We start from the raw sequence: 57,671 nt of genomic DNA on the forward strand, positions 1-57,671 counted from the left end.
AACGGGCCGATCAACGGCCCGTTAAATAGCTGCTTACTCAACTGCTTGGCTTAGGCTAATTGGACAGGAATCGCATTACTGGTGTGGCTAACGTGATTGCCTTCTTGCAGGTAGACCAGCGCAGGTTGGTGGTTTTCAAGCTCTGCTTCTGAGTAGTGGGCGTAGCTACAAATAATAATGCGATGACCTGGTGAGGCTAAATGAGCAGCTGCGCCATTGATAGAAATTAGCCGAGAGCCTTCTTCTCCACGAATCGCGTAGGTGGTAAAACGCTCGCCGTTTTCTACGTTATAGATTTGGATCTGCTCGTTTTCGCGAATACCGGCCATATCTAGCAGTTCGCCATCAATGGCACAGGAACCTTCGTAGTTGAGTACCGCGTGGGTAACGGGAGCCATATGCAGCTTGGCTTTAAGCATAATCGTGTGCATAGAAACTCCTAAATAACGAAACTAGCTACGGGCTAGCGTCAGTGGCAGCGTCTGGGAGCTGCACGCTGAGATTGTCAATAAGTCGAGCAGGGCCTAGCTTAGCCGCTGCTAACAGCACCGCACTGCGTGTCGAGCTGCTCACAGCGGCAAGCGTTGTGTCACGCAGCTCAAGGTAATCTGGCGTAAAGCCAGCATCATACAGTGCTGTTTTACCCTGTTGTAGTACCTGTTCGGAGGGAGTGCCGCGCTCTAACGCATCGCGTAACTCGCATAAGGTGCGATATAGCATGGGGGCTTTGGCGCGCTCCAGCTCGCTTAAATAACCATTACGAGAGGAGAGCGCTAGACCGTCATCAGCGCGAACAATCGGTACGCCGATGATCTCGATAGGCATGTGCAGATCGCTCACCAGCTTACGAATGACCGCTAGCTGCTGGTAATCCTTTTCGCCGAAGCAGGCCACATCCGGCTGCACCAGGTTAAACAGCATGCTGACCACGGTAGAAACACCATCAAAGTGTCCAGGACGCGAGCCTCCGCATAACCCTTCACCTACCTCGGGAACATGCACGCGGGTCTGGGAAGTCAAACCATTAGGGTAAAGCGCGCTGACGGTAGGGGCGAAGAGAATATCGCAGCCTGCATCTGTCAACTGCGCCTGATCCGCCTCAAACGTGCGCGGGTAGGCGTCCAAGTCTTCGCCTGGGCCAAACTGCATCGGGTTCACGAACAGGCTTGAAACGACGACGTCCGCGTGTTGGCGGGCATTGGCCACAAGCGCCAAATGGCCTTGATGGAGATTGCCCATTGTGGGTACTAAGGCAATGCGTTGGCCACGCTGACGGTATTCGCTAAGCGTGCTGCGTAATTCGTTGATATCTCGTAAAGTGCGCATAAGAGGGTCGCTGTCGTTCCAGGTGGCGCTTAAAAACAATGTTCAGCGGCTGGGGAAGTGCGGGTTTTAACCGCTTCATGGTAGTGTTCAAACGCGCTTTGAATGCTATCAGCGTCGGCCATGAAATTTTTGACGAAGCGCGGTGTACGGCCATGAGTGACGCCGAGTACGTCGTGCATCACTAGAATTTGACCATCGGTGTCGGGGCCAGCGCCGATGCCAATCACCGGTACGTCCAGAGCATCAGTTACCGCTTTGCCAAGGCTTGCTGGCACACATTCCAGCAGAATTACGGAAGCACCTGCCTCAACGAGCACTTTGGCATCATTGATAATTTGTTCGGCCTGGGCAGCTTCGCGGCCCTGTACTTTATAACCACCTAACTGGTAGACAGTTTGCGGGGTTAGCCCCAGGTGGGCGCATACCGGAACACCACGGCGGGTCATCTCACGGATACCGTCGGCCATCCATGCTTCGCCTTCGACTTTTACCAGTTCAGCGCCAGCACGCATTAATGCGGCAGAATCTTCTAGCAGGCGTTCCGTAGTGGCGTTGCTCATAAACGGCAAGTCCACCATTAGCAGGCTATGGCCTTTACCACGCGCAGCGCAGCGAGTGTGGTAGCAAATATCCTCAATGGTCACAGGAAGCGTACTACTGTGCCCTTGTAAGACCATGCCTAGAGAATCGCCGACTAACAGAACATCGATTCCTGCGGCGCTGGCGGCATGGGCAAAAGAGGCATCGTAAGCGGTCAGGCAGCTGAACGTTTCGCCGGCGCGCTTATACGCCTGCAGAGTGCTCAGGGTGACGGTTTTCATGGCGTGCTCTCGTAGTTTCTAAGTGGGCCGATGCGACGTGGGCAGCCGACCATTATTAACGTTGCATCCTTGCAAGCGTGAAGTGGCGTAACTGGCAATTGTTACCTGAATGGGGGCTTGGTGTCGAGATTTGTGTCAGACGGTAGCAGTCGTGGTGACACCTGGATCGCTCAGCCGTTGTATACCGTTTTGCTCAAGGTGCTTCAGCCACTCAGCAAGCGACTGTTGGTAAAGCACTATTGGCTCAAGTTGAGCAGCCGACACCAGTTCTTCAAGAGGCGCTAGTACAAAGGCGCGTTCATGCATATGGGGATGAGGAACCCGAAGCCTAGGGCGCATGATCGTGTCTTGATTGTACAGCAGTAGATCTAAATCCAGCGTGCGCGGCCCCCAGTGACGTAATCGCTGGCGACGGTGGCGTTGTTCTAGCCCTTGAAGCTGGTCCAGTAGTGCAAGCGGTGAAAGCTTGGTTTCGAGGGCTGCCACGGCATTAATAAAATCGGGCTGATCTTGAGGCCCTATTGGACGTGTTGCGTATAGAGACGAGTGAGCCACAAGCTGACAAAGAGGCAGTCCGTCAAGCTCTCGTAAGGCTTGACGAACGTGACCTTCCGGATCATCTAGATTACTACCTAGGCCAATGTAAGCAAGTGACATTGCATTCTCACTGCTCTGTTTTACGCGGTTTGCGGCGTTTTTTACGGCGACGATCACCCTGACTTGCAGGATCACTTCCCACTTTTTGTAGGAGCCGAAGTTGTTCGTGCTCATCACCTTGCTGAAAGGCATTCCACCAATCGCCTAAGCCGCGTGGAATTTCACCTGCTTGTTCACGTAACAGCAGCAAATCGTAGGCGGCTCGGAAACGTGGATGCTCGCGGGTTTGAAATGCCCGTTTGCCACGGCGTAGAGGAAGGCGAGCCTGTAGCTCCCAAATATCGCGCATTGGCATGCCAAAGCGCTTGGGAATCGAAATATGCTGTAACTGACGTGTGACTACCTGTTGTGCGGCAGTTTGTAGCGCCGGAATTGCGGGCATGCCTTCTCGCTCAAGCTCTGCTTGACGGTGCGCCACTGGTGCCCACAAAAAGGCGGCTAGCAGGAAGGCTGGCGTCACTGGCCGACCTTCCGCAATGCGCTTGTCGGTATTAGTGAGCGCTTGTTCGATCAGGTCTTCGGCCCAAGCGGCATCCGCCATGGCTTCTTCCGCTTCGGGGAACAGCATGCCAAACAAGTTGTAATGACTCAGCAAGCGGAAAGTAATTAAGCCGTGCCCCGACATGAATAGCTTGAGCACTTCATCAAACAAACGGGCGGGAGGGATTTGCAGTAACAGCGGCGCTAGATCGTACATCGGCTCTTCGGTGGCTGGCTCGATGGTAAAGTCAAGCTTGGCCGCAAAGCGCACTGCACGCAGCATGCGCACCGGGTCTTCCCGATAGCGGGTAACCGGGTCGCCAATTAGCCGCAGCGTACGCGATTCAATATCACGCGCGCCATTAGCGAAGTCATGAATCGTGAAGTCAGCGATATTGTAGTAAAGCGCATTCACGGTGAAGTCGCGGCGTAGGGCGTCTTCTTCGATATTGCCCCACACATTGTCTCGCAATAGCAGACCATCGTCAGATTGCTGGGCGATATGATCGCCGTGCTCGTCCTGAGGCTTGCCCCGGAAAGTGGTGACTTCAATGACTTCGCGGCCAAAGCGCACATGCACGATGCGAAAGCGCCGACCAATCAGCCGCGAATTACGAAACAGATCCCGCACCTGTTCCGGCGTTGCATTTGTGGCAACGTCGAAATCTTTCGGCATTTTGCCCAGCAGTGCATCACGAATGCAGCCGCCGACTAGATAGGCATCAAATCCAGCGCCATTGAGGCGATAGAGCACCTTTAACGCGGCCTCGCTGATTTGCTGACGAGAAACAGGGTGCTCGGAGCGCGGAATAATACGGGGACTGAGCGCATCAGCGGCGCTCTCTGGGGAATCGAGCAGGGATTTCAAGTGCTCTCCCGGGCTATGTAATAAACGGGTAAATCCTTTAAACATGCGGCGATATCGACTCGCAGGGTATCGAAAACGGTATCGATAAACGGTATCGAGAAACGTAGCGAAAAAATGACCGCATGGTTAGCGGTAAGTTGCTGAGTGTAGCCGACCCCTTGAGGCTTGCAAAGCACTCGAGCAGGGTTTGTAAAAGACGACTGCTTCAAACGCGGAAAGGGGAGGCTACAAGAGCCTCCCCTATAAAGCAGACAATCAGCGTCCATGCTGCTGTTTTTCTTCATGATGGCACATCGCCCTGAATACGCACCGCAGTCGGTAGGCGTAAGAACCAGTCTGATTCCGACCGCCTCGTATTCAAAACAATAATCCAACCGCGAACTTTTTCTCCCGGCGAGTTGTTGTTGGATCCGGGGTGTACACACATGCTGCTATTATTTTTATTTGGAAGCAGATTCTTTGTGTACGTCGCGTCCTTTTTTGGGCACTTGCTGGCTGTTGTTATTGTTCGCTGCGCCTATTCTGCTTAGCGCTAGCAAGTAGTGAGACTCAAGCCTGTTGTTCTTGTTAGTACTATGATCTCTGCCTGGCCCTGTTGTTTTTGTTGTGGCTCAGGTTGGGGCGGTGTCATTTTGTTTTTGTTAGCGACGTCCGCGCTGCCCATTTTGTTCTTCTTGCCCAGTAATACTGCACTTGCTGTGCCATCCTTTTTTTATTCTTTTATTTTCATGGGCTTGGAATTTATTGGCTATGCCAGGGAACTAATCTCATCGAATAGTGTTACCCATTTTTAACGGATTTTGTGTGTGTGTTGTGTGGGAAGGTAACAGTGTCTGGCGATAGGATTTAGAATATTTCTTATGCAAATCAATCTATTGGACGTTAGTCGTAGGGGCGGGGGGACGAGTGGCTTATTTAAGTCGTGCCACCGCCTAATTGGGGCGACGCGCGGTTTTTTTACGTGGAATTCCCAGACGCTGGCGTCGCTCCCATAAATTTTTACGGCTGATCCCCAGTTTTTGGGCTAACTCGGTTTCACTCATTTGATCCTGATGTTCCAGCACAAAATGCTGAAAATAGTCCTCAAGGGAAAGGTCGTCGTCGTCACCGCTTGGCGCTGACGATTCATTTGCTAATGCGGAGCCGTTACCTGCAGAAGAGTGAGGTCGGTTGGTAACAGGCCCAAGGCCTAGGTCATCTGGGTGAATCAAATGCCCTTCAGCGAGAATCACGCCTCTTTCCAGCGCATTCTCAAGCTCTCGTACGTTACCTGGCCAGGGATAGTCGCGCAGGTCCTGGCGGGAGGCTCGTGACAAACGAAGCCCTTGTCGGTCATGGCGCTTGCAGGCTTTATCTAACAGGATATCGGCTATCTTCAGTACGTCTTCTTCACGGTCGCGCAGCGGTGGCAGCTCCATCTGCATAACGTTGAGGCGATAGTAGAGATCTAGTCTAAACTCACCGCTTTTTGACAGTGCGCGTAAGTCTCTATGGGTGGCGGCGATCAGGCGCACGTCCACATGACGTGTTTCGACGGAACCAATTTTGCGGATTTCCCCTTCCTGCAGCACACGTAACAGCCGTGCCTGGGCATCCAGTGGTAATTCACCAATTTCATCTAGAAACAGGGTGCCACCGTCGGCGGCTTCGACTAACCCCGTTCGGGCAGCGCTAGCGCCGGTAAATGCGCCTTTTTCATGGCCGAAAAGCTCTGACTCAATCAGCGTTTCCGGTATCGCCGCGCAGTTCACGCAAATCAATGATGCTTTTGCGCGCTTGCTTTGCTGATGAATGGCACGGGCGACGAGCTCTTTACCTGTGCCGGATTCTCCTTGAATCAGCACGGTAACGTCTGCCGGAGCTGTCTTGCGAATGCGCGTGTAAACCTGCTGCATAGCCGTACAATCGCCGATCATGGTTTGGCGGCCACCTCCTTCATCGGTGATATCTGGTGGTGTGCCTTGCTGCATCGACTGTTTGTGTAGGATGCGTTCGACGGTTTCTAAAAGCTCGGTATGATCAAATGGCTTAGCAACATAGTCCACTGCTCCTTGCTTAAGCGCGTCGACGGCTGAGCGCATGCTGGCATAGCTGGTCATGATCAGCACTGGCGCGGGTGCTGCGGCCTCAATTAGGGCGGTGCCAGGATCACCAGGGAGTCGCAGATCGCTAATCACTAGATCAAATTCGCTAGGGGTCAGCTCACGTGCTTCTTCTGCGCTGCCAGCTTCGCTGACGGTATAGCTGTGACGTTCGAGTAAACGTTTTAAAGCGCTGCGAATAATCGCTTCATCTTCAACAATCAGTATCCTGGGCATGAGGTAGGTGATCATCCTGTTGGTAAAGCGGTAGCCAAAGCGTAATGGCAGTGCCGCGAGGCTTTCCTGGAGGCGGTGACGCAACCTCTATTTTGCCTTGGTGCTCATTGATAATTTGGTAGGCCAGCGAGAGCCCAAGCCCGGTTCCCTGGCCCGCAGGCTTGGTCGTGGTGAATGGCTCAAAAAGGCGATGCTTCACGCTTGAATCAATGCCATGGCCATCATCGGTAACCCGCCACCAAGCATGGCTTGCCTGTTTGCCTGCTTCGATATGCACCGTGCCCTGAGCGTCGCAGGCATCTTTGGCATTGCTCAGTAAGTTGACCATGACCTGGGTTAATCGCTGAGCGTCGCCACGCACCACGATGTCATCTGGACACTCATTGGTAAAGCTTACATCCTCCCCCGAGCGAGCTAAATGGATCAAGTGCAGCGCGTCTTCGCTAATGGTGGAAAGCGAAGCGGGGGACGCTGGTAATGGCAGAGTCTGTCGGCCGCCGTGGGCAAACCCGACCAGCGAGTTAACAATCTTGGTGACTCGTTGGGTTAACTGTTGAATTTGGTCAGCCGTTTCCAGTAACGCTGGGTCATCGGTATCGTAGCGCAAGTTTTGTGCTAGTGACGAAATGCCTGTGATGGGGTTGCCGATTTCATGCGCCACGCCCGCCGCAAGCTGCCCAATGGATGCCAAACGAGCTGCGTGTACAAGCTCCTCTTTTAGCCACTTCATTTCAGTATGGTCTTCTACCAGGATTACGCTGCCGCCACGGCTGTCGTGCCCGCTCAACACTGCTTTATGAAGGGTGAGGAAGTAATCCTTACCATGTAGCGATACTGCTTGTTTATACAGCGGTGTTTGATTGGCATTGAGTACGCTACCCAGCAGATTGGGCCAGGGTGGGGGCAGGCTATCTCGGCGTGAGCCAATCACGCTATCGCCGCTAATCCCGGAGAGCACTGAAAGCGCCTGATTCCACATTAACAGCTCATCATCGTCGCCCAGCACGCACAAGCCGACGGGCAAGTAGGCCAGCGTTTGCCGGTGATGACGGCGCAAGCCATCCAGCTCCCGAGCCAGTCCAGTGAGCCGCGAACGATAGGCTTCAAGACGACTTTCGACAAAATGAATATCGTCAGTGACCGGCGCATCGTCGTGGCGATAAGGTAAGTAGCGATCAACAATATCTCGTGCGACGGAAGGCCCCATTAAACCAGATAAATTAGCCTGGATTCGGTCGCGCAGGCGGCGCAGTGCATAGGGGCGGCGCTCCTGGGGTGTTAGGTTTAGCGCCGTCAGTGCGCGGTCAACTTCACGGCTGGCAGCCTCATCACCCAACGCTTGGGCAAGGGAAGTAGAAAAGTCCCCAGCCGTGGCTGCTTCCAGTGGTAAGCGTTTTGAGCGAATGACTGCGTCTACAGAGCACGCTTCGGCCGCAGAGCGTTCACCTTCTGAGATGCGGGTAAATAACGACACAATGATCAGCAGTAAAATATTAACCGCTAAAGAAACAAGCGTAACGTTATACCAGATGGGCGCATCCGCAGACATCAGAGGGGTGAGGGGCAGCGAGAGCATGGGTAGCTCGAACAAAAGTGGCAACCATAAACCCCACAGCCAAATGATGATGCCGCCCATTAGCCCGGCGATCATGCCCTTGCGGTTCGCGCCAGGCCAGTACAACAACGCCAGCATGCCCGGCAGGCACTGCGCCATGCCTACAAATGCAGCTAGCCCCAGGTTTGTCAGCGAGTGGTAACGGCCAACGCTTTCAGCAAATAGCCATCCGCCCGCAATCACAGCGACGACTAAGCCGCGACGTAGCCATAGTAGCCAGCCGTATAAATCGCTACGCGCCTCCGGGGGGCGAGCCACTAGCACCACGTGGTTTAGCACCATGCCCGAAAGAGCTAGCGCAATCATCATCATAGTGCCGCTGGCGGCGGCAAGGCCGCCAATGAAGGCTAACGCGCCTACCCACCAATGTTCTGACATCAAGAAGGCGGCGTAGGCTGCAACCGGAACCGTCTCGTTTACTGATTGTGCAGCCCACCAGATCAAAGGCACTGGAAGCGCCATCAGCAGCAGAAACAGCGGTAATGTCCAACTGGCTTGAAGCAGGGTGTGGCGAGAAAGGCTTTCTGCAAACGTAATCTGAAATAGATGCGGCATCATGAAAGCGGCCGCAAAGAACAGCAGTAGTAGCGTGCGCCATTGGGGCGCTTCAAGTTGTGGCGTTGCGGCTTGAGCTGCGGCTCCTGGTCCTTCTAGCCACTGTTGTAATCCGTGAAGCCCATCAAACACCCACCACAGTGCAATAGCACCCAGCCCCAGCATCGCCAGCAGTTTGATGATCGATTCAAAAGCAATCACGCTAAGTAGTGTGTCGTGACGATGTCGGTGGCTGTGGCGCGCGCCAAACAACACCGCACAGCCTGCGATTACACCGCAGAACAGCAGGGTAGCCGCTGCGCTGTAGCGGCTGCCGGTGAGCAGGTATACCGCATCGCTTAAGGTTTGTACTTGGATACCCAGCAGTGGCATCACAGCTAATAGGCTGATCAATGTTACCAGGGTACCTGCCCATCGAGATCGATAGCGAAACGCAAATAGATCCGCGAGTGAAGATAGTTGATAAGTTCGGGTAATGCGTTGTATAGGCACGAGCAAAACGGGCGCCAACAGAAATGCCCCGGCTGCACCCAGGTAATACGCTAGGTAGCCAAAGCCTGCTTTCGCCGCAAGTTCAACACTGCCATAGATTGCCCACGCGCTGGCGTATACGCCCAGTGCCAGGGTGTACACGATAGGATGGCGCGTTATGCGCACGGGCACCCAGCCACGCTCAACGGCCATGCCGCAGGCAAACAGCAGGGCCAGATACCCTAAGCCCAGCAGCACTACCCCCAACAGCTCAACGCTCATCTAACTTCCTTTTTTGCTAAAGCCATAGCGTTAGCGCGATCAGGCCGCCCCAAATAGCAAATGGGCGATACCAGGCAACGCTTGGATCTCCCCAGCCGTCCATCAGTAACGGCGAAAGCAAATATCCGCCAAAGACCAAGAACAGCAGTATGCGATAAACGTACATATTAAGACTCTGGTTGATAGCGGCGGTGGGCGGTGGCGACAAGCTTTTCAACAGACCAATGTGCCATTGCCCAGTGTAGCTGCGTTTCTGGCGGCTCTTGAGCCAGTGTGTCAGGGGGCGCTTGATCGAGTAATTGCAGTGCTTGAAACAGCTGTTGGCGAATGTCGCCGGCATCTTTGGCTAATGCAGGGGCCAGGTTTTGCTTAGAAAGCTTTTGACCATCTTGAGTAACCACGAGTGGTAAATGCAGGTAACTGGGGATTGATAAGCCAAGCGCTTCCTGTAGCTGGCCTTGCCAAGGCGTGTTATCCAGCAGGTCATAACCGCGCACAATATCGGTAATGCCTTGGTCAGCATCATCCACTACGACGGCGAGCTGGTAGGCCCAAAGCTGATCTTTTCGTTTAAGCACAACATCACCCAAAACGTCAGGGTCGAACTGTTGGAAACCAAAAAGCCGATCTTGCCAAGTAATTGGGCGCTTTGCCAGGTCGCTGCGCAGCCGCCAGGCAACTGGCTTTGTGGCATCACGAACGCTGTCGCGGCACCAGCCAGGGTAGGTTGAGAACGCTTGCCACTGCTTTCTCGAACAGCTACATGGGTAAGCCAAGCCTTGGGCAGCCAGTTGATCAAGCGCCTGCTGATAAGCCTCATTACGGTGACGCTGCCAGCGGATTTCTTTATCCCAATGAAGCCCAAAGGCGTCAAGCTGACGCAGAATTGTATCAGCAGCGCCTTCAGGGCAGCGGGGTGGGTCGATATCTTCAATGCGCACCAGCCACTGCCCGCCAACAGCGCGGGCGTCTAAATAGCTGCCTAGGGCGGCCACTAGCGAGCCAAGATGAAGTGGCCCTGACGGTGTGGGAGCGAAACGTCCCCGGTAGTGCGTGGTATGGGTCATGACAGCCTGAATCGGTTGTTCAAATAGCGCCAGCGATTAACTACGATGATAAGTACAGCGATAAATACAAGATGACAAACAAAAACGGGCACCTCAAGGGTGCCCGTTGGACGCTTTAGCTTGTAACAAACTAGCAGCTTGTAGCGTATTAGCGCCGATGGTTAGCCACCGAGCTGTTTCTCTTTTAGCTCTGCCAGCGTTTTACAGTCAACGCACAGCGTCGCTGTGGGGCGGGCTTCAAGACGACGAATGCCGATTTCAACGCCACAGGCTTCACAAAAGCCGTAGTCGTCTTCATCGATTTTTTCGATGGTTTCGTTGATCTTTTTCAGCAACTTGCGCTCGCGGTCCCGAGTGCGCAGCTCCAGGCTGAAGCCCTCTTCTTGAGTAGCGCGGTCAGCGGGGTCGGCGTAGTTATTAGCGTCTTCCTGCAGGTGGCGTACGGTACGATCCACCTCTTCCATGAGATCTTGTTTCCAGTCTAGAAGGAGCTGGCGGAAGTGCGCGAGCTGCTTCTCGTTCATATACTCTTCGCCCGGTGCTGGCTCATACGGGGTGAAGGACTTGGACGCTTCCGGTTTCTTTTCCGCTACTGGCATGGGAGTGCCCCTTACGTATGTGACTGCTGATCGACCATGAGCGTGTGTCACGATCTCACGCCAAAGGGATGCTTGTTTAGCTGAAAATTGCGCGCGATGCAAGCATAATAGTGCATTTTCGACCATGGTCTTGCCCCTTCAACGACCTGTGTCATGATTTTTCTACCATTTAGTGAAGGTACCGTTATGGGCTGGAATTCACGTGTTAATCACGTTGCGCCTTTTCGCGTGATGCATTTATTGGAAATGGCCCAGGCTCGAGAGGCCGAAGGCCACGATGTAATTCATCTGGAGGTTGGCGAGCCTGATTTTGCGACGCCGGCACCGATTGTTGCGGCAGGCCAGCAAGCGTTAGCGACAGGAAAAACGCGCTATACACCCGCGGCAGGCCTAGCGTCGCTGCGGGAAGCAATTTCAGGACATTACGCCGAGCATTTTAATGCCACGGTGGACCCCGCGCGTATTCTGGTAACCCCTGGGGCCTCTGGGGCGCTGCTGCTGGCTAGCCAATTACTGGTCGAAACAGGCGACCGCGTTTTGATGGCCGATCCCAACTATCCGTGCAATCGTCACTTTATGGCCTTAGCTGGCGCAGATATTGATACCATTCCCGTGGGTCGCCAAAGCGGATGGCAGTTAACCGCGTCGTTGATTGAGCAGCACTGGAAGGCCAATACATGCTTAGCCATGCTGGCTTCCCCGTCTAATCCTACGGGGCATACGTTGAGCGCTGAGGCCCTAGCCGCGGTATTCAATACCGTATCTGCGAAAGGCGGCGAGGTGATTGTTGATGAGATTTACCAAGGCCTAAATTATGACGATGCGCCGCTATCGGCGACATCGCTTTCCGACCAAGCCTTTGTGGTTAACAGCTTCTCTAAATATTTCGGTATGACGGGTTGGCGCCTGGGCTGGTTGGTCGCACCTGAGCATGCTGTCGAGCCGCTTACCAGACTGGCACAAAACGTCTTTCTTGCTGCTCCGACGCCTTCCCAACACGCGGCGCTGGCCGCCTTCACTCCAGAGTGTCGAGACATTCTGGAAGCGCGCAGAGCAACGCTCAAGCAGCGACGTCAAGTGTTGTTGGATGGGTTAGCGCAGTTGGGACTTGCCCCGGATCTGCCACCCCAAGGGGCTTTTTATCTGTGGTTGGATATTTCCCATTACAGCCGAGATAGCCAGGCATTCTGTGAGCGGTTGCTGGTTGAGGAGAACGTGGCAATCACTCCGGGCATTGATTTTGCGGTGGAGGGAGGTGAGCACCATGTGCGTATCGCCTTTACTAACAGCGTTGAACGGTTACAAGAGGCCGTGGAGCGCATCGGTCGTTTCGTGAGCCGACTATGACGACCTATCCTGAGTTGGTGTCTGGAGTGCTGCTGCGTCGCTATAAACGCTTTTTGGCTGATGTGCGATTGGAAAGTGGTGAGGAAGTTGTTGCCCACTGTCCCAACACCGGTTCGATGAAAGCGGTGAATGTGCCCGGTTGCCGAGTGTGGCTGTCGCGGAGTGATAATCCCAAGCGCAAGCTGTCTTGGACCTGGGAGTGGATTGAGTTGCCGCAGCCAGATGGTTCCCAGGCATTGGCTTCTGTCCACACTGGCCGAGCCAACCGTATCGTGGAAGAGGCTATTTTGGCTGGTGATATCGCGCCATTGGCAGGCTATCAAACGCTCAAACGGGAAGTGAAAATCAGTGATGCAAGGCTCGATTTTTGGCTGAGTGATCCTGATAAGGGCGGAGTCTATGTTGAAGTTAAGCAGGTCACCCTTAAAGAAGCTGATGGTCATGGTTATTTTCCTGACTCAGTCAGCGTGAGGGGGACCAAGCATTTGCATGCATTAACCGCGCTTGTCGAGCAGGGTGAAAGGGCCGTTCTGCTATTTTGTGTGGCCCATGAAGGCATTCACGATGTAGCCCCAGCGGCTCATATCGACACGGCCTACGCCGCCGCATTAGTGAATGCGGTTAACGCAGGCGTTGAGGTACTGGCCTATGGTATTACGCTGGATTGGCATGCGGGAGCGCCGGTAGCGGTGCGATTAGCACGGACGCTACCGATGAGGAGTTAACGCTCGATATAAAAACGCTGAATAAAGCTGACCCGCTCTGGGCTGGCATTGCGGTCGTAGCGAACGTCCAAGTTAAAACGCGTGGGCTCGTCGTGGCGCAGGGCAAAGGTGGCTAAGTGATAAGTGGCATCACCATCGTGCACGGTACGAAAGCTTAGCGACTCTTGGACATCGGTCAGGCCTGTCACATGGCCTTGTACGCTGGCGTTAACGGCGCGGGTGCTGCCGTCTTCTTGGCGTTCGCGTACGCTCACATTGACCAGTCCGCGGCCTGCACTGCGCTGAATGCCGTGCGCTTGGGCAACTTCTGGGGTAAGAAAACTGGTGGCCACGGCACTGTAGTGGATCTCGTAGTCACCTATCCGTGTTAGCTGCTCAGCTGCCGCGTGGGCGGCGAGGAGCAGCGAGCAAAGCATTGTAGTAAACAGGGTAGTTCTGCGTAGCACTCGATAAACCATGGCAGGTCTCCTCTTATGGGTCGTCAAGCTAGAGTAAATTAGCGACGGCGCACTCTAAAAATAGCAATTTCACCGAATAGGTTGGGCCACCATTTTGATGTCCAGTGCCCTTTGTGATCGCCAACCCCTACCGCGCGATCAACAATCACCAACCCTTTTTCACGGCACAGATGCTCGAAGTCGTTAAAGGTAGAAAGGTGGATGTTGGGTGTGTCATACCAGGCATGGGGTAGAGATTTAGAGACCGGCATATAGCCGCGTAGACCGAGATGAACTCGGTGTCGCCAATAAGCAAAATTAGGAAAGGTGATAATGCCTTCCTCGGCGACGCGTAGCATTTCATCGAGCATTTTATCCGGGCGACGTAGCGCCTGAAGCGCCTGGGTCATTATGACTTGATCATAGCTGTTGTCGCAGAAACTACTGAGGCCATCATCTAGGTTATGCTCAATAACGTTCACGCCCCTGGCGACACACTGGGTAATACCGTCGGGGTCGATTTCTAACCCGTAGCCGGTAACATTTTTTTCCTGTGCTAAACGCTCAAGCAGAGCGCCATCGCCGCAGGCTAAATCCAGCACGTGAGCCCCTCGGGGCACCCAGTCGTAAATCAGTTCAAGATCCGCGCGCATTACAGGCTTTCCTCTCTGGCTGTTTCTTCGATATTCAGCTCTCTGGCTATGCGAGTCATAAATGCGCTGAACAGAGCGTGGTAACGCGGTTCGGGCAGTAAGAAAGCATCATGCCCGTGAGGAGAGTCGATATTGGCATAGCTAACGGATTTGCCTGCGCGGGTGAGCGCGTCGACGAGTTCTCGAGAACGAGAGGGCGGGAAGCGCCAGTCAGTGGTAAAGCTAACGATCAGAAAAGGGCACTGTGCCGGTGCTAGTGCGCTGGCTAGGTCGCCTGTTTGAGTGGCGGCGGGGTCGAAGTAGTCAAGCGCCTTGGTCATTAACAAATAGGTGTTGGCGTCGAAGGCGGTAGAGAACGTATCGCCTTGATAACGCAGATAAGACTCAACCTGGAACTCGACATCAAACCCAAAGTTCAGGTCGTTGCTGCGTAAGTCGCGGCCAAATTTACTGCCCATGGCATCTTCGGAGAGATAGGTGATGTGGCCCACCATACGTGCCAGTTTCAAACCGCGTTTCGGAACCGTGTCGTGCTCTGCATACCAACCGTCGAAGAACTCAGGGTCAGAGCGAATCGCCTGACGAGCCACTTCGTTAAAGGCAATATTCTGGGCGGAAAGCCGTGGCGTAGCGGCAATCACTACCGCATTGGCGACACGCTCAGGATAGGTCATTGTCCACTGAAGCACCTGCATACCACCCAGGCTACCGCCCACTGCAGCGGCCCAACGTTCAATGCCCAGTTGGTCGGCTAGACGTGCTTGGCTGGCTACCCAGTCACTGACGGTAACCATAGGGAAATCAGGCCCCCACTGGCGGCCGGTTTCAGGGTTGTGGCTAACAGGGCCTGTACTGCCATGGCAGCCGCCCAGATTATTTAGCGATACCACAAAAAAGTGGTTGGTATCGATAGATTTTCCGGGGCCAATATGGGCATCCCACCAGCCAGGTTTGCGGTCTTCGTTACCGTGGTAGCCCGCCGCATGATGGTGTCCCGATAACGCATGGCAGATCAACACAGCGTTATTACGCTCAGCGTTTAGCGTGCCGTAGGTTTCGTAGATAAGCTCGTACTCAGGCAGCACCTTGCCACAAGCAAGCGGGAGCGGCGTATCAAATTTCGCTACATGGGGGGTGACGAGGCCAACGGAGTCCGCCGGCCGGTCAACGAAAGCGAGAGTGTCTGAATCAGGCATCGAAAGCGCTAGTCCTGCAAAAAATAAATCCTGCTAAAAAGAGGCCCTGGGGAATGTTACGCGGTTACAGCCCAACCAGTGCGCCAGAGATACCCGCAGCGCGGATCAAAGCCCCCACCACTAAGCCATCCACCAAATTAATCGCAATAAACACCACGATGGGTGATAAATCGATCATGCCGAGTGGCGGAATGACTTTCCGAACAGGGGCCATAATAGGCTCGACTAACTGCATTACCAGCAAAGCACCTGGGTGGCTAGCATTCGGTGCTACCCAGCTCAGAATAATCATCACAATCATGGCAAAGAAGTAAATCTTTAATATGGCGTTGGCCAGTGCCGCAATGCCAGCAATCAACAGTCCTGGAATGGGCGGCATGCCAACGCCAATCACCATGAAAATGGCCACCATGCTAACCACTTTCAGCACAAAACCCGCGGCTAACGTGGCAAGGTCAAAGCGCCCAGCCACGGGACCCAAGAAGCCCTGAAATAACCCTACGACAGGCTGGGTGATTTTAACCACTGATTGGCTAAGCGGGTTGTAATAATCTGCCCGCGATGCCTGCAGCAAAAAGCGCAGCATCAGTAAGAATAAATAAATATTGATTAACGAGTTAACGAGCATTAACCCGGCACTGCCCACTTGACTACCCATTGCTGCCTCTCCGTTGCATAGTTGCGTATTTAGTTGGCGCTAAGTTCCTTGGACATGGCTTCTGCGCGCTGGGCACAGGCCTGCATGGCGTCGGCGATGGTAGCGCGTAGTTGCGCATCTTCCATGTGCTGAATAGCACGTTCTGTTGTGCCGCCTGGTGACATAACATTTTGTTTAAGCGTGGCCGGATCTTTGTCGCTACGCTGGGCCATAGTAGCGGCACCTAGCGCTGTTTGAATGGCCAAGCGTCGTGCCGTAGCGGCAGGCAAGCCAAGTTTGACAGCGGCTTCTTCCATCGCCTCAAACATTAAAAAGAAATAAGCCGGCGCACTGCCTGATACCGCAGTTACTGCATCAAGAAGGCTCTCTTCTTCAACCCACTCCACAATACCAACTGCTTCCATGAGTTGTGTTGCTAGCGTGCGTTGCTCTTCACTCACCGCGCTGTTGGCATATAAGCCGCTGGCACCGATACCGACCAATGAAGGGGTGTTGGGCATGCAACGAACTAACGCATTACTACCACCTAGCCATTGATCAATGGTGGCTGCATCCAGACCCGCCGCGATAGAAATAATCAGCGGTGATTGCTGCTGTACATTATCCCGCAGCGCTTCGCATACGCTGCGCATAATCTGTGGTTTGACCGCGAGTACGACTACGTTGGCGTCTGCGACGGCTGCGTTGTTATCGGTGTTCGTGTTAATTCCTAAGCGTGCTTTTAGAGGTGCTAACTCGTTTTCATTAGGGGCAGTGGCAGTGATGTCGCTAGGAGACACACCACTATCGATGAGGCCGCCGATAATGGCGCTGGCCATATTGCCTGCGCCAATGAAGGTAATCTTGCTCGCCATGTGGGTATCCTTTTTTGCAAAAAAGCTGCATCGGGCAGCATGGGGTGTTAGTCGTCTTAACGCTATTCAATAAGAGGGCACTACTGAGCAGTGTGCTGAGTGGTGCGTGCGCCAAAAATCGCCGTTCCTAAACGTACCAGCGTTGCGCCTTCTAAAACAGCGGCTTCTAGATCGTCGCTCATCCCCATCGATAGCGTATCCAGAGGGGCATCAGGTAGCGCTGCCTGAAGGTCTTCCAGCAGTTGGCGCAATGCTGCAAGGGGTGTTCGTTGTTCTGCAAGGCTGTTAGCCGGGGCAGGAATCGCCATGAGCCCGCGTAGATTCAGACGTGGTAGGACGGCTACTTCTTTCGCCAGTGCCATCACCTCATCAGGCATGACGCCCGACTTAGAGGCCTCGCGGCTAATATTGACCTGCAAACAAATGTTGAGCGGCGGTAAGTGCTCCGGGCGTTGTTCGCTTAATCGTTTGGCTATTTTTAAGCGGTCAACGCTGTGCATCCAGGCAAAATTTTCTGCCACTGCACGGGTTTTGTTGGACTGTAGAGGGCCAATGAAATGCCACACAATACCGTCTAAGTCGGTCAGTTCGGCTTGTTTCTCCAGTGCTTCTTGTAGATAGTTTTCGCCGAATTCACGCTGCCCATGGTGCCAGGCTTGGCGAATCATGGCGGCGGGCTTTGTTTTACTAACGGCTAGCAGCGTTGCGCTATCGAGTGGGCGTTCAGCCATTTTTAATGCGTTACTCAGGCGTTCGCGGGCCTGGGCGAGTGACTCGGGAAGCGCGATGTCTGTCATACTCAAGCACCTTACCGCTGCTGGGAAAAGAGAGATGGATATTACCGAACTGCTGGCATTCTCGGCAAAGCAGAATGCATCTGATCTGCACCTTTCTGCCGGGCTTCCACCTATGATACGTGTTGATGGCGATATTCGTCGGCTTAATGTGCCAGCGATGGACAATAGTGAAGTTCGCCGCCTGATTTTTGACATTATGAATGAGCAGCAGCGTCGAGACTATGAGGCGCACTTAGAAGCTGATTTTTCATTCGAAGTATCTGGGGTGGCTCGTTTTCGTGTTAATGCATTCCATCAAGTGCGGGGGGCTGGAGCGGTGTTTCGTACGATTCCTAACGACGTGCTTTCAATGAGCACCTTGGGGATGGGCGACGTATTCGAGCGATTAGCAATGCTGCCAAGGGGGTTGGTGTTGGTGACCGGGCCAACCGGTTCGGGCAAAAGCACCACGTTGGCTGCAATGATCGATTACATTAATGATCATCGTTTTGAGCATATTTTAACGATCGAAGACCCTGTTGAGTTTGTACATACCAGTAAGCGCTGTTTAATAAATCAGCGTGAAGTGCATCGAGATACGCGCAGTTTTACTGCCGCATTGCGCAGCGCATTACGTGAAGACCCTGATGTCATTTTGGTCGGCGAACTTCGAGATCTAGAAACCATTCGGCTGGCGCTCACGGCTGCTGAAACTGGCCATCTAGTGTTTGGCACGCTGCATACGACGTCAGCGGCGAAAACAATTGATCGCATTATCGATGTGTTTCCTGGGGAGGAGAAATCGATGGTTCGCTCAATGCTATCAGAGTCGCTGCAAGCAGTGGTCTCTCAAACATTATTGAAGCGCCAGGGTGGTGGGCGTATTGCGGCCCATGAAGTGTTGATTGCTACTGCCGCGGTTCGGAATTTAATACGTGAAGATAAGGTTGCTCAAATTTATTCAGCCATTCAGACCGGAGGCAATCTTGGCATGCAAACGTTAAATGCATCGCTTGCTAAGCTTGTTAAAGAGGGCGTGGTGAGTATGGAAGATGCACAGGCACAAGCCAAAGGCACACTCTCGTTAAACGATGACTAACAAGCGTGTGCTATGGGCATTGCAGGCTTGGGTTAAAAGGCGTAAATGCCCCCCAGGACTCGCGGGCCACTGGCACCCGTGACGGAAGGTAAGTTGCCGGGCAGGCCGTGCAAGCGTTGATGGGCAAGCCAGGCAAAAGCGCCTGCTTCAATCCAGTCTTCGGGCCAGCCTAGGTCTGCGGGAGACTTAAATGTCGCATTGGGTAAGTGTGATGCGAGTCTCGCCATTAAATAAGCGTTGTGTGCACCACCGCCACAAGCAATTAATGTCATGCTGTCGTGGGTCGCTGGCAATTGCTGAATGCCCTGGGCAACGCTTATCGCGGTCAGTTCCGCTAGCGTAGTTTGCACATCGCAAGCAGCTTCGTGGCCCGTTAACTTATTTTCTAACCATGCCAAGTGAAATAGTTCGCGGCCGGTACTGCGCGGCGGTGGTTGATGAAAAAACGGCTCGTTAAGCAAGCGTTTTAGTAATGCTTGATCAATCTGCCCGCCAGCGGCCCATGTGCCATTTTGATCAAAGCGCCCATCGTGATGCTTCGCAAACCAAGCATCTAACAGCACATTAGCTGGTCCTGTATCAAAGCCAATTGCGGGGATGCTGGAATCGCTGGGTAGCCACGTCAGATTCGCAAAGCCCCCTAGGTTTAAAACAAGCTGCTCGCTTGTCTGGCGACCAAACAGGGCTTGGTGAAATGCCGGTGCTAATGGCGCTGCTTGGCCACCCGCCGCTAAGTCCCGTCGGCGGAAATCAGCTACCACTGTGCAGCCGGTTAGCTCTGCCAGTAGGCTGGGGTTATCAAGCTGTAGTGTATAGGCTGGGGCTCCGTGGTGGCCGCCGGGAGCATGCTCAATTGTCTGCCCATGGCTACCAATAGCGTGAATTTGCGCTGGTGAGATCTGTTGCTGAGTCAGTAGTGCTTTCACGGCGTTTGCTTGTAGCTGGCAAAATGCGCTTTCGGCTTCTGCAAGCTCTGCAAAGCTTACTTGCTCGGCATGGCACAAGTTCAGTAGTAGGTTGTGAAGCGACTGGGGCATTGGCGATGCATGAGTGGCAATGAGCTCAGGTGGTGATTGTGGTGCTATAGCGACCAGCGCGGCATCAATGCCGTCCAGGCTGGTGCCCGACATTAACCCAACATAATACGACGGTAAGGCAGGGGGGGGCGTTTTCATAAAGCGGCTCATCCAAAACGTAGTGAAGGCTCAACCAGGGCGATAGGGCATGGTAACATCGCCCGTTATTCAATATCTGACGCCTATAACGGCATATATTACATGGAGAGAGAGGCAATGAGTGAGGTGGATCAGGCGTTAGCGCTACTGTCGCGGGGCACGCATGAAATCCTAGTAGAGGATGAGCTAAAGAAAAAGCTGGCGTCTGGCCGTAAGCTGCGTATTAAAGCAGGGTTTGACCCGACAGCACCTGATTTGCACCTTGGGCATAGTGTGCTGTTAACAAAAATGCGCCAGTTCCAGGATCTCGGCCACACCGTTATTTTCCTGATCGGGGATTTCACGGGTCGTATAGGCGACCCCACTGGTAAAAACGTCACTCGTAAACCACTCACCGAGGCCGATGTAAAAGCCAATGCCGAAACCTATAAAGAGCAGGTATTTAAAATTCTCGATCCCGAGAAAACCGAGGTGCGCTTTAATGCCGAATGGTTTGGTGAGCTAAGCGCCGCTAAAATGATTGAGCTGGCAGCGCAAAGTACGGTCGCGCGGATGCTGGAGCGTGATGATTTTGAAAAGCGTTATAAAGCTAATCAATCTATTGCGATCCACGAGTTTCTTTACCCACTCGTTCAAGGCTACGACTCAGTAGCGCTCGAGGCTGATGTTGAGCTGGGTGGAACCGATCAGAAATTTAATCTGCTGATGGGCCGAGAAATCCAAAAGCACTTCGGTCAAGAGCCTCAGGTCGTGATCACCATGCCGTTACTCGAGGGGCTGGACGGCGTGCAGAAGATGTCCAAATCGTTAGGTAACTACGTTGGTGTCGATGAAGCGCCGGGCTCTATGTTCAATAAGCTGGTGTCTATGCCTGATAGCTTAATGTGGCGTTACTTTGAGCTGCTCTCTTTGAAATCCAACGAAGAGATTGATGCGCTTAAGCAAAGCGTTGAGCAAGGAGCTAACCCGCGTGACGTGAAAATGGAACTAGCCCGCGAGCTTATTGCCCGCTACCACGGAGATGAGGCGGCCGCTAATGCGCACAAGTCGGCGGGGAATCAGCTAGCAGAAGGTGAATTGCCGGAAGACCTGCCTGAGGTAGAGGTAGACTTTGAAGGTAATGAGCAGGCGCCTATTGCAGCAGTACTCAACCGTTCTGGTCTCACCAAGAACAGCGCCCAAGCCAAAGACATGTTGAAAAACGGTAGCGTGAAAGTAGATGGGGACGTTGCTACTCAGGACACCATGCTGGCTACGGGTAGCGCCTACGTTATTCAAGCAGGTAAGAAACGTTATGCCCGTGTAACGCTTACCTAACGTTTTTGATAACTTTCTCAAAAAACCACTTGCCAAGTCGGCAGCGAATCCGTAAAGTACGCATCCGCTGCCGGGGACGCACAGCGTTACCAGCGGTGATTGAAGTTGAAAAACTTCGGTTTGTCAGAAGGTTAGCGAAAATATTGCAGAGAAAGTTTGCGGTGTCTTCAGTCGCCTTGTGAGACGAGTTAAAAGGAAAGCAGCGTAATCTCGCTTTCTTCGCTCACTCGCTTCACTCACTCAAAACAGTGATTGACAAACACCAGGAAATGCGTAGAATACGCCTTCCTCGCTGAGGCAAACCAGCTCAACGGTTAGCCAGTTTTGTTCAGCGAAAACAGCTCTTTAACAATTTGATCAGGTAATTCATGTGGGCGCTTGCCGATGAGGGTGATAAATCACCAAATATCAAGGCAAGCGGTCATGACAATGTAAATTGAAATGAATTCGTTTGAACCTTGAGCCAAGATTGATGCACTTATGTGACTTTAGAGTGACATGTAAGCATCACAATGATTTTAAACTGAAGAGTTTGATCATGGCTCAGATTGAACGCTGGCGGCAGGCCTAACACATGCAAGTCGAGCGGTAACAGGGGTAGCTTGCTACCCGCTGACGAGCGGCGGACGGGTGAGTAATGCATAGGAATCTGCCCGGTAGTGGGGGATAACCTGGGGAAACCCAGGCTAATACCGCATACGTCCTACGGGAGAAAGGGGGCTTCGGCTCCCGCTATTGGATGAGCCTATGTCGGATTAGCTAGTTGGTGAGGTAATGGCTCACCAAGGCAACGATCCGTAGCTGGTCTGAGAGGATGATCAGCCACATCGGGACTGAGACACGGCCCGAACTCCTACGGGAGGCAGCAGTGGGGAATATTGGACAATGGGGGCAACCCTGATCCAGCCATGCCGCGTGTGTGAAGAAGGCCTTCGGGTTGTAAAGCACTTTCAGCGAGGAAGAACGCCTAGTGGTTAATACCCATTAGGAAAGACATCACTCGCAGAAGAAGCACCGGCTAACTCCGTGCCAGCAGCCGCGGTAATACGGAGGGTGCAAGCGTTAATCGGAATTACTGGGCGTAAAGCGCGCGTAGGTGGCTTGATAAGCCGGTTGTGAAAGCCCCGGGCTCAACCTGGGAACGGCATCCGGAACTGTCAAGCTAGAGTGCAGGAGAGGAAGGTAGAATTCCCGGTGTAGCGGTGAAATGCGTAGAGATCGGGAGGAATACCAGTGGCGAAGGCGGCCTTCTGGACTGACACTGACACTGAGGTGCGAAAGCGTGGGTAGCAAACAGGATTAGATACCCTGGTAGTCCACGCCGTAAACGATGTCGACCAGCCGTTGGGTGCCTAGCGCACTTTGTGGCGAAGTTAACGCGATAAGTCGACCGCCTGGGGAGTACGGCCGCAAGGTTAAAACTCAAATGAATTGACGGGGCCCGCACAAGCGGTGGAGCATGTGGTTTAATTCGATGCAACGCGAAGAACCTTACCTACTCTTGACATCCTGCGAACTTGTGAGAGATCACTTGGTGCCTTCGGGAACGCAGAGACAGGTGCTGCATGGCTGTCGTCAGCTCGTGTTGTGAAATGTTGGGTTAAGTCCCGTAACGAGCGCAACCCTTGTCCTTATTTGCCAGCGGGTAATGCCGGGAACTCTAAGGAGACTGCCGGTGACAAACCGGAGGAAGGTGGGGACGACGTCAAGTCATCATGGCCCTTACGAGTAGGGCTACACACGTGCTACAATGGCCGGTACAAAGGGTTGCGAGCTCGCGAGAGTCAGCTAATCCCGAAAAGCCGGTCTCAGTCCGGATCGGAGTCTGCAACTCGACTCCGTGAAGTCGGAATCGCTAGTAATCGTGAATCAGAATGTCACGGTGAATACGTTCCCGGGCCTTGTACACACCGCCCGTCACACCATGGGAGTGGACTGCACCAGAAGTGGTTAGCCTAACGCAAGAGGGCGATCACCACGGTGTGGTTCATGACTGGGGTGAAGTCGTAACAAGGTAGCCGTAGGGGAACCTGCGGCTGGATCACCTCCTTAAACGATGCATCATCCCTCGCGGTAAGCGCTCACAATGAATTACCTGATCAGATAATAGAGCAAACGGTTTAAGCACGATCCCCTCTTGGGTCTGTAGCTCAGTTGGTTAGAGCGCACCCCTGATAAGGGTGAGGTCGGCAGTTCAAGTCTGCCCAGACCCACCAAATTCCTGTGATACTGCGTTAAAATGCTCTTCGTATAGCAGGCTATACGTCGTTGCATTTTGCCTTGTCTCGCAGAAATTAATGGCAAGAGGTTAGGTCGGCAAAAAAATGGGGCCATAGCTCAGCTGGGAGAGCGCCTGCCTTGCACGCAGGAGGTCAGCGGTTCGATCCCGCTTGGCTCCACCATTATGTAGTACACTACCCACCGTTTGTTGATGTTTTGTGACCATTGATAAGCCATGCGCAGCTAGTGCGTTGTCTTATCACTGTTCATCGAACAGTCGCTCTTTAACAATGTATATCATGCTGACATAAACGTTTTTGAAACGTTTATACGTAATTGTTTTGTGATACGTCTCAAGCGTATCCGGCAATCGTTATCATTGCGAGACACCAGACTCCTTCGGGTTATAGGGTCAAGCAATGAAGCGCACACGGTGGATGCCTAGGCAGCCAGAGGCGATGAAAGACGTGGAAGCCTGCGATAAGGCTCGGCGAGGTGGCAAACAACCTGTGACCCGGGCATTTCTGAATGGGGAAACCCACTCATCATAAGATGAGTATCTTACGCTGAATATATAGGCGTAAGAGGCGAACCAGGGGAACTGAAACATCTAAGTACCCTGAGGAAAAGAAATCAACCGAGATTCCCCTAGTAGCGGCGAGCGAACGGGGACCAGCCCTTAAGCATGTGACTGATTAGGCGAATGAGCTGGGAAGCTCAGCCGTAGCGGGTGATAGCCCCGTAGTCGAAAATCTGATCATGTGAAATCGAGTAGGTCGGGGCACGAGAAACCTTGACTGAAGACGGGGGACCATCCTCCAAGGCTAAATACTCCTGGCTGACCGATAGTGAACCAGTACCGTGAGGGAAAGGCGAAAAGAACCCCGGAGAGGGGAGTGAAATAGATCCTGAAACCGTGTGCGTACAAGCAGTAGGAGCAGACTTGTTCTGTGACTGCGTACCTTTTGTATAATGGGTCAGCGACTTATATTCAGTGGCGAGGTTAACCGTTTAGGGGAGCCGTAGGGAAACCGAGTCTTAACTGGGCGACACAGTCGCTGGATATAGACCCGAAACCGAGCGATCTATCCATGAGCAGGGTGAAGGTTGAGTAACATCAACTGGAGGCCCGAACCAGGATCTGTTGAAAAAGATTTGGATGACTTGTGGATCGGAGTGAAAGGCTAATCAAGCTCGGAGATAGCTGGTTCTCCTCGAAAGCTATTTAGGTAGCGCCTCACGTATCACCGCCGGGGGTAGAGCACTGTTTCGGCTAGGGGGTCATCCCGACTTACCAACCCGAGGCAAACTCCGAATACCGGTGAGTGCGAGCGTGGGAGACACACGGCGGGTGCTAACGTCCGTCGTGAAAAGGGAAACAACCCAGACCGTCAGCTAAGGTCCCGAAATCCTGGTTAAGTGGGAAACGATGTGGGAAGGCTCAGACAGCTAGGAGGTTGGCTTAGAAGCAGCCATCCTTTAAAGAAAGCGTAATAGCTCACTAGTCGAGTCGGCCTGCGCGGAAGATGTAACGGGGCTAAACCAGGTACCGAAGCTACGGGTTCACACTTAGGTGTGAGCGGTAGAGGAGCGTCGTGTAAGCCGATGAAGGTGAATTGAGAAGTTCGCTGGAGGTATCACGAGTGCGAATGCTGACATGAGTAACGATAAAGGGAGTGAAAAACTCCCTCGCCGGAAGACCAAGGGTTTCTGTTCGACGCTAATCGGAGCAGAGTGAGTCGGCCCCTAAGGCGAGGCCGAAAGGCGTAGTCGATGGGAAACAGGTCAATATTCCTGTACCGGACATGATTGCGATGGGGGACGGAGAAGGCTAGGTGAGCCAGGCGTTGGTTGTCCTGGTGAAAGTGAGTAGGCTTGCATCTTAGGTAAATCCGGGATGCTCTAAGGCCGAGACACGAAACGAACTGACCACGGTCAGGAAGTCATTGATGCCACGCTTCCAGGAAAAGCCTCTAAGCTTCAGATCATGTGCGACCGTACCCCAAACCGACACAGGTGGTCAGGGTGAGAATCCCAAGGCGCTTGAGAGAACTCGGGTGAAGGAACTAGGCAAAATGGTGCCGTAACTTCGGGAGAAGGCACGCCGGCGTAGGGTGATGAGACTTGCTCTCAGAGCCCGAACCGGTCGAAGATACCAGGTGGCTGCAACTGTTTAGTAAAAACACAGCACTCTGCTAACGCGCAAGCGGACGTATAGGGTGTGACGCCTGCCCGGTGCCGGAAGGTTAAATGATGGTGTTAGCCGCAAGGCGAAGCTCTTGATTGAAGCCCCGGTAAACGGCGGCCGTAACTATAACGGTCCTAAGGTAGCGAAATTCCTTGTCGGGTAAGTTCCGACCTGCACGAATGGCGTAATGATGGCCACGCTGTCTCCACCCGAGACTCAGTGAAATTGAAATCGCCGTGAAGATGCGGTGTACCCGCGGCTAGACGGAAAGACCCCGTGAACCTTTACTATAGCTTCACACTGGACGCTGATGTTGCCTGTGTAGGATAGCTGGGAGGCTTTGAATCTCGGACGCTAGTTCGAGGGGAGCCAACCTTGAAATACCAGCCTGGCATCATTGGCGTTCTCACTCAGGTCCGTTATCCGGATCGAGGACAGTGTGTGGTGGGTAGTTTGACTGGGGCGGTCTCCTCCCAAAGAGTAACGGAGGAGCACGAAGGTACCCTCAGCACGGTCGGACATCGTGCAGTGAGTGCAAGAGCATAAGGGTGCTTGACTGCGAGACAGACACGTCGAGCAGGTGCGAAAGCAGGTTCTAGTGATCCGGTGGTTCTGTATGGAAGGGCCATCGCTCAACGGATAAAAGGTACTCCGGGGATAACAGGCTGATACCGCCCAAGAGTTCACATCGACGGCGGTGTTTGGCACCTCGATGTCGGCTCATCACATCCTGGGGCTGAAGTCGGTCCCAAGGGTATGGCTGTTCGCCATTTAAAGTGGTACGCGAGCTGGGTTTAGAACGTCGTGAGACAGTTCGGTCCCTATCTGCCGTGGGCGTTGGATGTTTGAGAAGGGCTGCTCCTAGTACGAGAGGACCGGAGTGGACGCACCTCTGGTGTTCCGGTTGTCACGCCAGTGGCATTGCCGGGTAGCTATGTGCGGACGGGATAACCGCTGAAAGCATCTAAGCGGGAAGCCCCCTTCAAGATGAGACATCCCTGAGGCCTAGAGCCTCCTGAAGGGCCCAGCGAGACCAGCTGGTTGATAGGCACGGTGTGGAAGCGCTGCAAGGCGTTGAGCTAACGTGTACTAATGGCCCGTGAGGCTTGACCCTATAACACCCAAGGGGTCTGGTCGCAGTGATAACGAAAACCGGATACGCGACTCAAGCCCAACGTGACACACGGAGGGCGTGAGACGAAAGAGACGCCACAAAACATAGTAACAGCACAGCATGATATACATGACCAGTTACGCCTGACGACCATAGCACGCGTGAACCACCTGATCCCTTGCCGAACTCAGAAGTGAAACCGCTTAGCGCCGATGGTAGTGTGGGGTCTCCCCATGCGAGAGTAGGTCATCGTCAGGCACTTATTGAGAAACCCCGGCCGTTTGGTCGGGGTTTTGCTTTTTAGGGGTCTCCCCTGGACCCCGTTTGTCGGGAACAAACGGGAACCGCTTTAGCGGGCCCGAAGGGCGAGTCTCAGGATGAGACGAGTAGAGTAGAGTAGCGGAGCGCCGCCCGGATCATCGTCAGGCACTTATACTAAAAATCCCCCAGGGCTTGCGCCCTGGGGGATTTTTTTTGCGTAGTAATTTTCTGTTACTTGCATGTTTTTTCCTTTAAACGGCTGTTTTAATAAATTTAATAACAAGAGGTTACTGTGTCGCGCTAGCATGAGTTGCGTCTAGCACCTACTATATTGTGGAACGTATCATGAAGCACCATCTCAGGAGGAGAGGCGATATGAGTACGCAGCTTATGAAGAAACTGGCAGTGGCACTATTAATGGCATTAATGATGGGCGGTTTGGCCGCATGTGATAATCAAGGCCCAGCTGAAGAAGCGGGTGAAAGCATTGATGAGAGCATGGAAGACGCTGGGGAAAGCCTTGAAGAGATGGGCGAGAATATCGAAGAGTCTGCAGAGAACTAAGCGGACCCCCATGTGTCGTTGATATAAAAACAGCCGCTTAGAAGCGGCTGGTTTGCGTTTAAATGCAATAGCGCTACGCGCCTGGGTTTTGCTCAATACCCTGAAGATACCAAGGAGCTTGGTCACGTAGGGTGCGGGTTAGATGCCATGTTTCATTAAACTCTGTCTGTGCACCGTTCTCTTCCAATAGTCCGTGAAATATCACAGTGGCCTCTGCATAGTCATCGTATTCGTTTATATCGCCTAATTCCGCAAATAGCCTGATAACATCAGTGCGATTATTAGCAGGCTGCTCGGCGCGCTCCTTGCGTAGCAGGTTGTAAAGCTCTGGCGTTACATACTCTTGAATTTGATTCAGATCATTGTTGTCCCAGGCGCGCTGCAGCGTCATAAAGTGCTCTTTTGCACCACCTAAGAACCTTTCTTTATCGAACCAAGCAGGTGTGCTTTGCAAGCCATTTGCTAAACTGCCGGGAGTTGCTGAAAAGCCAGCAGGTGCGGGGGCTTCCTGTTGCTCTCGTTGATAGCCGCCTGTTGTTGCTGATGCAGGGCGCCGCTGCCGAATAATGGTTCGGAAGGCGAAGATTGCTAAGGCAACAATTCCGGCCATTAGCAGTAGGTCCATAAGGCGCAACTCATCAAAGGCGCCTCCAAAGAAGAGTGCTGCTAGCAGGCCGCCAGCAAGCAGACCGCCCACCATGCCGCCTATACCACCACGACGAGTCGCCGCCGCTTGGCCTTGTTGCTGAGTGCCCTGAGCCTGCTGCTGTGCAGGTGTGCTGGCAGGACGATCCGCTGAGCGTGAAACACTACCCATGCTGCTACCACCGCCTAAGCGACGTGCTTCGGCATATTCAACGGCGGCACTTATGCCCATGACGCTGACCAGTAACATGACGAAAAATTGTCGTAACATATTGATTCTCCATGAGGGATGCAGGAACTGAGGTTGCTCGCCTAGGGGTAGGCGCGTAGAAAATAATCAGCGACAAGTTTACCGTGTAAGTGAGGAAACGGGTTAAGGTGTTGTTGTGTATAAAGACAAAAATAGGGTGAAAAAGTGCGCTTACATCAAGCTCAAAGTTTGTTGGTAATCGTCGACTTTCAGGCGGGACTGTTACCCGTGATTGATGGCGGTGAGTCAGCAATTGAAGAAGCTGCGTGGTTAGCTGGTGTTGCCAATGCAGTAAAGGTGCCTGTTTGGCTAACTGAGCAGTATCCAGAGAGGCTCGGCGGTACTGCCCCTGCGTTATTAAATGCACTAGGCGAACACCGCATTTGGCAAAAGCATCATTTCAGCGCTATGGAAGAGGCGCCGTTTGCAGCGGCGCTTGCAGAACATGGACCTAAGCAAGTCGTCATTTGCGGCACAGAAGCCCATATTTGCGTGTTGCAAAGTGCGCTTGGTTTGTTAGAAGCGGGGTACCAAGTGTTTTGGTTGAGCGAAGCGACGGCAAGCCGTCGCAGTGATGAGGCTCGTCTTGCTCGTGAGCGTGCTTGTGCCAATGGAGCTGTGGCTGTCAGTGCTGATATGGTCGCCTATGAGTGGCTCTACCGCTGTGATACAGCACTGTTCAAAGATGTCCACCAACGCTTTCTCAAGCCACGCTCACCGCTTGCTGTGACGTTTTTCTAATGAGCACGATCATTAACGAGCATTTTCGTCACGGGTGAACCCCAGCGTGTCGCCTTGGGAGGCCGCTGGGTCAAACCGATACCCGGCCACATCAAAAGCAGTTAGTTGGTCGGGGTCGTTGATTTGTTGCTGAATAATCCATGCACTCATAAGCCCACGGGCTTTTTTGGCGTAAAAGCTGATAATTTTGAAGGAGCCGTTTTTCTCGTCTTTGAAAACGGGGGTGATGACGCGTGCGCCTAGCTTTTTCGTATCAATCGCCTTGAAGTATTCGTTAGATGCGAGGTTGACCAGCACGTTTGAGCCACTTTTCTCAATCGCGTTATTAAGTGCTTGTGTTAGCGTTGGCTTCCAATACGCGTAAAGGTCGTTACCAGCGTCGTTGGGTAGTTTGGTGCCCATCTCGAGGCGATAAGCTTGAATCAAGTCTAGAGGGCGTAGTAAGCCGTATAGCCCCGATAGAATACGCAGATGCTGCTGGGCAAACCGATTATCGTCATCGCTAAAGGTGTCGGCTTCCAGCCCTGTGTATACGTCTCCTTGAAAGGCCTGTACCGCCGGTTTGGCGTTATCCAAGGTGAACGGCGGCTGCCAGGCGGCGAAGCGCGCAGCGTTTAGGCCCGCCAATTTATCGCTGATGCCCATTAGGTCACTGAGCTGTTGCGGTGAGTAATCGCGGAGAATCTCAATTAATGGTTTGCTGCGGTCGAGAAAGTCGGGTTGCGTGACCTTATCCGTTGTTGAAGGTGTTTCAAAGTCTAGCGTTTTGGCGGGGGAAATAACGCTCAGCATGGCGTGCTCCTTATGCCGTGACAGAAAAGAGAGAAGTAACTGATGCGATTATACCAAGCCTCGGCAGTGGCCGAGGCTATCGGTTTGATAGTGGAAGCGTGATTAGGGGCAGGGGTTAGGCATCCGACGATGGATGTCATCGATAGCGGTGAGCACGTCTTCATCCAGTTTAAGGCTCTCGCTGTCGAGGTTGCTTTCAAGCTGATCCATCGTGGTGGCGCCAATAATATTGCTGGTCAGGAAGCGACGAGAGTTTACAAATGCCAGCGCCATTTGGGCAGGATCCAAGCCATGTTCCTTCGCAAGCTGAACGTAAGCGTGCGTTGCGGCCTCTGCTTCTGGCGAGGTGTAGCGCTTAAAGCGCTCGTAGAGCGTCAAGCGGCCTTTTGGCGGTTGTGCACCATCAAGATACTTACCCGACAACACACCAAAGCCTAGCGGCGAGTAAGCGAGCAGGCCCACGTCTTCACGGTGAGCGATCTCGGCGAGGCCGACTTCAAACGTACGGTTAAGCAAGTTATAGGGATTTTGAATAGACGCAACCCTAGGCAGCCCTAGCTGCTCTGATAGCTGTAGCATACGCATGACACCCCACGGCGTTTCATTAGAAAGGCCTATGGCGCGTATTTTTCCGGCATCAACGAGTTCTTTTAGTGCTGAGAGTGTTTCTGCTAGCGGCGTTGCGTCTTCTTGCTCTTCATGGGTATAACCCAATTGGCCAAAGAAGTTGGTTTTACGGTCTGGCCAGTGCAATTGATAGAGATCGATATAGTCAGTGTTGAGCCGTGCAAGGCTGGTATCAACAGCCTGATGCAGGTGGTTACGACTCATCTTTGGCCCACCACGAATGTGATCTAAGCCAGGGCCTGCGGCTTTAGTGGCAATAATGACATCGTCTCTGGCACTACGGGCTTTCAGCCAGCTGCCAATATAAGATTCTGTTAGCCCTTGCGTTTCGGCCTTTGGCGGAACCGGATACATTTCAGCGGTGTCGATAAAGTTGATGCCGAAAGCGACCGCGCGATCGAGCTGCTCATGGGCTTCTGCTTCACTATTTTGTTCGCCGAAGGTCATGGTGCCTAAACAGAGCCGGCTGACTTCCATCCCGGTTCTACCCAGTGGGCGCGTTTGCATTATCGTCTCCTCAATGAAGCGAAATTGCCTCAGGATATATCGGTGATAAACGCCGCGAATAACGGCGCGTGACAGGCATGTTAGCGAGGCGCTACAAAAGCAGCAAATCAATAGGGTTGAGTCAGCGCAAAGGCAGGCGTATGCTTGCCAGCCCATCGACCAGCCTAGCGCTGGTTAATCGTATGGTTAGCGGTCAAAAAGCGGGAACGATGGCTAGCCGAAGACCTCAACAGATAGGCAGGGTGGTTTGCCATGCCGCAGGCATCAACTTTGTTTACCCGGTTAGAGTTTCGCCTAGCCGAGCAGCTGTTTCATACGCGTTGGTTATTGCCGCGTTCGCCACGCACACAACGTTTAACGATGCGCTTGCTTAAGCGCTGCGCAGAGGCGGGACACCCCGATGCGCAGTCGATCTACGGGCACATGCTGTTTCATCGCAGCTTATCCCCACACGATAAGGCGCGTGGTGCTCGTTACGTGTTAGAGGCGGCCCAGACTGGCGATATAAAATCACAGTATCAAGCAGCGCAAATTCATGAACATGGCTGTGTTCAGTATCCGCGGCGTGAGGATTACGCGGTGACGTGGTATGCCCGTGCTGCCCAGTCAGGCCATTACTTGGCCGCAGAGCGACTAGCGCGCGCCTATCGGCTAGGTGAGCTAGGCTTGGCAGTAGACGGCGAGCAGGCGGCCTATTGGCAACGCTTGACTGACCGTCAGTCAACGACGGAAATGGCGGCAGCTTAGAAGATAAGTCAGTGGTTTGGCCGCTGAGATCAGTGAATGAGGAAATCAGTGTCCGAGACGCTACCGACAGTGCTAGATATTGAAGCGTCCGGATTCGGGCGCGGCAGCTACCCTATTGAAGTTGGCATTGCTCGTGCCGACGGTAGTTGCTGCGCGTTTCTTATTCAGCCGTTGGAAGAATGGACGCATTGGGATCCCAAAGCTGAACTTTTACATGGAATTTCCCGAGATCGCTTGCAGCGAGAAGGCTAACCAGTGCGTCAAGTGGCGCACTGGTTAAATGACGAGCTCCGCGAGATAGGTAAGGCATACAGCGACAGCTGGGGTTACGATAACACGTGGTTGTCGCTGCTGTTTCACCATGCGGGAATGCTGCCGCGCTTTCGTTTAGAAGCGTTACGTATCTTGCTCAGCGAAGAGCAGCAAGCACTGTGGAGTAACACAAAGGAAGCTGTTATCGCTGAACGTGGTATACACCGTCATCGCGCGGGCGAAGATGCTCGTCTGTTACAACTCACTTATCAGCGTACCTTTATGCTAACTGAAGGCAATAAGCGCTGATGTTGGTAGCGTTCTTAGACTAGTCTTCAGTGCTGGTTTTAAGTGCTTGCTTTAAATATCTTTCGTTAATACTGACGGTTTACGCTGAACCGAGCTGCGTTTCTAATGCAGCCAGTAGTTGATTGGGTGTGGCCGCATCCATCAACATATCTCGGGTTGTTTGGGCCAAAAAGCCGTGGCTGACGGTGCTATCCAGAAAGGTAAGCAGCGGGGCATAAAAGCCATCAGTATCGAGTAGACCCATGGGTTTGTCGTGAAGCCCTAAATAGCCCCAGGTCCAGATTTCAAACAGCTCTTCAAAGGTGCCTATGCCGCCGGGTAGGGCAATAAATGAGTCAGCGTTGGCGGCCATGGTTGCTTTACGTTCGTGCATGTTTGGCACGCGTATGAGCTCAGTCAAGCCAAAGTGTGCCTGCTCGCGCTCAACAAGGTGATCTGGCATCACGCCAATCACCTTGCCGCCTGCATCCAGCGTCGCGTTGGCAAGCGCACCCATTAAACCGATACGTGCACCCCCATAAATAAGGGTGTGTCCGCGGTCGGCAATAGCAGTACCAAGTGCGTTGGCTGCCTGGCGAAAAGCAGGAGTAGTCCCTTCACGCGAGCCGAGATATACACAAATTCGTGCCATGGTAAGCGTCCTTATTATAGATCAGCTGCTTATAAATGAGCGGTGAGTTACAAAGCCGTGAATGTGTCGTTAGCTTAGGCAGTCCTGAACGTTGTAGTGTTCATCCATCCATTGCCCGATCACGTTATTACCGCATAAATGGTGGGCATACTGAGTATGCAGGCAGCGTACCTGTTGCCAATTGCTAATGCCGCCCACGCCACGTTCGGTGAGAACATCGCTATAACCAAGCTTGGTGACTTCATCGCGTTGGACATCGCTCATATACGCCCAACGTGCTTTAACGTAATCTCGATGGCTCTGTTGGTAAGCTTCTAGGAACTCTGGCTCTTCTTGAAGGCGTTGTTCCAGTGACTTAATGACGCCAACGGCTTCAATTCGTGAAATCTCGATTTTAAGCAGATCCGAGCAGAGCCAGTAAAGGGTGGGGAACGGTTTGCCATCGACGATCGGTGCCATGCGAAGCACAAGTGGAGTGCCGTGGTCATCGGTAGCGGCAACGGCTTCAATACCGCGGGGAGCGCGCCCGAGCTGTTGAGTGATAATAGCTAGCTGGCGCTCATTGGGCGCTTGGTCGGTACGGATTACCATTGCGTTGATATCTCACTTTCGGTCATCTTGAACAAACTTATTTGAGCGGCCAACGGCGCGGAAAAAACAACGATTGAGCTGTTCGGGCGTGGCGACATAGCGCCACTTCTCTTCGCAATATTCTGCGGCTCGCGCCATTAATACATCGTAAAGTCGATTGAACGGGGCATCATAATCGTAAGGGTCTGCGCCGAACAAGCGGATATGTGGGTAGTCAGCAAAGCGCTCCATAAAATAGCGCTCAAGGTCGGCTTCAACGGCGCGGTGCTGCGCCGTATTGTCAGGGGCTATCCAAAGATTATAACGGATTGCCATGGGGATCTCCCTGCGCCCCGCCGAACGGAGGGGAGTGAGTTAAGCAGGCGTTGGCGCGCTGTGTAAGTGTGCCGATAGCGCATCGCGCAAATCACCTTCAATAGGTACCGCACGTTTTTCTTGATGATCGTATTGCACCAGTACGGTATGACCCACATTGGTAAGCGTACCATGCTGCCGCGCTTCCTGAGTCACCGTAAACGAGCTGGTACCTAAACGTGTCAAATAGGTGCGTAATTCGATGTCGTGGCCGTAGAACAGTTCAGCGCGGTAATCGACTTCCATCCGCGCCATAATCAAGCGCCACTGTTTAGGGTTTAGGTCTGGCGTAAACAGCCTGAATAAGTCATTGCGTGCCAGCTCAAACCAAGCTGGCAGGCGGGGGTTGTTAATATGGCCTAGCGCATCGGTGTCGTAAAAAGCAGGCTCAATCATACGGGTGAACATCGGGGTATCCTTATTGTTTGTTAGCAATTTATGCTGTCCAGAATTACCCCTAGCGAGCGCTTGGTCAAGTGGCGCGACGCTGATACCAAGCGGTTAATTGCATCCATGCCAGCAACCATAGGGTTGCGGCAGCGAATCCTGCCAATGTGCCCCATAAAAGGCCTAGCGTGGTGTAAGTATAGGAAACGCATAACGTGTAACTCAGCAGCGAGCCCAGCCCTATCGGGTAATGCTTGATTACCGTAGCCACGGGAGCCACTCCGTGATTTAGATGCAGGATGAGTAGAAAGGGCAGCATCGTGACTGGAAACGCCGCTAGGGTTCCTGCCCAGGCGGGCGGTAGCAAGTGGGCAAGGCGCGTAATCACAAAAATAATGACGGTGGCCAAACAGGCGCGTGTGACAAGTGCAGGCAGTGAAAATGCACGACTAGCGGGACTTTTTACATCAGGAATACGGCGGAATAACGCACTAAACACGGCGATGGCACATAGGGTCACAAGGGTGCCGCTAAGCCGCGTGAAATTGAACTGGGCAAGTACGGCGCTAACCGCAAACCATGCAATAAACCCACCTACTAAGCCGCCAGCAATGCCTTTAAATCCTGGCTGCCGACCTGTGACCAAATAGCCTGCGACTAACGCCATTGTTGCGGTAAAGCCCGCCAGTGTGTGCACCGCGCTTTGGGTCGCAAAAAGCGGGGAAATTTCTAAACCAATAAAAAATAGCGCCAACGCCGTACCTAATGGATAACCTGATAGCAGCCCCGCCATACGAGGGCTGGCACGCACTGCAATCGCACCAAGCCCCAATACCATGCCAATTGAGAGGCTTAGTTTTGCCAACTGCCAAGTGAGAGGAACCTCTATCATGCGATGTTTTCCTTGCTGTTATTAAAACGTTAGTATTGTTGTACAGCTGTTTTATTGAACAATTTTGGTTTTTAAAACGTATAACTGTTGCCAGCGTGCGAGGCTGCCTCAACCGTGACGCGTTCAATCGACTCAAGCGCCCACGCGCTTTCCCCACCCCCTAAGCCTGCAGGTTGCGAGCTGTGCCAGCGGTCAGCTTCGTTGACAAAACATCACCTAATACCACGTACCTTGCATAACAAGGCGCGCTATCAAAAGCGCTCCAGCCGTGAAGAGCGCCTAACTGCGATTGTGTGGCTTTGCTACCCTTGTCATAAGCATATTCACAGGCTGTATAGCGAACGCGAGTTAGCAGATCGTTTCGCAAGCCTAACGGCGCTGATGAATGATGATGACATTCGCGCGTTTGTCGATTGGCTAGCCACCAAGCCCGCTGGCTTTAAGCCAAAGTCGCCAGTGCGCAAACGCCGTTAGCAACACTCATCGTGGGCGAGATTTATCGCTAACTACACCAAACGAAGGCCTTGCTGGTCGCGCCAAGCGGCCTCTAAAGCATTTTCGAGTGGCACTTTTAAGTGGGGCGGCAATGCATCATGAGCGGCTTGTAGCGAGTCAAATGACCGGTTGCGCAGCCAGCAGTAAGCCCAGGCACAGGCCTCCGCATCACTTTGTGGAGTGGGGCGGGCAGGCATTTGGTTGAGCAAAAACACCGCGGTGCGTGGTGCCCAGAGCGGTATCTCGCCATGCTCTTCGCGGCTCCACTGTTCAAGTGTGGCGCCGCTTGGCGTCTCATCGGGGGTGCCTAGTTTTGCGACCCGAGCCGTTTCAGCCAAAATGAGTGCCAACTGGTCAGTATCGGCTTGGCCGAGTGAACGCCATTGCCGCAACAACGCCGATAGTCCCGCGCGCATCTTGGTATAAAAGTCATCTTGCGGCATGCTCAATAGTTACTCCCGAGAACATAAGTGAGATTAATTATGGCGTTTGATTTTGCCACGCCCGTCGAGCGACGCTCTCCCGAAGGGGATTATGCCTCCCAGAAATGGCATCGCTATGATGCAAGCGTGCTGCCGTTGTGGGTTGCAGATATGGATTTTCGCTCACCGCCTGCCGTGATTGAGGCGCTACGTGCACGGGTTGAACATGGCGTCTATGGCTATGGAGAAGTGCCCGATACGTTAACAGAAACTCTCTGCCAGTGGAGCGCCCGCCATTACGACTGGGCTATTCAGCCCGACTGGCAACAGTGGCTGCCTGGGGTTGTGCCCGCGTTGCACTTTGCGGCGATGGCGCTAACCGAACCCGGTGATGGAGTGCTCACGATTGCCCCGATTTACCCACCTTTCCTGGCCGTTGCCAAACGCACAGGGCGGTTGGCGCAGCAAGCGATGTTAGCTGAGCCGACGTCCCCTGGCGAGCCTTGGCAGCTGGATATTGACGCGTTAGAGGCCGCCATAACGCCGCAAACCCGCCTGCTGCTGTGGTGCCATCCGCATAATCCAACAGGGCGAGTATGGAGTGACCATGAGCTTGCCAAGTTGGCCACGGTCGTTGAGCGGCACGACTTATGGGTCGTCTCTGATGAGTTGCACTGTGATCTTCTGTTAGACGAGGGGACCCATCACCGCCCCCTGGCTGCTATGTTCCCAGAACTGGCTAAACGAACGATCACGCTGTGGGCGCCGTCAAAAACGTTCAATCTTGCGGGGCTGACCAGTGCCTGTGCCGTTATCCCTGATGCTGCGCTACGTAAGCGCTTTGCTGAGGCCACAAAAGGCTTTTTGCCGGATGGCAATGTACTGGGGCTTGTTGCTGCTGAAGCAGCTTATCGCGAAGGTGAACCCTGGCGTCAAGCGCTGTTAGCGGTATTGCGTGATCACCGCGCTACGCTGCAAGCACGGGTAGCGTTATGGCCTGGGGTGACCATGAGCGAGCCGGAATCTACTTACCTTGCGTGGCTGGATATGCGCGAGGCGGGACTAGGTGACTCGCCCGCTCAGGCGTTACTGGAGCGGGCGGGTGTGGCGCTTTCTGACGGGGCGGCATTTGGCTGCCCTGGGTTCGTGCGGCTTAATTTTGGTACTACCGCTTCGCAACTGGAAGCGGCATTAGCAAGAATGGATACGCTGCTGAAAGCCTGATCAGTACTGTACCGATCAGTACAACAGGGCAAATAGCTTGCGCCGATAGGTAACGGTTAGCGGATGGTCGGCACCCAGAGCGTCGAATACTTGCAATAAGGTTTTACGGGCCGCGTCGTCGTTATAGGCGCGGTCATCTTTCATCAAACCAAGCAGCCCCTCAAGGCCTGTTTCGTATTGGCCATCGGCAACATGGCGCAGTGCACGCTGATAGCGCGCTTCACTGTCATTGCGATCCCCCAGCGCGGCAACTTCTTCAACAGAAAGAGCCTGCTCGCTAAATTCGATACTGGCGCGTACTCCGCGGGCAGGTGCCGCATCGCGCTCTTCGGGTGGCAAATTGTCCAGCACGCTGCGGGCTTCATCGCCGCGTTTTTCAGCCACTAGTGCCCTGGCAAGGCCGATTTGGTAGGCGTAATGCTCTGGATACTGGCTAATCAAAGTTTGATAGATTTCTCGCGCGCCTGCTGCATCGCCCGCTGTTAGCGCTTCTTCGGCTTGATCTTCTGGGCTAGGCGGTGCATCGCCTGGTGCCTGGAAGTAGCGGTTTAGCCACTCACGCACCTCCTTTTCAGGTAATGCGCCTTGGAAGCTATCGACCAAGCCACCTTGGCTAACGAGTTTAACATCGGGTGCTGAGCGCACGCCTAACTGGCTAGCGATTTCTGGGTTTGCTTCAATGTCCAGTTTGCCAAGCAGGAAAGCGCCCGCGTACTCAACGGCTAGCTTTTCCAGCACCGTTAGCAGTGAGCTGCCACTGGTATTTGAAGGGGAATGACAGCCCAGTAGCACTGGCACCTGCATTGATGCTTCGAGCACCTGCTGAATATTGCCAGCGTTAAGCTCAATGATAACTTCTTCAGGTGTAACTGAAGGGCGAGTCGCGCTCGTTTCTTCACTGTCGGTATTAGCGGGTTCCGTGGTCAACGGATTGCCAGTACGGGGGTCGATAATGGACATGATTAAGCTCTGCATCGCTTGAAGTGGATTACGTCATGATATGCAGGCAACGAAGGGAGGATTCAAGGAAACGGCGGGAAATAAAGTGCCCATCACAAAAAGCGTTCTCCATAAACAAAACTTAGGTCACTTATCAATCGTTTCGGGAGCGACCTCCAGTGTTGCATTTGCGACGTATCGCTGGGTTTGCAAGATGGTTTTGTCGCTACTTGGCGTATTCGTGCCAAAATGCGACTTAAGAGTAATGCCACCCAGCACGAGTGAGTGCTCACTGCCGTATTGGGGAAACTAAGTAACGCCAGCGCCACCTATACTAATAAGAAAAAAAACTGATGATCTAAAGGTGACGGAGGGTAAATCGATAACATCAGACAAAGCAAAAGACCTGACAGCAAATCTCCATCGTGCGGGCGAACCGCAAACCCTTGGTTTTCTCCTGTTAGATAATTTCACACTAATTTCTCTGGCCTCAGCCATTGACCCTTTGCGGATGGCCAATCAACTGGCCGGCCGTGAACTGTATCGCTGGTACACCCTAACCCAAGACGGTTTGCCGGTACGTGCCAGCGATGGGTTGCAGGTGACGCCAGACGCCTCAATGCACACACCCTTATCCTTGGAGTGGGTCGTTGTGTGCGGAGGGGTGGGGCCTCAGCATAGTGTTACTCGTGAGCATGTGCGTTGGCTCCAGTCGCAGTCGCGTCAACTAAGGCGTTTAGGTTCGGTATGCACGGGAAGCTGGGCGCTAGGCCAGGCGGGGCTGCTTGATCACTATGAAACCAGCATCCACTGGGAGTGTTTGGCTTCCATGCAAGAAGCTTTCCCGAACGTCATTCTGACGACTTTTCTGTTTTCGATTGATCGGGATCGCTTCACGGCGTCTGGCGGCCCCGCGCCGCTCGATATGATGCTTAACCTGATTGCTCATGACCATGGGCGCGAGCTGTCGGCAGGTATCTCCGAGATGTTTATCTATGAGCGTGTGCGTAACGAGCAGGATCAGCAACGCGTCCCTCTCAAACACGTGTTAGGCACTACTCAGCCCAAGCTGTTGGAGATCGTCGCATTGATGGAATCCAACCTTGAGGAACCGATCGAACTTGATGAGCTCGCTCGTTATGTCAACGTTTCGCGTCGTCAGTTAGAACGTCTGTTCCAACGCTACCTGCTCTGCTCACCATCTCGTTATTATCTCAAACTGCGCTTAGTGCGCGCTAGACAGTTGCTCAAGCAAACGCCTTTATCGATCATCGAAATTGCTTCCGTTTGTGGCTTTGTTTCGACGCCCCATTTTTCTAAGTGTTACCGTGAATACTTTGGCGTACCGCCAAGAAATGAGCGCCTCGGGGTACACGATCGGCAAGGAAATAATCACGCCAAGTCGCCACCGCTGATCAAGCGGTGGGGAGGCGAACCCAATACCAATGAGCCTTTCTCAAGCGCTCAGCAGGCACTTGCGTGTGCTCAGGGAGAGCCTACCTTTGCCAGCGTGACACTGTTGGACTGATATCTCCTACGCAGCCGACGATGAGAACGTGCTACCCAGCGTCGGGTAGCACGTTTTTTTATATCGAAACTACGCTGCTGCAACTATCAAAAGATCCCAAGTAGCTGTCGTGTTCACGACACAATGACGTTTTTGGAATTTCCGTCGTCGTTTCCAAGAGCAGCCCCACCCAGCGTCAGCGCTATGCTCGCTACATACATCAATGTTGGAGCTTAGCTATGACCCCCTCTGAACTGCACGATGACGCTATCGTCATCGATGGCTTGATTATCGCCAAATGGAATCGTGAGCTGCTTGAGGACATGCGTCGCGGTGGTTTGACAGCTGCTAACTGCACTGTTTCGGTGTGGGAAGGGTTTCAGGCCACGGTCGATAATATCGTCAAGTCGAACCAACTGATGGCCGAGTGTAGCGACCTGGTACGCCCGGTACGCACCACCGCTGATATCACGCGTGCGAAAGAAGAGGGCAAGACTGGGATCATCTTTGGCTTTCAGAATGCGCATGCCTTTGAGGATCAAATCGGCTACGTAGAGATCTTCAAGCAGCTGGGCGTAGGCATCGTGCAGATGTGCTACAACACCCAGAATCTAGTGGGAACCGGCTGTTACGAGCGTGACGGCGGCCTGTCTGGCTTTGGCCGTGAGATCGTCGCCGAAATGAACCGTGTTGGCATTATGTGCGATCTCTCTCATGTCGGTGCGAAAACCTCTGAAGAGGTGATTCTCGAATCCAAAAAGCCGGTCTGTTATTCCCACTGCCTGCCTTCCGGTCTCAAAGAGCATCCGCGCAACAAATCCGATCAAGAGCTCAAGTTCATTGCTGAGCACGGCGGTTTCGTTGGTGTCACCATGTTCGCGCCTTTTCTCAAAAAGGGCATCGACTCCACCATCGAAGACTACTGCGAAGCGATCGAGTACGTCATGAATATCGTTGGTGAAGATGCTATCGGCATTGGCACTGATTTCACCCAAGGGCACGGTCAAGAGTTCTTTGAGTGGCTGACTCACGACAAGGGCTACGCCCGTCGTTTGACAGACTTTGGCAAGATCATTAATCCCAAAGGCATTCGCACCATCGGAGAGTTCCCCAATCTCACCGAGGCGCTCCTTAAGCGCGGCTTTAGTGAAACTCAGGTAAGGAAGGTCATGGGTGAGAACTGGGTGCGCGTCCTCAAGGATGTCTGGGGCGCCTAAACGCTTGCTCCATAAGATTGATGGGAGCGATGGGATAAGCCTGCTCCTTAGCCAAGAATAATGATGTAGAGGATGATACCCGTGACCAAACTGGCCCCCGCACTGCCTATCGAAGTCGATAGTGAAACCGGCGTCTGGACGACTGATGCGCTGCCGATGCTCTATGTACCACGGCACTTTTTTATCAACAACCATGTGGCCGTCGAAGAGGCGCTAGGTGCTGAAAAGTACGCTGAAATCCTCTATCACGCTGGCTATAAGAGCGCCTGGCACTGGTGTGAGAAAGAAGCCGAGTGCCATGGCCTCGAAGGTGAAGCCGTTTTTGAGCACTACATGCTGCGTCTCTCTCAGCGTGGCTGGGGCCACTTCATTACCGAACAGATTGATCTTGACGCTGGCACGGCTCAGGTGCGGCTAGAACATAGCGCCTTCGTGTACCAACTGGGTAAGGTTGGGCGCAAGGTCGAGTACATGTTCACTGGCTGGGTTGCTGGGGCCATGAATCAAATTCTCGCTGCACGGGGTAGTTCGCTGCGCACCATTGCTGAGCAGACGCAGAGCGCTGCCGAACCCGGCTGTGATGTCGGCGTTTTCGCTGTCAAACCGCTGCCCGATGCTGCCCGCTAACCCTGGGTACGAGGAGAGATAACCATGGCATTTGACGCAATCTTTGAGCCAATCGAGATCGGCAAGCTGCCCATCCGCAACCGTGTGGTCAGTACTGCCCATGCCGAGGTGCATGCCACTGACGGTGGTATGACGACTGAGCGCTACGTCAGGTATTACGAAGAAAAATCTAAGGGTGGCTGTGGCCTGTGTATCTGCGGTGGCTCATCAGTGGTGTCCATTGATAGCCCCCAGGGTTGGTGGAGTTCGGTGAACCTTTCTACCGATCGCATCATTCCACACTTTCAGAATCTGGCGGACGCCGTGCACAAGCATGGTGGCAAGATCATGATCCAGATTACCCATATGGGACGCCGCTCACGCTGGGACGGCTTCGATTGGTCGACCCTGGTATCCCCCTCTGGTATCCGCGAGCCGGTGCACCGCTCCACCTGCAAGACCATCGAGGAGGAGGAGATTTGGCGCATCATCGGTGACTTCGCCCAGGCCGCGCGCCGGGCCAAGGAAGGCGGCCTCGACGGTGTCGAGCTGTCCGCCGTTCACCAGCACCTAATCGACCAGTTCTGGAGCCCGCGGGTCAATAAGCGCGAGGACCAGTGGGGCGGTAGTTTCGAAAATCGCATGCGCTTCGGCATGGAAGTACTCAAAGCGGTGCGCGCCGAAGTGGGCGATGACTTCGTGGTGGGTATGCGCATTTGTGGCGACGAATTCCACCCGGATGGTCTCTCGCATGAAGACATGAAGCAAATCGCCGCTTATTACGATGCCACTAAAATGGTCGACTTTTTCGGCGTCATCGGCTCTGGCTGCGACACTCACAACACACTGGCCAACGTTATCCCCAATATGTCTTATCCACCGGAGCCTTTTCTACATCTGGCGGCGGGGATCAAGGAAGTGGTGAATGTACCGGTAATCCACGCCCAGAATATTAAAGATCCCAATCAGGCCCAGCGTATTCTCGAAGGGGGCTACGTGGACTTGGTGGGCATGACCCGGGCGCATATTGCTGACCCTCACCTGATCGCCAAGATCAAGATGGGGCAGATAGACCAGATTAAGCAGTGCGTGGGGGCTAACTACTGCATCGCCCGCCAATACCAGGGCCTGGACGTACTGTGTATTCAAAACGCTGCCACCTCGCGGGAATACATGGGCCTGCCGCATATCATTGAAAAGACCGAGGGCGCTAAGCGCAAAGTCGTGGTGGTAGGTGGCGGCCCCGGCGGCATGGAGGCAGCTCGCGTTGCTGCTGAGCGCGGTCATGATGTCACCCTGTTTGAGGCGGCTGACGCCCTGGGCGGGCAAATAACTATCGCCGCTCAGGCTCCGCAGCGCGACCAAATCGCCGGTATCACTCGCTGGTACCAGCTGGAGTTGGCGCGCCTAAAAGTCGACCTGCGATTAGGGGCTCGTGCCGATGAGGCAACCTTGCTGGATCTACGCCCCGATATCGTGGTGCTCGCCACCGGTGGCCAACCCTTCCTTAGCCAGCACCCGGAGTGGGGCTATTCGGAGAATGCTGAGGAGAGTCTGGTGGTCAGCACTTGGGATATTCTCTCAGGCAAGGTGGCACCCGGCAAAAACGTGCTGATTTATGATGCCATCTGCGAATTCTCTGGCGTCTCGGCGGCCGACTATCTGGCTGATAAGGGCGCCAAGGTAGAGATCGTCACCGACGATATCAAGCCCGGCGCGGCGGTGGGCGGCACCACCTTCCCCACTTACTACCGCAGCCTGTACGAGAAAGAAGTGATCATGTCCTCTGACTTGATGCTGCATAAGGTCTACCGCGAGGGCGACGGTCTCGTGGCAGTGCTCGAAAATGAGTACACCGGTGCCTTGGAAGAGCGAGTGGTTGATCAGGTGGTCGTCGAAAACGGCGTGCGTCCTGACGAGGCGCTTTATTACGCCCTCAAAGAGCAGTCCCGCAACAAAGGGCAGGTGGATCTGGAGGCGCTCTATGCCATCCAGCCTCAGCCCAGCCTGAGCGAAGAAGGGGACGGCTTTTTACTCTTCCGCCTGGGCGACTGCACGGCACCGCGTAATACCCATGCGGCCATCTACGACGCCCTGCGAATCTGCAAGGACTTCTGACGGCTAAAAGGAGGGGAGTACCATGCTCGAAACGCTCTTGCCGATACTGATTTTCACCGCTTTGGTTTTAGCGGTGATCGGTGCCGTACGCCGTATACGCTTGTGGCGTCAGGGGCGCCCCTCGCGGGTGAACCTGCTCCAGGGGTTGATGGCCCTGCCGCGCCGCTATTTGGTGGATCTGCACCATGTCGTGGGGCGCGACAAAATGATCTCCAATACCCACGTAGCCACCGCCGGGGGCTTCGGGGCTGGCGCCGTGCTGATGATCCTAGTGCATGGTCTTGGTATCGCCAACCCATTGCTAGGCGGGTTGCTGTTACTGGCTAGCACCTCCATGTTCGTCGGTAGCCTGTTCGTGGCGCGTCGGCGGCTTAACCCGCCTGCACGGCTCTCCAAGGGCCCCTGGATGCGGCTGCCAAAGAGCCTGATGGCGTTTTCGATAGGCGTCTTCCTGATCACACTGCCCACAGTAGGTTTGTTGCCTGAAGGGTTAGTAGAAGGCAGCGGTAGCTGGCTTCTGGCGCTGGTGTTGGCGGGCGTCGTAGTTTGGGGCCTGGGCGAAATGTTCTTTGGCATGACCTGGGGAGGCCCAATGAAGCACGCCTTCGCTGGCGCCTTACATCTCGCCTTTCACCGTCGTGCCGAGCGCTTTGGTGGCGGCCGGTCAACCGGGCTTAAAGCACTGAACCTTGAGGATAAAGCGGCACCTTTGGGCGTGGAAAAGCCTGCCGACTTCACCTGGAACCAGCTGCTGGGCTTCGATGCCTGCGTGCAGTGCGGTCGTTGCGAGGCGGTGTGCCCTGCGTTTGCTGCTGGCCAACCGCTCAATCCTAAAAAACTGATTCAGGATATGGTGGTGGGTTTTGCTGGTGGTAGCGATGCTAGCTATGCCGGTTCTCCTTATCCCGGTAAGCCGGTAGGAGAGCATCAAGGCGCTCCCCATGCGCCTATCGTGGCGCCTGTTGTTATGAAAGAGGGAAAGGCGTTGGTTGACGCTGAGACTCTCTGGTCGTGCACGCCCTGCCGTGCCTGTGTCGAGGAGTGCCCAATGATGATTGAGCACGTGGATGCGATTGTCGATATGCGCCGTCACCTGACCTTGGAGCGGGGCAAGACACCCAATAAAGGTGCCGAGGTGCTCGACAACCTGATTGCCACCGACAACCCCGGCGGTTTCGACCCAGGCTCACGGCTTAACTGGGCGGCGGATCTTACCCTACCGCTAATGGCCGACCTAAAGCAGGTTGATGTGCTGTTGTGGTTGGGGGATGGCGCCTTTGATATGCGTAACCAACGAACCCTACGTGCCCTGGTTAAAGTGCTGCGTGCAGCCGAGGTAGACTTCGCCGTGTTAGGTGCTGAAGAGCGCGACAGCGGTGATGTGGCAAGACGATTGGGCGATGAAGCGACGTTCCAGTCCCTGGCTAAGCGCAATATTGCCACCCTGGCCAAGTATCGCTTCCAGCAGATTGTCACCTGTGATCCGCATAGTTTTCATGTGCTGGGCAATGAGTATGGCGACTTTCTTCAAGAGGGGCAGGGGGGCACCGATCGCAATGCCAACTACGAGGTGCGTCACCACAGTACCTTTATTGCGGAATTGTATGACGCCGGACGGCTGACCTTTGCTCCCTGGAAAGGTGGCAGCGTTACTTATCACGACCCATGCTACTTGGGACGCTATAACGGTGAATACGAAGCCCCTCGGCGAGTTCTTAAAGCGCTGGGCATCCAAGTTGCCGAGATGGAGCGCTCAGGGTTTCGTTCGCGCTGCTGCGGTGGCGGCGGCGGGGCACCAATCACTGATATTCCTGGTGAGCGACGAATTCCCGATATGCGCATGAATGACGTTAAAGAGAGCGGTGCCGAGCTGGTGGCAGTGGGCTGTCCACAGTGTACTGCCATGCTGGAAGGCGTGGTGGATGCTAGCGCTGAAGTGCGCGATATTGCTGAACTGGTAGCCGATGCCCTGGTAGAGCGTCCTGCTGATGATGTGTCTGGCGTATCCCGGCGAACCGCTACAGCGACGACTGCTGAAGAGGTGATCGTATGAGTGAAATTATTCGCCGCGACCCACGTCGTGAGTGGATCGCCCGAAACCGTCTGCACCCCGACAACGCCGCGGTGCTGGCCGCTCTTGGTGTAAACAGGGGCGGCGGAGCGGTCAGCGAATGGGTGGGGCCCAACGGCGTGGTGCGTAAGAATCCTCGCGCTATTGGCTTTATCGGCCCCAATGGCGTTAAACGAATTGATCGTAGCGGCCTCCAGCAAGGAGGGCATTCCAGCGCGGCAACCGCCGTGGCTAGCGATAGCCGCCGTACAGTGACTATTGATCAGCCCGCTTTTCTAGTGGCCGGGGTACCTGACCTGATCGGTGGACGCCTTTCTAGCCATGATAAGGATCTGCTGGGACTAGCCAGACGCGTGGCGGATGCCGACGCCGAACAGCCAGGCGCCGTGGTGGCGATCCTGTTTGGTGAGCATAAAGGCGAGTGGGGCGGCGAGCTTAAGAAGCAAGCGCTGGGCGAAGCTGGGATTGATCGCGTCGTACATCTTGATGATGAGCTTTACGCTGGGTTTGCTCCCGAGGCACGGTTAGCGGTGTTAAGTGCCGTCGAACGGGAGATGACGCCGCGTTTCTGGCTGTTGCCGGATTCACCCCTAGGCGGAGCTGATCTGGGGCGGCGGCTTGCCTTACGCCTGGGTGAACGCGCTGCTACAGGGGTGTGGCAGATTGAAGCTGACGATGAGGCACCTCTGGGCTGGCAGTGCACTGCCCGTGGCGCCGCTGGAAGTTTGGATATCCAGCGCCCTCTGCCACGGGTTGCCCTGGCGTTGGCCGAGTGCGCCGAACCGGTGGACGAGACCCGACATGCGGCCGAACACCTGACCTTGGCAGCGTCCATTCCCACCACTCTATCGCGCATTGAAGATCTGGGTCAGGTGGCGGTGGATCCCGCTGGCGTGGCGTTGGCCGAGGCTGAGTTCATCCTCTCTGGTGGCAATGGTGTTAAACAGTGGGACGCCTTCCATCATGCCGCGAAAGTACTGGGCGCTACCGAAGGGGCCTCGCGTGTTGCGGTAGACGACGGCTTTATGGCCCGCGACCGGCAGGTAGGCGCGACCGGTACCTGGGTAACCGCCCGAGTCTATATGGCGGTGGGGATTTCAGGCGCTATCCAGCACCTGCAGGGCATTCAGCGCTGCGACAAGGTGGTGGCCATCAATCTCGATCCGGGGTGCGACATGATCAAACGCGCAGACCTGGCGGTGATAGGCGACAGCACGCAAATTCTTGCTGCGTTAGTGGCGATGGTGGAACAGCAGCGAGGAGGGCAGCGCGATGCGGCCTGAACAACAGCAAAAACAACAAAAGCCGGGTATCGACGTGGCGGTGCTGGTCTCCATAGGCCGTCACCCCACAACCGGTCGTGCGAGGCGCGCCGAGCAGGATGCACGGGGTCTGGAACTTGCTCTAGCCATGGAAGCAGAACTGCCGGGTAGCCGGATTGACGTACTGCACGCTGGTTCTCAGGATGTCGACAGCGAGGCAGCTCTGCGCAGTTACTTGGGTATGGCCACAGGCGTTGGTATGGGGCTTGAGTCTATGACCTTGCTGGAGCAGCCCGATGGCAGCGATGCCATTCTACCGCTGGTGGAACATTTAGCCGCTACCTCGCCCCAACTAGTGATCACCGGTGCCCGGGCCGAGCGCGGAGAAGGTTCTGGGCTTTTGCCCTATGCGTTGGCTGAGCATCTCGGTTGGCCGTTAGTGAATAGCTTGGCGTCGATAGAGACAGTGGAGAATGGTGTGATAACGCTGCTTCAAGCGTTGCCACGGGGCCAGCGTCGCCGTCTCAAGGTGCGCTTGCCCGCCATCATCAGCGTGGATGAAGCAGCGCCGGCGGCGCGTCAGAGCGCCTTCGGCCCGGCTCGCCGAGCCAGCTTCTCGGTGGCGCCCACTACCTCTGAAGCCGACAGTGAGTTGGCCCAGTGGCACTTGAGCCCCGCACGTAAACGGCCTAAGCGTCTGAAAATCATTAAAGCCGCCTCAGCCAGAGATCGTTTCAAAGCGGCGGCTTCCAAAGCCGAGGGCAAGGGCGGGCAAGTGCTCACCGACGTCACCCCCGAAGAGGGCGCCGAGGCGATCTACAAGCTACTCAAGGAAGAGGACGTGCTGCGCTGAAGCTGCTTGGTCATTAAACATTTAATCGCTGTTCAAGCCCGCCTTTCCTGGCGGGCTTTCTGATGGCGCTATTTGCCAGCAAAGCCTGGATAAAGCCGCAGGCGCTGTCTTTCCAGGTGTAACCCCATCCAAGCGTGTAGCACTAGCACCGTAATGACGATGGCCCCGCCCAGTAGCGTTGATGCCGTCGGCGTCTCGCCTAGTAGCCACCACACCCATAGTGTACCCAATGCGGTTTCCACCAGATAAAACAGTGCCACCTCGGTAGATGGCAGGTAGCGGGTGGCGCTATTGATCAGCACCGTGGCTAGAGGCATCTGCACTAGCCCCATCAGTGCCAGCACGCCATAACGCTCGGCATCAAGCGCCAGCGGCGAAGCCATGGGCAGAGCAATTGCCGCTGAGAGCAGTCCGCCACCGGCAATCACCGTCATGGGGTCAATGGCTGGATAGCGGCGGAGCAAGGGCAGGTTCCCGCCGATGGCGGCCGCGGCCGTTAAGGCATACAGGTTGCCCACCAGCATTCCCATGGCTCCCTCGCCCAAGAACACCAACCCCATACCCAACATGCAGACGGCAATGGCTAACAACGTTCTTAGCGGCACCTTTTCATGTAGGAAAACTCGTGAAAACAGTGCGGCAAACAGTGGCGCTGTGCTCAGTATTACTACCACGTTGGCCACATTGGCGTTCATCACGGCTAGCACGAAGAGGCTCGACATTAGACCCAGCAGCAGCGCTGAGGCGAGTGACGAAAACGGATGGCTTCTCAGCGTCCCTAATCGACTACCCACACAGCACAAGACTCCCAGTACGCAGAACATCAAAAAACCACGCCAGAATACGATGGTCCAGCCATCGGTGTTGGCTAGGCGGATCAGCAGACCGTCGAAACTGAGAAACACCACACCCAGTATCACCATGGCCAGACCGCGATGGTAAGAATTTGACTGCATTGTCTTAGTTCCTGGTCGGTAAACGAGGACAACCGCCTGCTGGTTAGGCGGGCGGTTGCGGGGGAGATTACTTAGCGGTTTTGGGTATCGCGTTAAGCTGTCGCCACTCCTTATTAAGGCCTACATAAAGGCTGACGCACATTATTAATAGTACCAGTGTGAAGGGCAGCCCTGTGGCTACTGCGCCCGCCTGAAGTGCACTGAGCGCGGTGCTGCCGCCGCCATACAACAGCACACCCGCAATGACACCTTCAAGTGCGGCCCAGAAAACACGCTGGCCCTTAGGGGCATCGGTTTTGCCACCGGCCGTGATGTTATCGATTACCAACGAGCCGGAGTCTGATGAAGTGATGAAGAAAACCAACACCAGAATAATGGCTAGTGTTGACGTTATGCTGGTGAGAGGCAACTGTTCCAGCATATGGAACATGGCTAGCGAGACATCACCAATGCCGTTGGCCAGTTCGCCTACGCCGTTAGTTGCCTGAAAAAGCGCTGTCCCGCCGAAGGCGCTCATCCAAACCAGCGTGACTAGCGTTGGCACCAGCAGCACGGCAATTAGAAACTCCCGAACGGTGCGACCACGCGATACGCGAGCGATAAACATGCCGACAAACGGAGACCAGGAGATCCACCACGCCCAGTAAAAGATGGTCCAGCCGTGATACCAAGTGTCATCGTCGCGGCCAATCCAGTTCGACAGCGGCAAAAGGTGGCTCACATAGTCTAGCGTCGTGGTGCCAATCCCAGTCAATATCATCAGGGTCGGGCCTGCTATCACAACGAATAGAAGCAGTATCGCCGCGATGATCATATTGATATTTGAGAACAGCTTTACGCCACCGTCGATCCCCCGCCATACCGAAATCAGCGCAATCACCGTGACCACTAGGATAATCGCCAGCTGGGTACCGATAGTGTTGGGGATACCGAACAGGTAGGCGAGCCCACCTGCCGCTTGGGTAGCGCCAAAGCCGAGCGAGGTGGCGAGGCCGAAAATGGTGGCGAGCACGGCAAGAATATCGATGATATGGCCTGCCCAGCCGCGGGTATGCTCACCTAGAAGTGGATAAAAGGCGGAGCGAAGCGTGAGTGGCAAGCCCTTATTATAGGCAAAGAACGCCAGCGAGAGTGCGACGACTGCGTAGATTGCCCAGGGGTGCAGCCCCCAATGGAACATGGTCGCGCCCATGGCGGCACTGGCGCCATCCGAGGTACCTGCTGGGGCATTTAGGGGCGTACCGTACCAGTTGGTGTAGTAGGCCACCGGCTCAGCAACGCTCCAGAACATCAGGCCGATACCCATGCCCGCCGCAAATAGCATGGCGAACCAGGAGGTGCGCGAGTACTCCGGCTTGGCATCGCTGCCGCCCAAACGAATTCGCCCGAGTGGCAAGCAGATCAGTACGAGGCAGAACACCACAAAGGTATTGCCTGCAATCATAACCAGCCAGTCAAAGTGTTCAATTGACCAGTTCTTTGCAAGCCCAAGCTGCGTATTAGCGGCATCCGGGTAAATAAGAGCGTAAAGAATGAATAGCAGAATGGCGAGAGCGGAGAGTGGGAATACGGGGTTATGAAAATCTAACCCCATTATCTGAGTATTGTCCTGTCCGGGCGACAGGACAGGATCGTCATTGTTCTTCATTAGATGTCCTTGGTAGCTATTGTTAGATATCGGCTATGCGCCCGCATCGCCGACACAGCGAATTGTTGGGCCTGTTTCAGGGGAAGAGTGTCGTGAAAGCGACCTCTAGCTATTCGTCCTGACTAGGATGTCTTGAATAGATATGTGAGTGCCTTTGTGGGGTAAGTCCTTAGGCACGGAGGGGATAGGGTGGGAAAGCGCAATCCACCATCAAGCGCACAACAATAAACAACAGGAGCTAGCCATGAATGCAGCCAACCGCGGAGTGGTCTATAAAGGGCCGGGTGAAGTCGCCGTCGAATCTATTGCCTATCCTGAGCTCGCCATCGGTAATCGAAAGTGTGAGCACGGCGTAATTCTTAAAGTCGTCACCACCAACATCTGTGGCAGCGACCAGCATATGGTGCGCGGCCGCACCACTGCGCCATCCGGTTTGGTGCTGGGTCACGAAATCACCGGCTTGGTGGTCGAGTGTGGCCGCGACGTCGAGTTTATCCAGCCCGGCGATCTAGTCTCTGTGCCGTTTAATATTGCCTGCGGTCGCTGCCGTAACTGTAAAGAAGGCCGTACCGGCATCTGCCTTAACGTGAACCCCTCTCGTCCGGGGGCTGCTTATGGCTATGTCGATATGGGTGGCTGGGTGGGTGGCCAGACCGAATATGTCATGGTTCCCTACGCGGACTTCAATCTGCTGAAGTTCCCGGACACCGATCAAGCGATGGAGAAAATCAAAGATTTAACCCTGCTTTCCGATATCTTCCCCACCGGCTTCCATGGTTGCGTTACTGCTGGTGTTGGCCCCGGCAGTACTGTCTATATTGCGGGTGCTGGCCCTGTGGGTCTGGCGGCGGCAGTTTCTGCTCAGTTGCTTGGCGCGGCTTGTGTGATTGTCGGCGATATGGTCGAAGACCGTTTAGCCCAAGCGAGAAGCTTTGGCTGCGAGACCATTGACCTGACCCAGGACGGCGATATGGCCGATAAGATTGAGGTGATTCTCGGCGAGCGTGAAGTCGATGCCTTTGTCGACTGTGTCGGTTTCGAAGCCCACGCCTGCGGGTGCAACCATGGTAAAGAAGCACCCGCGACCGTGCTTAACTCGGCGATGTCGCTAACTCGCGCGGGCGGCCAAATCGGTATTCCTGGCCTGTATGTGACCGAAGACCCCGGTGCCGCTGATGATGCCGCCAAGCAAGGTGCTTTGAGCATGCGCTTTGGCCTCGGATGGGCCAAATCCCACAGTTTTCATACCGGACAGTGCCCGGTAATGAAGTATCACCGCCCGCTGATGCAGGCTATCCTATTCGGTAAAGTTAAGATCGCCGATGCGGTAAATGTACAGATGATCACCCTGGATCAGGCGCCCCAAGGGTATGCCGACTTCGATGGCGGAGCCGCCAAGAAATTCGTCATTGATCCCCACGGCAGTGTGCCTGCATAAGGCGGAAGTGCCTGCCTGCCCGCAGGGGATACGAGATAGATAGCTCGAAACAGGTAGTTAGAAATAGATAGATCGAAATAGATCGTTCAGGATAGATAGTAAGACCCTAGACGGCACCCCGCGGGGTGCCGTCTTCGTTCATTCGGTATACCGCCGATCAAGATAATAATGAGTGACCCATGACCGTCCAGACCGTGACCCCCAAGCGCCGCTTTCGCGGCAAGCCCCGCGGCCGTGAACTCGATCCCATCCGTCTTGAGGGATTGCGTGAACTGCTGGGCGATGAACGCAACGATGCCGCATTGCGTCGACGCGATTTATTAATCGAACACCTGCATGCTCTTCAGGATGCCCGAGGGCATTTGTTGTTGGCAGACCTGCGTGCCCTGGCGGCTTATATGAACCTGCCTATGGCAGCGATCTATGAGACAGCAACCTTTTATGCTCACTTCGATGTCATCCATGACGACCAGGACGTGCCCCCGGCGTTGACTATCCGCGTTTGTGACTCTCTGGCTTGCCAGTTAGCTGGCGCTGAGGCGCTTAAAGCGCAGTTGGAAGCAAACGTCGATATCGAGCAGGTACGGGTGTTGCGCGCGCCATGCATGGGGCGCTGCGATACAGCGCCCGTAGTGGAGGTCGGCCATCACCACTTAGGTCGAGCCGATGTGGCTCAAGTTCAGGCAGCTATCGATGCCGACGACACTCACCCCGAACCTATCGATTGGCAACGACTTGATAGCTATCGCAGCGAGGGTGGTTTTGCATTGCTCCAGGCCTGCCGCAGCGGGGAAGTGACGGTTGAAGCATTGATGGAAGCGATGCAGCAGGCCAACCTCCGCGGCTTAGGGGGCGCGGGTTTTCCTACTTTTAAGAAATGGCACTTTGTGCGTCAGGAGGCTGGTCCCCGCTACTGTGCCATTAATGCTGATGAGGGCGAACCCGGTACCTTTAAGGACCGTTATTATCTGGAGCGTGCGCCGCACCAGTTTCTTGAAGGTGCCTTGGTCAGTGCTTGGGCGGTAGACGCTGAGGCGCTGTATATCTACCTACGTGACGAGTATCCAGCGTTACATGTCGTGCTGCGCGAGGCGATTGGCGAGCTTGAGGACGCTGGCCTAGTAGCGCCGGGGTATATCGTGCTGCGCCGCGGAGCGGGTGCTTACATCTGCGGCGAAGAGTCGGCGATGATCGAGTCCCTGGAAGGCAAGCCGGGCAAGCCCCGCCATCGTCCTCCGTTTGTGGCTCAGAAAGGGCTCTTGGACCGCCCAACGCTGGTCAATAACGTCGAGACCGTCTACTGGATTCCGATGATTTGGCAGCGTGGCGCGGAGGCCTTCTCCAGTCAGGGCCGCCATGGCCGTGTGGGGCTGCGCAGTTTCTCTGTTTCGGGGCGCGTTAAGCAGCCTGGCGTTTATCTGGCGCCAGCTGGCATTACGCTAAACGAGTTAATTGACGAGTATTGTGGCGGCATGGCGGAAGGTCACCGCTTGGCGGCTTATCTACCTGGTGGCGCCTCTGGCGGTATTCTGCCCGCCACTAAAGCCAATATTCCTCTCGACTTCGATACCCTCCAGGAGCACGGCTGTTTTATTGGCTCAGCCGCGGTGATCGTGCTTTCCGATCAGGACAATCTGCGCGGGGTTGCTACCAACCTACTGGCTTTCTTTGCCGATGAGTCCTGTGGTCAATGCACGCCGTGTCGAGTGGGAACAGAAAAAATGCTGACGCTGCTTGAGCGTAATGAATGGGATGCTGGGCTTATGACGCAACTCTCCCAAGTGATGGTAGATGCTTCTATTTGTGGGCTTGGTCAGGCGGCACCTAACCCAGTATTGGGCTTGCTCAAGGATTTTCGCAGTGAACTGGCTGCCCAGAACGTTATCGTCAAGGGATAAGGGAGATCAGTATGAGTGAACCGAGCTTAAACCAAAGCTTTACCCTGACCCTGGACGGCGTTGACGTCAGCGCCTACCCCGGTGAAACCCTCTGGCAAGTCGCCAAGCGTGCAGGCGAGACCATTCCGCATCTCTGTTTCAAGGATGCCAGCGGCTAACGCGCCGACGGCAACTGCCGTGCTTGTATGGTGGAAATCGAGGGCGAGCGCACCTTGGCCGCAAGCTGTCTGCGTCAGGCGGCTCCCGGTATGGTGGGTAATAGTGCCAGCTCTGAACGTGCACACACGGCCCGCAAGATGGTCATGGAAATGCTGCTGGTCGACCAGCCTGAGCGCGAAGAGAGCCCCGACAGCTCAAGCCATTTCTGGACCATGGCTGACCAGCTGGCCATTGATGCCACGGCAGTGCGCCGCAAGCTGCCCAAGCGCGAAGAGCGTGAGACAGCTACCGTGCACCATGTGGCGCCTAGGGCGGGTAGCCTGGAGCAAGACAGCAGCCACTCTGCCATGCGCGTTAACCTTGATGCCTGTATTGAGTGCAATCTGTGTGTGCGTGCCTGTCGCGACGTGCAGGTTAACGATGTTATCGGACTGGCTCCCCGTGGGGCGGCGTCTAAGATCGTATTTGATTTCGACGACCCCATGGGGGACAGCACCTGTGTTGCTTGCGGCGAGTGTGTTCAAGCCTGCCCCACGGGTGCTTTAATGCCTGCCACCCTAGTGGATGAGCAGGGTCACGGAGACTCTGCTGTGGCTGACCGCAAGGTTGACTCAGTGTGTCCCTACTGCGGGGTTGGCTGTCAGCTTCCCTACCATATCAAGGACGATAAGATCCTTTATGTGGAGGGCAGGAACGGCCCTTCGAACGAGAGCCGTCTGTGTGTCAAAGGGCGCTTTGGTTATGATTATCCGCGCCATCCATCCCGGCTTGTTACTCCGCTGATCCGTCGCGAGGGTGTCGCAAAGGGAATCGATCCAGACTTCGACCCCGCCAACCCCTTGACGCATTTCCGCGAGGCAAGCTGGGATGAAGCCCTGGAGTTTGCCGCCAGTGGGCTTGTGAACCTAAAAGTGAATCATGGCCCTGACGCCTTGGCTGGTTTTGGCAGCGCCAAGTGCTCCAATGAGGAGGCGTGGCTTTTCCAGAAGCTAGTGCGTACCGGCTTTGGTTCCAACCATGTGGATCACTGTACGCGCTTGTGTCACGCCAGTTCGGTGGCAGCGCTCATGGAGTGTATCGGCTCCGGTTCGGTAACCGCTTCCTTTATGCAGGCCAGTCAGGCCGATGTAGTGATTCTTACCGGCTGTAACCCCGCGGTAAACCATCCGGTGGCGGCCACCTTCTTTAAACAGGCCGCCAAGCGCGGTACCAAAATAGTGATACTCGACCCCCGTGGTCAGGCGTTGGATGCCTACGCCCATCGCAGCGTTCGCTTTTCACTGGGTACGGATGTGGCGCTGTTTAATGCCATGCTCAATGTAATCATCAGCGAAGAGCTCTATGACACGGCCTATATCACCGAGCATACCGAGGGCTTTGAGGCACTGAAGACACATACGGTGGACATGACCCCCGAAGCGATGAGCGGCCTGTGCGGTGTCGAGCCAGAGACCATCCGCGAGGTGGCGCGGCTCTATGCGACTGCCGAGCGGGCGATGATTTTCTGGGGCATGGGAATTTCTCAACACACCCACGGCACCGACAACGCCCGCTGTTTGATCTCGCTGGCGCTGGCTTGTGGCCAAACCGGGCGTCCTGGCACTGGTTTGCATCCTCTGCGGGGGCAAAACAACGTTCAAGGGGCGTCTGATGCTGGCCTTATTCCCATGGTGATGCCGGACTACCAGCCGGTCAGCGATGCTCAGGTACGCAGTGCTTTCGAAGAGCTGTGGAATACCAAACTGGATCCCACGCCGGGTCTCACCGTGGTGGAAATTATGGATGCTATCGCTGCGGGCACCATTCGCGGCATGTATATCCAGGGGGAAAACCCGGCGATGTCCGATCCAGACCTGGCTCATGCCCGGGCCGCGTTGGCCAAGCTGGAACATCTGGTGGTACAGGATCTTTTTGTCACTGAAACCGCTCAATTCGCCGATGTCATTCTGCCGGCCTCCGCTTGGCCCGAGAAGGACGGCACCGTCACCAACACCAATAGGCAAGTGCAGATGGGGCGTGCGGCCTTGCCGCTACCGGGCCAGGCCAAGCCGGACTGGTGGATCATCCAGGAAATGGCTAAACGCTTCGGCCTGGATTGGAACTACCAGCATCCGCGTGATGTGTTTGCTGAAATGAAGCGCGGCATGGCCTCTCTCGATAATATTTCCTGGGAGCGTTTGGAGCGCGAGCAGTCGGTGACTTACCCTTGCTCAGCGGAGGATGCACCGGGACAAGACGTGGTCTTCAGTGAGGTCTTCCCAACCGTCAGTGGGCGGGCTAAGTTCGCGCCTACGCGGCCACTGCCCCCGGATGAGCCGGTAGATAACGACTATCCGACGGTGCTGACCACTGGCCGTCAGTTAGAGCACTGGCATACCGGATCAATGACCCGTCGCGCCAAAGTGCTCGATGACCTGGAGCCGGAAGCCGTGGCGAGCTTGGCGCCAGCTGAGCTGGTAAGGCTTGGCATGGCGCCGGGTGATGATCTGACAATTGCTACTCGCCGAGGCGCCATTACTCTTAAAGCGAGGGTTGACCCAGGAATGCCAGAGGGGATGGTCTTCGTGCCTTTCTGTTATGGCGAAGCCGCTGCAAATTTACTCACTAACCCAGCGCTGGACCCTTACGGAAAGATTCCAGAGTTCAAGTATGCCGCTTGCCGCCTAAGCCGCTCGGAAGCAACTTAGTAGCCAAAAAAACTGGCCCGCATAAGCGGGCCAGTTAGTTGTATATCGTGTGTTGAACGATATCGCTAGCCTTGGGCTAGCTGTAGTGCGGGAGCCTCGTGGCCTAGATTCTCAAGCATACGGGCGGCGTACCAATCGACAAAATCGATAACACCGAATTCATAGGTTTCGGAATAAGGCCCAGGCTGATAAGCCTTTGAGTTGATGCCGCGCTGGTTCTCTTCGGCGAGCTGGCGATCCTGGTCGTTGGTGGCATCCCATACTCGGCGAAGCTGTTCGGGGTCGTAGTCGACGCCTTCCACGGCATCCTTGTGACCCAGCCACTTGGTCGTCACCACGGTTTGCTGCGGACCAATTGGCAACACGCGAAATACCACCGCGTGATCGCCCATGAAATGGTTCCATGAGTTGGGCAGGTGAAGGATACGCAGTGAGCCCATGTCGGGGCTTGATAAACGCCCCATCAGTTTCTTGCTGCCGGGCTTACCATCCATTGTCATGGAGACAATGCCATCCAGCAGTGGCGTACGCGTCAGGCGGTTGCGTTTACCAAACCGCTTTAACTGGTAGGGCACCTGTTCGGCATCCCAATCTGCTTGTTTACGTGCCACCAGCGCTTTATAAGCGGGTGTTGCGCGGGGGTCGTCGGTATCATCAAACTCCTGCAACGAATTAAGCAGTTCAGGGTGCGCGCCGTTACAGTGGTAGCACTCGCGGTTGTTTTCGATGACCAGCTTCCAGTTGGCTTGCTCGACAATGCTGGATTCGGTGGCAACCTTGACGTTATCCATTTGATACGGTTC

The 57,671-nt window shown here is 54.6% G+C and carries 50 protein-coding genes, 2 tRNA genes, 3 rRNA genes and 1 pseudogene (1 of these 56 cut by a window edge); 26 read left to right on the forward strand and 30 right to left on the reverse strand.

What is annotated here, in order from left to right; translation table 11 throughout:
* Positions 1-50: 50 nt before the first annotated feature.
* From panD to dksA, 10 genes are all read right to left on the reverse strand, one after another.
* Positions 51-431 carry an aspartate 1-decarboxylase gene (gene panD, locus REH51_RS10850; RefSeq protein ID WP_498935711.1) on the reverse strand — a complete coding sequence of 127 codons (381 nt, stop codon included), beginning with the start codon at positions 429-431 and terminating at the stop codon, positions 51-53.
* A 25-nt stretch (positions 432-456) separates the two neighbouring features.
* Positions 457-1,326, reverse strand: a complete 870-nt coding sequence (gene panC, locus REH51_RS10855) for a pantoate--beta-alanine ligase (protein ID WP_009723729.1) — start codon at positions 1,324-1,326, stop codon at positions 457-459.
* Between the two features lie 29 nt (positions 1,327-1,355).
* Positions 1,356-2,147, reverse strand: a complete 792-nt coding sequence (panB, locus tag REH51_RS10860; protein ID WP_498935713.1) for a 3-methyl-2-oxobutanoate hydroxymethyltransferase — start codon at positions 2,145-2,147, stop codon at positions 1,356-1,358.
* 135 nt (positions 2,148-2,282) lie between these two features.
* The gene (folK, locus tag REH51_RS10865) at positions 2,283-2,804 is read right to left on the reverse strand and encodes a 2-amino-4-hydroxy-6-hydroxymethyldihydropteridine diphosphokinase (protein ID WP_009723727.1); all 522 of its coding nucleotides are present in this window, start codon (positions 2,802-2,804) and stop codon (positions 2,283-2,285) included.
* 7 nt (positions 2,805-2,811) lie between these two features.
* Positions 2,812-4,197 (reverse strand): polynucleotide adenylyltransferase PcnB, encoded by a 1,386-nt coding sequence (gene pcnB / locus REH51_RS10870; RefSeq protein WP_009723726.1) that lies wholly within the window; start codon positions 4,195-4,197, stop codon positions 2,812-2,814.
* An 887-nt stretch (positions 4,198-5,084) separates the two neighbouring features.
* Positions 5,085-6,470: a sigma-54-dependent transcriptional regulator gene (locus REH51_RS10875; protein ID WP_498935715.1), complete on the reverse strand. Its 1,386-nt coding sequence runs from the start codon at positions 6,468-6,470 to the stop codon at positions 5,085-5,087.
* On the reverse strand, positions 6,448-9,393 hold the full coding sequence (locus REH51_RS10880; protein ID WP_498935717.1) for a sensor histidine kinase: 2,946 nt from the start codon (positions 9,391-9,393) through the stop codon (positions 6,448-6,450). The genes REH51_RS10875 and REH51_RS10880 overlap by 23 nt, the downstream gene beginning before the upstream one ends.
* A gap of 16 nt (positions 9,394-9,409) precedes the next feature.
* The gene (locus REH51_RS10885; RefSeq protein ID WP_498935719.1) at positions 9,410-9,559 is read right to left on the reverse strand and encodes a hypothetical protein; all 150 of its coding nucleotides are present in this window, start codon (positions 9,557-9,559) and stop codon (positions 9,410-9,412) included.
* A 1-nt stretch (position 9,560) separates the two neighbouring features.
* Positions 9,561-10,460 carry a tRNA glutamyl-Q(34) synthetase GluQRS gene (gene gluQRS / locus REH51_RS10890; protein WP_009723721.1) on the reverse strand — a complete coding sequence of 300 codons (900 nt, stop codon included), beginning with the start codon at positions 10,458-10,460 and terminating at the stop codon, positions 9,561-9,563.
* A 161-nt stretch (positions 10,461-10,621) separates the two neighbouring features.
* Positions 10,622-11,059 (reverse strand): RNA polymerase-binding protein DksA, encoded by a 438-nt coding sequence (gene dksA / locus REH51_RS10895; protein ID WP_009723720.1) that lies wholly within the window; start codon positions 11,057-11,059, stop codon positions 10,622-10,624.
* A 186-nt stretch (positions 11,060-11,245) separates the two neighbouring features.
* Between dksA and REH51_RS10900 the strand changes: the two genes are divergently transcribed.
* Positions 11,246-12,406, forward strand: a complete 1,161-nt coding sequence (locus REH51_RS10900; RefSeq protein WP_039869350.1) for an aminotransferase class I/II-fold pyridoxal phosphate-dependent enzyme — start codon at positions 11,246-11,248, stop codon at positions 12,404-12,406.
* A complete protein-coding gene (sfsA, locus tag REH51_RS10905) occupies positions 12,403-13,131 on the forward strand; it encodes a DNA/RNA nuclease SfsA (RefSeq protein ID WP_009723718.1) in 729 nt (242 codons plus the stop codon). The genes REH51_RS10900 and sfsA overlap by 4 nt, the downstream gene beginning before the upstream one ends.
* On the opposite strand, the gene REH51_RS10910 is transcribed toward sfsA, so the two are convergent.
* From REH51_RS10910 to REH51_RS10935, 6 genes are all read right to left on the reverse strand, one after another.
* Positions 13,128-13,589: a DUF4426 domain-containing protein gene (locus REH51_RS10910; RefSeq protein ID WP_009723717.1), complete on the reverse strand. Its 462-nt coding sequence runs from the start codon at positions 13,587-13,589 to the stop codon at positions 13,128-13,130. The two genes, sfsA and REH51_RS10910, sit on opposite strands and share 4 nt — an antisense overlap.
* A gap of 38 nt (positions 13,590-13,627) precedes the next feature.
* Complete coding sequence (metW, locus tag REH51_RS10915) at positions 13,628-14,221, reverse strand: methionine biosynthesis protein MetW (RefSeq protein WP_009723716.1); 594 nt, start codon at positions 14,219-14,221, stop codon at positions 13,628-13,630.
* Complete coding sequence (gene metX / locus REH51_RS10920) at positions 14,221-15,417, reverse strand: homoserine O-succinyltransferase MetX (protein ID WP_009723715.1); 1,197 nt, start codon at positions 15,415-15,417, stop codon at positions 14,221-14,223. Before metX ends, metW begins: the two co-directional genes overlap by 1 nt.
* A gap of 64 nt (positions 15,418-15,481) precedes the next feature.
* Entirely contained in the window at positions 15,482-16,075 is a 594-nt protein-coding gene (locus REH51_RS10925; RefSeq protein WP_009723714.1) for a YggT family protein, read from the reverse strand.
* Between the two features lie 29 nt (positions 16,076-16,104).
* Positions 16,105-16,929, reverse strand: a complete 825-nt coding sequence (gene proC, locus REH51_RS10930) for a pyrroline-5-carboxylate reductase (RefSeq protein WP_009723713.1) — start codon at positions 16,927-16,929, stop codon at positions 16,105-16,107.
* An 80-nt stretch (positions 16,930-17,009) separates the two neighbouring features.
* Positions 17,010-17,726: a YggS family pyridoxal phosphate-dependent enzyme gene (locus tag REH51_RS10935; RefSeq protein WP_009723712.1), complete on the reverse strand. Its 717-nt coding sequence runs from the start codon at positions 17,724-17,726 to the stop codon at positions 17,010-17,012.
* Positions 17,727-17,760: 34 nt separating this feature from the next.
* Here REH51_RS10935 and REH51_RS10940 point away from each other — a divergent pair, with 34 nt between their 5' ends.
* Positions 17,761-18,804 (forward strand): type IV pilus twitching motility protein PilT, encoded by a 1,044-nt coding sequence (locus tag REH51_RS10940; RefSeq protein ID WP_009723711.1) that lies wholly within the window; start codon positions 17,761-17,763, stop codon positions 18,802-18,804.
* A gap of 32 nt (positions 18,805-18,836) precedes the next feature.
* Here the strand turns inward: REH51_RS10940 and REH51_RS10945 are convergent, their stop codons facing one another.
* Positions 18,837-19,979 carry an anhydro-N-acetylmuramic acid kinase gene (locus REH51_RS10945; protein ID WP_498935721.1) on the reverse strand — a complete coding sequence of 381 codons (1,143 nt, stop codon included), beginning with the start codon at positions 19,977-19,979 and terminating at the stop codon, positions 18,837-18,839.
* A 117-nt stretch (positions 19,980-20,096) separates the two neighbouring features.
* Here REH51_RS10945 and tyrS point away from each other — a divergent pair, with 117 nt between their 5' ends.
* From tyrS to REH51_RS10980, 7 genes are all read left to right on the forward strand, one after another.
* Entirely contained in the window at positions 20,097-21,296 is a 1,200-nt protein-coding gene (gene tyrS / locus REH51_RS10950) for a tyrosine--tRNA ligase (RefSeq protein WP_009723709.1), read from the forward strand.
* 520 nt (positions 21,297-21,816) lie between these two features.
* Positions 21,817-23,348: ribosomal RNA gene (locus REH51_RS10955) — 16S ribosomal RNA — on the forward strand.
* An 87-nt stretch (positions 23,349-23,435) separates the two neighbouring features.
* Positions 23,436-23,512 (forward strand) — tRNA-Ile (locus tag REH51_RS10960).
* 110 nt (positions 23,513-23,622) lie between these two features.
* Positions 23,623-23,698: transfer RNA gene (locus REH51_RS10965), tRNA-Ala, on the forward strand.
* 228 nt (positions 23,699-23,926) lie between these two features.
* Positions 23,927-26,818, forward strand: a 23S ribosomal RNA gene (locus REH51_RS10970).
* Between the two features lie 142 nt (positions 26,819-26,960).
* Positions 26,961-27,076, forward strand: a 5S ribosomal RNA gene (rrf, locus tag REH51_RS10975).
* Together the 16S, 23S and 5S rRNA genes with 2 tRNA genes alongside form the textbook arrangement of a ribosomal RNA operon.
* Before the next feature lie 378 nt (positions 27,077-27,454).
* Entirely contained in the window at positions 27,455-27,643 is a 189-nt protein-coding gene (locus REH51_RS10980; protein ID WP_009724009.1) for a YybS family protein, read from the forward strand.
* 73 nt (positions 27,644-27,716) lie between these two features.
* Here the strand turns inward: REH51_RS10980 and REH51_RS10985 are convergent, their stop codons facing one another.
* Complete coding sequence (locus REH51_RS10985; protein WP_009724010.1) at positions 27,717-28,559, reverse strand: Tim44 domain-containing protein; 843 nt, start codon at positions 28,557-28,559, stop codon at positions 27,717-27,719.
* A 144-nt stretch (positions 28,560-28,703) separates the two neighbouring features.
* Between REH51_RS10985 and REH51_RS10990 the strand changes: the two genes are divergently transcribed.
* Positions 28,704-29,279 (forward strand): isochorismatase family protein, encoded by a 576-nt coding sequence (locus REH51_RS10990; RefSeq protein WP_009724011.1) that lies wholly within the window; start codon positions 28,704-28,706, stop codon positions 29,277-29,279.
* A gap of 12 nt (positions 29,280-29,291) precedes the next feature.
* Here REH51_RS10990 and yaaA read toward each other — a convergent pair whose 3' ends face one another.
* Together yaaA and REH51_RS11000 are read right to left on the reverse strand one after the other, a co-directional pair.
* Complete coding sequence (gene yaaA, locus REH51_RS10995) at positions 29,292-30,071, reverse strand: peroxide stress protein YaaA (protein WP_498935723.1); 780 nt, start codon at positions 30,069-30,071, stop codon at positions 29,292-29,294.
* Positions 30,072-30,173: 102 nt separating this feature from the next.
* Positions 30,174-31,205, reverse strand: coding sequence for an NADP(H)-dependent aldo-keto reductase (locus REH51_RS11000; RefSeq protein WP_009724013.1), 1,032 nt, complete (start codon positions 31,203-31,205; stop codon positions 30,174-30,176).
* 252 nt (positions 31,206-31,457) lie between these two features.
* On the opposite strand from REH51_RS11000, the gene REH51_RS11005 reads away from it, so the two are divergent.
* Positions 31,458-31,952, forward strand: a complete 495-nt coding sequence (locus REH51_RS11005) for a tetratricopeptide repeat protein (RefSeq protein ID WP_009724014.1) — start codon at positions 31,458-31,460, stop codon at positions 31,950-31,952.
* A gap of 48 nt (positions 31,953-32,000) precedes the next feature.
* A pseudogene (locus REH51_RS11010) lies at positions 32,001-32,513 on the forward strand (hypothetical protein).
* Between the two features lie 79 nt (positions 32,514-32,592).
* Here REH51_RS11010 and REH51_RS11015 read toward each other — a convergent pair.
* From REH51_RS11015 to REH51_RS11035, 5 genes are all read right to left on the reverse strand, one after another.
* On the reverse strand, positions 32,593-33,144 hold the full coding sequence (locus REH51_RS11015) for an LOG family protein (RefSeq protein WP_009724016.1): 552 nt from the start codon (positions 33,142-33,144) through the stop codon (positions 32,593-32,595).
* Between the two features lie 69 nt (positions 33,145-33,213).
* The gene (locus REH51_RS11020; protein ID WP_009724017.1) at positions 33,214-33,735 is read right to left on the reverse strand and encodes a DUF501 domain-containing protein; all 522 of its coding nucleotides are present in this window, start codon (positions 33,733-33,735) and stop codon (positions 33,214-33,216) included.
* Between the two features lie 12 nt (positions 33,736-33,747).
* Positions 33,748-34,050, reverse strand: coding sequence for a hypothetical protein (locus REH51_RS11025; protein WP_498935725.1), 303 nt, complete (start codon positions 34,048-34,050; stop codon positions 33,748-33,750).
* 39 nt (positions 34,051-34,089) lie between these two features.
* On the reverse strand, positions 34,090-34,497 hold the full coding sequence (locus REH51_RS11030; protein ID WP_498935727.1) for an acyl-CoA thioesterase: 408 nt from the start codon (positions 34,495-34,497) through the stop codon (positions 34,090-34,092).
* A 64-nt stretch (positions 34,498-34,561) separates the two neighbouring features.
* A complete protein-coding gene (locus REH51_RS11035) occupies positions 34,562-35,368 on the reverse strand; it encodes a hypothetical protein (protein WP_009724020.1) in 807 nt (268 codons plus the stop codon).
* A 114-nt stretch (positions 35,369-35,482) separates the two neighbouring features.
* Between REH51_RS11035 and REH51_RS11040 the strand changes: the two genes are divergently transcribed.
* Positions 35,483-35,842 (forward strand): hypothetical protein, encoded by a 360-nt coding sequence (locus tag REH51_RS11040; protein WP_498935728.1) that lies wholly within the window; start codon positions 35,483-35,485, stop codon positions 35,840-35,842.
* Between the two features lie 32 nt (positions 35,843-35,874).
* Here the strand turns inward: REH51_RS11040 and REH51_RS11045 are convergent, their stop codons facing one another.
* Positions 35,875-36,306 carry a hypothetical protein gene (locus REH51_RS11045; RefSeq protein ID WP_234668044.1) on the reverse strand — a complete coding sequence of 144 codons (432 nt, stop codon included), beginning with the start codon at positions 36,304-36,306 and terminating at the stop codon, positions 35,875-35,877.
* Between the two features lie 39 nt (positions 36,307-36,345).
* Between REH51_RS11045 and REH51_RS11050 the strand changes: the two genes are divergently transcribed.
* Entirely contained in the window at positions 36,346-37,509 is a 1,164-nt protein-coding gene (locus tag REH51_RS11050) for a MalY/PatB family protein (RefSeq protein ID WP_234667932.1), read from the forward strand.
* A 15-nt stretch (positions 37,510-37,524) separates the two neighbouring features.
* Here the strand turns inward: REH51_RS11050 and REH51_RS11055 are convergent, their stop codons facing one another.
* A complete protein-coding gene (locus tag REH51_RS11055) occupies positions 37,525-38,469 on the reverse strand; it encodes a co-chaperone YbbN (RefSeq protein WP_009724025.1) in 945 nt (314 codons plus the stop codon).
* Between the two features lie 343 nt (positions 38,470-38,812).
* Here REH51_RS11055 and gbdR point away from each other — a divergent pair, with 343 nt between their 5' ends.
* The 7 genes from gbdR (at position 38,813) to etfB (ending at position 48,082) form a co-directional block, all read left to right on the forward strand.
* Positions 38,813-39,976 (forward strand): choline metabolism transcriptional regulator GbdR, encoded by a 1,164-nt coding sequence (gbdR, locus tag REH51_RS11060; RefSeq protein ID WP_498935730.1) that lies wholly within the window; start codon positions 38,813-38,815, stop codon positions 39,974-39,976.
* A gap of 194 nt (positions 39,977-40,170) precedes the next feature.
* Entirely contained in the window at positions 40,171-41,172 is a 1,002-nt protein-coding gene (locus REH51_RS11065; protein WP_498932461.1) for a dipeptidase, read from the forward strand.
* Positions 41,173-41,253: 81 nt separating this feature from the next.
* Positions 41,254-41,799, forward strand: coding sequence for a DUF5943 domain-containing protein (locus tag REH51_RS11070; protein WP_498935732.1), 546 nt, complete (start codon positions 41,254-41,256; stop codon positions 41,797-41,799).
* Between the two features lie 24 nt (positions 41,800-41,823).
* Positions 41,824-43,896 carry a dimethylglycine demethylation protein DgcA gene (dgcA, locus tag REH51_RS11075; RefSeq protein WP_498935734.1) on the forward strand — a complete coding sequence of 691 codons (2,073 nt, stop codon included), beginning with the start codon at positions 41,824-41,826 and terminating at the stop codon, positions 43,894-43,896.
* A 22-nt stretch (positions 43,897-43,918) separates the two neighbouring features.
* A complete protein-coding gene (locus tag REH51_RS11080; RefSeq protein ID WP_498935736.1) occupies positions 43,919-45,949 on the forward strand; it encodes a (Fe-S)-binding protein in 2,031 nt (676 codons plus the stop codon).
* On the forward strand, positions 45,946-47,250 hold the full coding sequence (gene etfA, locus REH51_RS11085) for an electron transfer flavoprotein subunit alpha (protein WP_498935738.1): 1,305 nt from the start codon (positions 45,946-45,948) through the stop codon (positions 47,248-47,250). The genes REH51_RS11080 and etfA overlap by 4 nt, the downstream gene beginning before the upstream one ends.
* Positions 47,240-48,082, forward strand: a complete 843-nt coding sequence (etfB, locus tag REH51_RS11090) for an electron transfer flavoprotein subunit beta (protein ID WP_009724032.1) — start codon at positions 47,240-47,242, stop codon at positions 48,080-48,082. The genes etfA and etfB overlap by 11 nt, the downstream gene beginning before the upstream one ends.
* A 68-nt stretch (positions 48,083-48,150) precedes the next feature.
* Here etfB and REH51_RS11095 read toward each other — a convergent pair whose 3' ends face one another.
* On the reverse strand, positions 48,151-49,038 hold the full coding sequence (locus REH51_RS11095) for a DMT family transporter (protein WP_498935740.1): 888 nt from the start codon (positions 49,036-49,038) through the stop codon (positions 48,151-48,153).
* A gap of 67 nt (positions 49,039-49,105) precedes the next feature.
* A complete protein-coding gene (locus REH51_RS11100; protein WP_498935742.1) occupies positions 49,106-50,686 on the reverse strand; it encodes a BCCT family transporter in 1,581 nt (526 codons plus the stop codon).
* Positions 50,687-50,930: 244 nt separating this feature from the next.
* Here REH51_RS11100 and fdhA point away from each other — a divergent pair, with 244 nt between their 5' ends.
* The 4 genes from fdhA to fdhF all read left to right on the forward strand — a co-directional run bounded on the left by fdhA (position 50,931) and on the right by fdhF (position 56,868).
* Positions 50,931-52,124, forward strand: coding sequence for a formaldehyde dehydrogenase, glutathione-independent (gene fdhA, locus REH51_RS11105; RefSeq protein ID WP_009724036.1), 1,194 nt, complete (start codon positions 50,931-50,933; stop codon positions 52,122-52,124).
* 179 nt (positions 52,125-52,303) lie between these two features.
* Positions 52,304-54,022 carry an NADH-ubiquinone oxidoreductase-F iron-sulfur binding region domain-containing protein gene (locus tag REH51_RS11110; RefSeq protein WP_009724037.1) on the forward strand — a complete coding sequence of 573 codons (1,719 nt, stop codon included), beginning with the start codon at positions 52,304-52,306 and terminating at the stop codon, positions 54,020-54,022.
* An 11-nt stretch (positions 54,023-54,033) separates the two neighbouring features.
* Positions 54,034-54,180, forward strand: a complete 147-nt coding sequence (locus REH51_RS11115; protein ID WP_498935743.1) for a 2Fe-2S iron-sulfur cluster-binding protein — start codon at positions 54,034-54,036, stop codon at positions 54,178-54,180.
* 27 nt (positions 54,181-54,207) lie between these two features.
* Positions 54,208-56,868 carry a formate dehydrogenase subunit alpha gene (fdhF, locus tag REH51_RS11120; protein WP_498935745.1) on the forward strand — a complete coding sequence of 887 codons (2,661 nt, stop codon included), beginning with the start codon at positions 54,208-54,210 and terminating at the stop codon, positions 56,866-56,868.
* Between the two features lie 65 nt (positions 56,869-56,933).
* Here fdhF and gbca read toward each other — a convergent pair whose 3' ends face one another.
* Positions 56,934-57,671, reverse strand: the 3' portion of a protein-coding gene (gene gbca / locus REH51_RS11125) for a glycine betaine monooxygenase oxygenase subunit (protein ID WP_498935747.1). It continues 549 nt past the right edge of the window; only the last 738 of its 1,287 coding nucleotides appear in the window; the start codon falls outside the window, past its right edge; it ends in the stop codon at positions 56,934-56,936.

It is taken from the genome of Halomonas bluephagenesis, assembly GCF_054790765.1.

Bases quoted from the DNA above. Each gene is read 5' to 3' on its own strand.
- metW (WP_009723716.1), bottom strand. From the start codon at position 14,221: ATGCGCGCGGATCTTGAACTGATTTACGACTGGGTGCCCCGAGGGGCT.
- panC (WP_009723729.1), bottom strand. From the start codon at position 1,326: ATGCGCACTTTACGAGATATCAACGAATTACGCAGCACGCTTAGCGAA.
- REH51_RS10940 (WP_009723711.1), top strand. From the start codon at position 17,761: ATGGATATTACCGAACTGCTGGCATTCTCGGCAAAGCAGAATGCATCT.
- panB (WP_498935713.1), bottom strand. From the start codon at position 2,147: ATGAAAACCGTCACCCTGAGCACTCTGCAGGCGTATAAGCGCGCCGGC.
- REH51_RS10900 (WP_039869350.1), top strand. From the start codon at position 11,246: ATGGGCTGGAATTCACGTGTTAATCACGTTGCGCCTTTTCGCGTGATG.
- dksA (WP_009723720.1), bottom strand. From the start codon at position 11,059: ATGCCAGTAGCGGAAAAGAAACCGGAAGCGTCCAAGTCCTTCACCCCG.
- panD (WP_498935711.1), bottom strand. From the start codon at position 431: ATGCACACGATTATGCTTAAAGCCAAGCTGCATATGGCTCCCGTTACC.
- REH51_RS11000 (WP_009724013.1), bottom strand. From the start codon at position 31,205: ATGCAAACGCGCCCACTGGGTAGAACCGGGATGGAAGTCAGCCGGCTC.
- REH51_RS10985 (WP_009724010.1), bottom strand. From the start codon at position 28,559: ATGTTACGACAATTTTTCGTCATGTTACTGGTCAGCGTCATGGGCATA.
- proC (WP_009723713.1), bottom strand. From the start codon at position 16,929: ATGGCGAGCAAGATTACCTTCATTGGCGCAGGCAATATGGCCAGCGCC.
- REH51_RS11030 (WP_498935727.1), bottom strand. From the start codon at position 34,497: ATGTTCACCCGTATGATTGAGCCTGCTTTTTACGACACCGATGCGCTA.
- folK (WP_009723727.1), bottom strand. From the start codon at position 2,804: ATGTCACTTGCTTACATTGGCCTAGGTAGTAATCTAGATGATCCGGAA.
- REH51_RS11035 (WP_009724020.1), bottom strand. From the start codon at position 35,368: ATGATAGAGGTTCCTCTCACTTGGCAGTTGGCAAAACTAAGCCTCTCA.
- REH51_RS11110 (WP_009724037.1), top strand. From the start codon at position 52,304: ATGACCGTCCAGACCGTGACCCCCAAGCGCCGCTTTCGCGGCAAGCCC.
- gluQRS (WP_009723721.1), bottom strand. From the start codon at position 10,460: ATGACCCATACCACGCACTACCGGGGACGTTTCGCTCCCACACCGTCA.
- etfB (WP_009724032.1), top strand. From the start codon at position 47,240: ATGCGGCCTGAACAACAGCAAAAACAACAAAAGCCGGGTATCGACGTG.
- REH51_RS10885 (WP_498935719.1), bottom strand. From the start codon at position 9,559: ATGTACGTTTATCGCATACTGCTGTTCTTGGTCTTTGGCGGATATTTG.
- yaaA (WP_498935723.1), bottom strand. From the start codon at position 30,071: ATGCTGAGCGTTATTTCCCCCGCCAAAACGCTAGACTTTGAAACACCT.
- REH51_RS11025 (WP_498935725.1), bottom strand. From the start codon at position 34,050: ATGGCAATCCGTTATAATCTTTGGATAGCCCCTGACAATACGGCGCAG.
- REH51_RS10880 (WP_498935717.1), bottom strand. From the start codon at position 9,393: ATGAGCGTTGAGCTGTTGGGGGTAGTGCTGCTGGGCTTAGGGTATCTG.
- tyrS (WP_009723709.1), top strand. From the start codon at position 20,097: ATGAGTGAGGTGGATCAGGCGTTAGCGCTACTGTCGCGGGGCACGCAT.
- REH51_RS11080 (WP_498935736.1), top strand. From the start codon at position 43,919: ATGCTCGAAACGCTCTTGCCGATACTGATTTTCACCGCTTTGGTTTTA.
- REH51_RS11005 (WP_009724014.1), top strand. From the start codon at position 31,458: ATGCCGCAGGCATCAACTTTGTTTACCCGGTTAGAGTTTCGCCTAGCC.
- REH51_RS11015 (WP_009724016.1), bottom strand. From the start codon at position 33,144: ATGGCACGAATTTGTGTATATCTCGGCTCGCGTGAAGGGACTACTCCT.
- fdhA (WP_009724036.1), top strand. From the start codon at position 50,931: ATGAATGCAGCCAACCGCGGAGTGGTCTATAAAGGGCCGGGTGAAGTC.
- dgcA (WP_498935734.1), top strand. From the start codon at position 41,824: ATGGCATTTGACGCAATCTTTGAGCCAATCGAGATCGGCAAGCTGCCC.
- REH51_RS11020 (WP_009724017.1), bottom strand. From the start codon at position 33,735: ATGGTAATCCGTACCGACCAAGCGCCCAATGAGCGCCAGCTAGCTATT.
- REH51_RS11115 (WP_498935743.1), top strand. From the start codon at position 54,034: ATGAGTGAACCGAGCTTAAACCAAAGCTTTACCCTGACCCTGGACGGC.
- REH51_RS10875 (WP_498935715.1), bottom strand. From the start codon at position 6,470: ATGCCCAGGATACTGATTGTTGAAGATGAAGCGATTATTCGCAGCGCT.
- REH51_RS11095 (WP_498935740.1), bottom strand. From the start codon at position 49,038: ATGCAGTCAAATTCTTACCATCGCGGTCTGGCCATGGTGATACTGGGT.
- REH51_RS11055 (WP_009724025.1), bottom strand. From the start codon at position 38,469: ATGTCCATTATCGACCCCCGTACTGGCAATCCGTTGACCACGGAACCC.
- REH51_RS10945 (WP_498935721.1), bottom strand. From the start codon at position 19,979: ATGAAAACGCCCCCCCCTGCCTTACCGTCGTATTATGTTGGGTTAATG.
- REH51_RS10910 (WP_009723717.1), bottom strand. From the start codon at position 13,589: ATGGTTTATCGAGTGCTACGCAGAACTACCCTGTTTACTACAATGCTT.
- REH51_RS10935 (WP_009723712.1), bottom strand. From the start codon at position 17,726: ATGACAGACATCGCGCTTCCCGAGTCACTCGCCCAGGCCCGCGAACGC.
- pcnB (WP_009723726.1), bottom strand. From the start codon at position 4,197: ATGTTTAAAGGATTTACCCGTTTATTACATAGCCCGGGAGAGCACTTG.
- etfA (WP_498935738.1), top strand. From the start codon at position 45,946: ATGAGTGAAATTATTCGCCGCGACCCACGTCGTGAGTGGATCGCCCGA.
- REH51_RS11050 (WP_234667932.1), top strand. From the start codon at position 36,346: ATGGCGTTTGATTTTGCCACGCCCGTCGAGCGACGCTCTCCCGAAGGG.
- REH51_RS11100 (WP_498935742.1), bottom strand. From the start codon at position 50,686: ATGAAGAACAATGACGATCCTGTCCTGTCGCCCGGACAGGACAATACT.
- fdhF (WP_498935745.1), top strand. From the start codon at position 54,208: ATGGTGGAAATCGAGGGCGAGCGCACCTTGGCCGCAAGCTGTCTGCGT.
- REH51_RS10980 (WP_009724009.1), top strand. From the start codon at position 27,455: ATGAGTACGCAGCTTATGAAGAAACTGGCAGTGGCACTATTAATGGCA.
- REH51_RS10925 (WP_009723714.1), bottom strand. From the start codon at position 16,075: ATGGGTAGTCAAGTGGGCAGTGCCGGGTTAATGCTCGTTAACTCGTTA.
- sfsA (WP_009723718.1), top strand. From the start codon at position 12,403: ATGACGACCTATCCTGAGTTGGTGTCTGGAGTGCTGCTGCGTCGCTAT.
- REH51_RS11045 (WP_234668044.1), bottom strand. From the start codon at position 36,306: ATGCCGCAAGATGACTTTTATACCAAGATGCGCGCGGGACTATCGGCG.
- metX (WP_009723715.1), bottom strand. From the start codon at position 15,417: ATGCCTGATTCAGACACTCTCGCTTTCGTTGACCGGCCGGCGGACTCC.